Raw genomic sequence first — 57,671 nt, forward strand, 5'->3', positions numbered from 1 at the left:
AAATTTAAAATCCGACTATTATAATATTCAAAGATTATACACTAGAGTGAAACTATATAAATTTAATTATTCTTTAACTAACTGTTTTTGAGAAGAATGCTAGATTTAAATAGAAGGCTTGTAGTAAGAAAATGCATATTACAGTATAAAAATGATGTTTTCTAAATTTTCAAAAATAATTTTAAAAAAAATTTAAACAACAATTACCTATAACCACACAAAAGTACTGATTATAAATCAGTTACAAACAAAAAAAAGCAGTAAAAAATTACTGCTTATATTATTTACTTATCAATATTATTTTTTTATTTCACTCGAATACTCCATTCAAAATCCATTTCAGAAACTTGAACTCCTTCTTCATTTGTTCCGATAGATTTCATCCAGAACGTCTGCCCTTCTCCAGTTTCTATTGTTTTTTTAATAGCATCGGCAATTAAATGTCCGTCTTTGCAGACAAATGTAATTCGGCCAGTTGCCTTTTTTGTGAAGTTTCCTTTGTTGTTGGCTACTAACATCGAAATCTTTTTACCGCTTTGCTGAATCTGTGAAATCACCAAAGCTCCTGTTGTTAACTCAGCAGCCATTGCCTGAACAGCAAAATACATCGAGTTAAAAGGATTCTGATTGATCCATCTGTGTTTTACTGTAACTGTACAACTGCTATCGTTTATATCTTTTACACGCACCCCACAAAAGTATGCAGAAGGTAATTTGAATAAGACGAATTTATTAAGTTTTGATACCGAAAGTGCCATAGGAATATTTTTTTATGTAAAAATACAAAAAAACTATGCACGCACAATAAATTATCCAATTATCAGAAAGACCTCAATAAAATCAGTACTTCCCAATGATTTTCAACAATTTAAACCTATATTCTTGCTTTTCAAATTGTTAAATTTTTGTTAATAATTAGTACTATGCAAAACAAGATACTGTCTTTTAGACATATATTTGCATAAGAAATTACTATATACTTTTAATCATGGAAACAACAACACCACTCATCATGGAAAAAACATCAGAAAAGAATACAGCAGCATTTACTCATCTGAGTACTTTAAGCCAATATATAATTCCATTTGGGAACTACATTTTTCCGTTAATTATTTGGACAAATTATAAAGACAAGTCTGAATTTGCAGATCATCACGGAAAACAGGCTTTGAACTTTCAATTAAGCATTTTGCTTTATTCTTTGATCTTAGCGCTTATTGCGATCCCGATTTTCGTTACTGTTTTCTTGCAGAATCTTCCATTAGAAGCCGTTTTTAATGACGACGATTTTGTAATCAGAAACATTAACTTCCAGGCAAACATTGGAATGTTAAGTGTAGGCATAACAGCTGTTATACTTTTCGGATTATTAAAATTTGTTGAATTCTTTTTAGTAATCTATGCTTCTATAAAAGCTTCAAACGGAGAATTATATAAATATCCAATTACGATTCCTTTTATAAAGTAATACTAAAAAATTAAAAGTTATAGTCGAAACATCAATCAAATCAAATAAGTTTCGAAATCAATCATCAATCAAAAAACGAATTGTTCAATCAAAAAAAAACAAAATGAAATTATGAACATTGAAAACACAAAAGCACAGATGCGCAAAGGTGTTCTTGAGTTTTGCATCTTATCAGTTCTAAAAGAAAAAGACGCATATACATCTGAAATATTAGACACTTTAAAAAACGCAAAATTACTAGTTGTAGAAGGAACCGTTTACCCGTTGTTAACTAGATTAAAAAACGATGGTTTACTTAATTATCGCTGGGAAGAATCGACCTCTGGGCCACCACGAAAATATTATGGATTAACCGAAATAGGACAAACATTTTTAAACGAACTTAGCGGCACTTGGACAGAATTATCCGATGCCGTAAATCTAATCACCAATCAAAATCAATAAGTCATGAACAAAACAGTAAATATTAACTTAGGCGGGATGTTTTTTCACATCGATGAAGATGCATACTTAAAATTGACACGCTATTTTGACGCTATAAAACGATCACTTAACAACTCATCTGGTCAGGATGAAATCATTAAAGACATCGAAATGCGTGTTTCTGAATTGTTGACAGAAAAACAAAAAAGCGAGAAACATGTTGTTGGACTGAAAGACGTTGACGAGGTGATTGCAGTAATGGGTCAGCCAGAAGATTATAGAATTGAAGATGAAGAAAATCCAAATCAGTCTTTTAATAACTACAATGCCAGAAAACACAAAAAGTTATACCGTGATAAAGAAAATGGTATGATCGGAGGTGTGGCTACAGGTTTAGGACATTATTTTGGAATTGACGCTGTTTGGATTAAAATCGTATTCTTAATCTTTGTTTTCGCAGGTTTTGGAACAGGTATTTTAGCTTATTTTGTTCTTTGGATTGTAACTCCTGAAGCGGTAACAACTTCTGAAAAATTGGAAATGACAGGAGAACCAGTAACCATTTCGAACATCGAAAAAAAAGTTCGTGAAGAAATTGATTCACTTTCTGAAAAATTCAAAAATGCAGATTATGACAAAATGGGAAACCAGGTAAAGTCGGGAGCTGGGAGAATAAGTAGTTCATTTGGAGACTTTATCATGACGGTTTTTAAAATCTTTGCTAAGTTTTTAGGAGTGATTCTAATTATATCAGGGATTTCGACTTTAATTATGTTATTGATTGGCGTTTTTACCTTAGGAACAAATATTTTCATCGATTTCCCTTGGCAAAATTTTATTGAAGCTGGAAACTTTACAGAATACCCTCTTTGGTCATTCGGATTGTTAATGTTCTTTGCAGTTGGAATTCCGTTTTTCTTCTTAACTCTTTTAGGATTTAAATTGTTATCTCCAAACTTAAAATCAATCGGAAACATTACAAAATATACACTTTTAGCGCTTTGGATTATTTCTATCGCAATTCTTACTAGTATCGGAATCAAACAGGCAACTGAAATTTCATACGATAATAAAGTAGTAGAGAAAAAAGTTCTGGCAATTAAACCAACTGATACTTTATATATCAAGTTCAAGTACAATGATTATTATACAAAAAGTTTGAACCACTATAGAGAGTTTGAATTTGTACAAGATTCTGCAAACAACGAATTGATTTATTCTAATGATGTGCGTTTACACGTATTACACACAGATGAATCGGCTCCGTTTATGCAGATCGAAAAAAGCGCAAGAGGAAACTCATTTACAAATGCTAAAAAAAGAGCAGAAAAAATTAATTACAAGTTTCAAGTTAGCGGAAATCATTTAATTTTGGATAATTATTTTCTGACAGATGTAAAAAATAAATTCAGAGGACAAGAAGTTGACATTTACCTTTATTTACCAGAAGGACAATTAGTAAAACCAGATTCTTCTGTGAGAGATTACTATAACTCAGATGACAATTTCTTCGAATTAAATTACAATGGAAATTACAACTATAAAGTTATCGGGTCTAAAGTAAAATGTTTAAACTGCCCTGCTGACAAGGACAACAATAACGAAAATGATTATGAGAACGACTACGAAAATGACTATGAAAATAATGCTGGTAGCGCAAATGATACAATAAAAGAAGTTTCGGTTAAAATTAATGGAAAAGAAGTTTTAAACGGAAAGAAAACTAAAGGAAGACTAACAGAAGATAAAAACGGAGTGATAATCAAAATTAACTAAAACCATGATAAAAATAATCATCCATATTACGAAATTTATAATTGCAACTGTTACAGCTTTATTGTTTGCTTCATGTAATTTTAACATGAATGCGATTGAAGGAAGCGGAAATGTTACAAAAGAAAAAAGAACTGTTCAAGGAGAGTTTAAAAACATCTCTGTGAGTAATGCCATCGATTTGGTTATTGTACAGTCTGATGCTACAGAAATTACAGTTGAAGCTGATGACAATCTTCAAAAAGAAATTGTTACTAAAGTTGAAAATGGAACGCTTGTTATTGAATGCAAATACAGCTCTTTCCGCAACATTACATCAAAAAAAGTAACTGTAAAAATGCCTGTTGTTCATAAAATCGAAGCCTCTAGTGCTTCAAGCGTTGAAACTGAAGGACTTGTTCAGGGTGAAGATATTACTTTAGAAGCTTCGAGCGCAGCATCGATGGATGTTAAAATCGAATCGGACAGAATCGCTATAGACGCAGGAAGCGGAAGTTCTGTAGATATTGAGGGTAAAGCATTAAATCTTACTACTTCAGTTTCTAGTGGCGGAAGTATTGATGCCGAAAAATTAATGGCTAATGACATTCATGCAGATGCTTCTAGCGGAGGAACAGTTTCTGTTCGTCCAATCTTAAGTCTAAAAGCCGATGCTTCTAGCGGTGGAAATATAAACTACAGCGGAAATCCAAAAACGGTTGAAAAATCTTCAAGCTCTGGAGGAAATGTAAGTAAAAGCTAAAAAAGCAACTGTTAAATATAAACGAAATCATTCATCAAAAGTGGATGATTTTTTTATATTTGTCAAAATCAAATCTAGAATTAATGAAAAAAAGTACCGCCCTACTCCTATTATTATTTGTTACAACTCTGACTTTTGCTCAAAAAAGAGAAAAAATTAAAGGTTCTAAAATTGTAACGACCTCAATAAAAGAAGTTGGAAGTTTTGATGCCCTTGAAGTCGATGATAATATAGAAGTTTATCTAGAACAAGGAGAAAAAAACGAAATTAAAATTGAAGCCGATGATAATCTGCACGATATTATCGGAATGGATTTAAGAGAAAAAACCCTTCGCTTATATACCAATAAAGAATCTTCAATTTTCAAAAAACTATCTGTTAAGGTTACTTACACCAAATCATTGAATAAAGTAATCACTAAAAATGAAGCTATCGTTTATGCTATTCAGGAATTGCAACTAGATGATATTACCATGAATTGTGTAGATTTTTCTAAATTGTATTTGAATGTGAATGCAAAGAAATTCACTTTAATTGCAGATGATAAGTCTAGAACAGAATTAAATTTAAAAGCTGAAGACGGAAATTTGCAGTTGAGTAAATATGCTGGAGTTAAAACATTGGTTTCTGCAGTAAAATTCAAATGTGACTTGTATCAAAAAGCCACTGCGGCAATCGAAGGAATTGCAGAAAAAGCAACTATTAGATTAGATAATAATGCTGTTTTTACGGGAACTAAATTTACCTTGAAAGATGCAAATGTTACAGCCGAAGGTTCTGCTGTTGCTACTATTTTAGCAGAAAACACGATCGCGATCGCAGCTGGAGACAAGTCTGAGATTTCATTATTTGGTGATCCGAAAATAGAACTTACACGCTTTAGCGAAGAAGCAAAGCTGATAAAAAAACCAGGCGCGGCAAAACCAAAAGCAACGACTTTGTAAGCTTTTTAAAGTTTAAAAATCAATATAACGAAAAAGAAAAATCCCAGTCTAAAAATTTAGGCTGGGATTTTTTATTACAAAGATTTCAGCTTTCCAACAACTTGAAACCTGAAACCTGAAACTTTTTAACTTACTCTTTAGAAGCTAAATATCTTTCAGCATCCAATGCAGCCATGCATCCTGTACCTGCAGCAGTAATAGCTTGACGATATACGTGATCTGCAGCATCTCCCGCTACGAATACACCCTCTACATTTGTTTTAGATGTACCTGGAGTATTTACAATATATCCTGTTTCATCAAGAGTGATATAATCTTTAAAAATATCTGTGTTTGGTTTGTGTCCAATTGCTACGAAGAAACCAGTTGCAGGAATTTCGATTGTTTCGCCAGTTGTTTTGTTTAAAGCTTTAATGGCATGAACTACATTATTATCTCCTAAAACTTCAACAGTATCATGATTCATTAAAATCTCAATATTTTCAGTTTTACGAACACGCTCCTCCATAATTTTAGAGGCTCTGAATTTATCACTTCTAACCAACATCGTTACTTTTTTACAAAGTTTAGACAAATAATGCGCTTCTTCGCAAGCAGAATCTCCTGCACCAACAATAACAACATCTTGGTTTCTGTAGAAGAATCCGTCGCAAACTGCACACGCTGAAACTCCACCACCCATATTTAAATAATGTTGTTCTGATGGCAATCCTAAATATTTAGCCGAAGCACCTGTAGAAATAATTACAGTTTCACAGTGCAATTCGATTGTATCGTTAATCCAAACTTTATGAATATCTCCAGAAAAATCAACTTTTGTAGCCCATCCATCACGAATATCTGCTCCAAAACGTTTTGCTTGTTCCTGTAATTGAATCATCATTTCTGGTCCTGTAACTCCATCAACGTAACCTGGAAAGTTTTCAACCTCATTAGTTGTAGTCAATTGACCTCCAGGCTGCATTCCTTGATATAGAACGGGATTCATGTTAGCTCTGGCTGCATAAATTGCCGCAGTATAACCTGCAGGGCCAGAACCTATAATAAGGCATTTAATTTTTTCGATTGTATTTGACATAGTAATAGTTTTTTTGAGTTGCAAATGTAAACTTTATTATAAAAAATATCGCCGAAAATAAATCTGAAATAGTTATGTGCAAATAAGTTTTATTTATTTTCATTTTTTCCTTTTACAAATCAAATTTATTTATATCTTTGCATCCGCTTTCGGGCAGTATTACAAATACATCTTCGGGGTGTAGCGTAGCCCGGTTATCGCGCCTGCTTTGGGAGCAGGAGGCCGCAGGTTCGAATCCTGCCACCCCGACAAGCCGAACAGAAATGTTCGGCTTTTTTATTTTTCATACATTGTGTTCCAATGGTTGAAACCATTGGCTATATCCTCAAAGAAAGCCGAAACGAAATAAATAGCCACGAATTCACGAATTTTCTTTTAAATACTTTATCTAATTATTATTCGAATTAATTCGAATAAATAATCGCGAAGATTTGAAAAAACAATTCGTGAATTCGTGGCAAAAAAAACTTCTTATTATTTCTCCATACTTATATAAGAAGGATAAGATTCTTTATTAGGCAAAATAAATTCTTCATCAAAAGGTTGTGTGCCTTCTCCATTATTATAAGATGCTACACGTTTTGCACCAGTTGCTGTGCTTCCACCTGTACCATTTATAACATTTTGAATATTTCCTGGACCTGCAAAACGAGTGATACACATTTTTTCCAATTTCACATTTGGACTATTCGGAATTTCAAAACCGTTTTTCTTATTCACATTTCCGTCAGTTCCCGTAAAAACAGCATAAGAGCCCATTCCTATAGTATGATGTTCTTTTACCGTATTGGCTACTTTAAATGCTGCATAGCCATCAACTTTTCCACCTTGACTGCTCCAACTTGCTTGATTTGGCGCATCGTATGGAGGTTCATTTTGAAAGAAGAAAGTTCTACCACGTTCTCCTAACCACAATACTTCATATTCCTGAAAATGCTCAACAAATAATGCATAAAGTGTTACATCATTACCAGTAACTATAAGTCCGTTTTTGCATCTATCTCTTTTCCAGCGTGCGTCGCCACCCTTCTGAGAACCATGATCAGCGCGCCATAACCAGAAATGATCTCCCACAACATTATTACTATTTATTTGCATCGAAGCCTGAATTTGAATGTTTTTTGACTGCACTCCTCCAACTCTGCAAGTAATATCACTCAATAAAATAGGATCTGCTGAATGATCTGCATTTGCTCCTTCATTACCAATTCTAACTTGATATGTCGTACTATTTAACGAATCCATTAAAAGTCCAGCAATGATAATTCCGTCTTTATCATCAGCATAAATACATCCCCAAGTGTTTTTTTCTGTAGGCTCTAGCGTTACAGAAGCAATACCAGCACCAAGAAGTATGGCATCTTTTCTATTTACCTGTATCGGAGCATCCAAAGCATAGTGCCCTGGAGTGAAAAATATATTTTTACCAGCTTTCAATGCAGCATTAATTTCTATATCGGTGTCTCCTTCTTTGGCAACGTACCAATTTGAAATCAAATCTTGAATTTCACCTTTTCCCATATCTGTTGCAGACCAAGAAACTCCTACTCTATCTTTTTGCCAAGCAGGAACAAACACTTTATATTCTCCATCACTATCAATAAAAAGAAAAGGTTTTTCACGCATAATAGGCGTTGTAGAAATTGGAGAATTAGATTCATTTACTTGTGGAGGATTTACACATCCCTGCCAAACCATATTGTATGAACCTCCCATAGCTCCAGAACCCGATGGAAAAACTGTATTTCTAGTATACCACTGCTGCTGTCCGCCCCAATTTGGTCTTGAAGTTGTATAGTGAGCATCGGCAATAAAACCGCCGCTGCCCCAAAAGTTTGTATCTCCTATGTCAGAAATATATTTAGAAGTGCTTTCAATTAATAATCTTCGCGCGCTCGTTGACTGAGAAACAGTCCACGAAAAATCACGCATTACTTCTACATTTTCCACAGAACGCCAAAATGTACAAGTCGCATTTGCTCCGCCCGAAAGATGAGGTCTTGTAAAAATTGCACCTAATTTTACGTCTGAAGGCACTTTACCCAAACCTCCAATATGAGAATAAAATCCTAATTCTAGAGCGTTTGCCTCTGCTGAAGAAGCAGAACCTGACCCGCCAACATCGTAAGTCTGTCCGTTCACATTTGGTTTAAAATAATATGCCTGACGTTTTGTGGTCCACTCACCATTTGCACCGCCTAAACCAATTGCACGAAAATGAGAATTAATTTCATTTCGTGCCGTTTCAGCTTTTTCATGTTTTCTGTCATAAAAATACATATTGTCTCCAAAAATCTGATTTTCGAGCGAAATGATAATCGTAATATCATTTCGAGTTATTTTATAATAGTTCTCATATTTATTAGCATTAGGCTTATTATCGATAAATGTCAATTTAGAAGTTGATCCTACCGACATAAAATCAGATGCCAAACGGCTGCCTCCTCTTGTAATGTTATAATTTCCAGAAGTCCCAAAAGCCGACCATGATAATGTGATGTTATGTTTCTTTTTGTTGTAAACAATTTTACGTCCTATATTTTTATTTCCTTCTATTTTTTCGTTAGCCGAATTAGGTGAAACAAAACTGCATAAAAGCATCATAAACGTAAATACTGTCAATAATGAGATTACTTTTTTACTCATAAGAATGTTCTTTTTGTGGTTTGATAGATTGTAATACTTGTAGTTTTAAGAAAGCCCAAAATAGCAATAATATCCAACCTTAACGTCCGCTTCTGATCTCAATTTTCTTATCAAAAACACTACAAAACCTCAAAAATTTGTCTTTTTCTAACACAAATAAAGCTTATCGAACATATCTGTTTTTCTTTTATAGCCTTTTTTTGTCCGCAAATAGAACGAGAAAACAAAATGAAAAAGATTATACTATTTATTACCTTATTTTTTTCTGCCGTTGCAATCGCACAACAAAAAAACAGCATTGTGATTGATTCCTGCGCTTCGGTTAGAGAAAGCGTATTGTATAAACAAAATGCCCACGCTTCATATTACCATGATAAATTTAATGGTCGAAAAACAGCAAGTGGCAAAAGATTTAACAATAATGATTATACTGCTGCTCACAAAAAATTTCCCTTTGGCACTATATTAAAAGTAACTAATGAAGTAAATAAAAAATTTGCTATTGTAGAAATTACAGATCGTGGGCCTTTTGTAAAAGGAAGAGAAATAGATCTCAGTAAAAGGGCTTTCATGGATATTGCTTCTAATAAAAAAAGTGGTTTAGTATATGTCACTATTGAAATTTTAAAATAGATCTTTTTATCTAATTAAAACTTAGGCTCTCGCCTTTTTGCAGCAAGAAAATTGCCTAAATTATTCAAAAAACTTATTAATAATTTCATTCATAACTAAAATTATTTTCTGTCAAACACCCATGAAACCCCGATTAGGCACACTTTCACAAATGTTAACAAAATAGATTTTCAGAAACCATAAATAATTGTATTTTTACGGTTCAAAATTCAGAAAATAAATGGGCAAAATCATTGCTATTGCTAATCAAAAAGGAGGCGTTGGAAAGACTACTACATCAGTAAATCTTGCTGCCTCATTAGGTGTTTTAGAGAAAAAAGTATTATTGATCGACGCTGATCCACAGGCCAATGCTACATCTGGTCTTGGAATTGACGTAGAAACAGTTGAAACCGGAACTTACCAAATACTTGAGCATACTGTAACACCAAAAGAAGCCGTTTTAAAATGTACAGCTCCAAACGTTGACGTGATCCCTGCTCACATTGACCTTGTTGCTATCGAAATTGAATTGGTTGACAAAGAAAACCGTGAATACATGCTTAAAAAAGCATTGGAAGAAGCCAAAGAAGAATATGATTACATCATTATCGACTGCGCACCTTCTCTAGGTTTGTTAACCCTGAATGCTTTAACAGCAGCAGATTCTGTAGTTATTCCTATTCAATGTGAATATTTTGCACTTGAGGGATTAGGAAAATTATTGAACACTATTAAAAGTATTCAAAAAATACACAACCCAGATCTTGACATTGAAGGTTTATTGCTAACTATGTACGATTCAAGATTACGTTTATCTAATCAGGTTGTAGAAGAAGTTCAAAAACACTTTAACGACATGGTTTTTGATACTGTAATTCAGCGAAATGTAAAATTAAGTGAGGCTCCAAGTTTTGGAGAAAGTATCATTAATTATGATGCAACAAGTAAAGGTGCCGTTAACTATATTCATTTAGCGCAAGAAATTATAAAGAAAAACAGTAAATAGTTTTTATGACAAAAGTAATTAAAAAACAAGCCTTAGGAAGAGGATTATCTGCCTTATTAAAAGATCCGGAAAACGACATTAAATCAGTAGAAGACAAAAATGCTGATAAAGTTGTTGGAAATATCATTGAACTTGAAATAAGTGCAATTGAAATAAATCCGTTTCAGCCTAGAAGCAATTTTAATGAAGAATCATTACGCGAATTAGCCACTTCTATTAAAGAACTTGGTGTAATTCAACCTATTACTGTTCGTAAATTAGATTTTAATAAATACCAGTTAATCTCTGGAGAGCGTCGTCTTCGTGCATCTAAATTAGTAGGACTTACTCAGGTTCCTGCTTATATCCGTATTGCAAATGACAACGAATCCTTGGTTATGGCATTGGTTGAAAATATTCAGCGTCATGACTTAGATCCTATCGAGATTGCTTTATCATACCAGCGTTTGATTGACGAAATTCAATTAACTCAAGAACAAATGAGTGAAAGAGTGGGGAAAAAACGTTCGACAATTGCCAACTATTTGCGTCTTTTAAAATTAGATCCGATTATCCAGACTGGTATTCGCGATGGTTTTATCAGTATGGGACATGGTAGAGCAATTATCAACATTGAAGATTTAGACGTTCAGACTGATATTTATCAAAAAATAGTTAGCCAAAATTTATCTGTTCGTGAGACAGAAGCATTAGTTAAAAATTATCATGAAGGTCAGCAGCCAAAAGCCGATGGAAAACCTAAAGCTGATGCTGGATTTGTTGTTAGAGAAACACAAAAGAACACTTTCAACGATTATTTTGGCTCAAAAGTTGATATAAAAGTCGCTGGTAACGGAAAAGGAAAAATTACAATTCCATTTAATTCTGAAGCTGACTTTAACAGAATTATAAAATTAATAAACGGATAGTGAATAAAATTGTCCCCATTGGTCTATTGTTCTTTCTAACAGGAACCGTTTCTCTTTTTGCCCAGGTAAAAAAAGACACGGTTTTGGTCGTAAAAGACACTACTGCATTAGAAGAAATAGATCCGCTTACACCAGCAAAAGCAGCTTTCTATTCTGCTGTACTACCAGGTCTAGGCCAAGCATACAACAAAAAATACTGGAAAATTCCATTGGTTTACGGAGCAATCGGAACCAGTTTATATTTCTACATAGACAACAACAAGAAATACCACGATTATCGTGACGCCTATAAACGAAGATTAGAGGGCTATAACGATGACAAATATCAATTTTTGGACGACAGTCGTCTTATTGACGGGCAAAAGTTTTATCAAAGAAATAGAGACTTATCTGCTTTATTTGTTGTTGGATTCTATGTCTTAAACATTATCGATGCCAACGTTGATGCCGCACTGATACAGTTTAATGTAAACGAAAGACTTTCTATGCGTCCAGAAATTTATCCCGACGATGTAACATTTAGACCAAACGTCGGACTAACCTTTAATTATAAGTTTTAATAGATAATATTCTATTTAAAAAATCAAAAAACAAATCATAATGAAAATTGCGCTTTTAGGATACGGAAAAATGGGTAAAGTAATCGAAAGAATTGCTTTAGAAAGAGGTCATGAAATAGTTTTAAGAAAAGACGAATTTAACACCTATGACGGACTTTCAACAGCTGATGTTGCCATCGATTTCAGCGTCCCATCAGCAGCAGTTAGCAATATTTCTGCATCTTTTAACGCCAATGTACCTGTAGTATCAGGAACAACAGGATGGTTAGAACATTATGACGAAATGATTGCGCTTTGCAACGAGAAAAAAGGAGGATTTATTTCTAGTTCAAATTTCAGTTTGGGAGTAAATATCTTTTTCGGCTTAAATGAATATTTAGCCAAAATCATGAATCAATTCGATTCCTATAAAGTTTCAATGGAAGAAATTCATCATATCCACAAACTTGACGCTCCAAGCGGAACAGCTATTTCTTTAGCACAAGGTGTTATCCAAAACAGCAATTATGCCAATTGGACTTTAGAAGAAGCAAAAGCAAATGAAATTCATATCGAAGCAAAAAGAATCGGAGAAGTACCAGGCACTCATACTGTAAATTACGATTCTGCGATTGACAGCATCGAAATTAAACATACTGCTCACAACCGCGAAGGCTTTGCCCTTGGCGCTGTTATTGCTGCAGAATGGCTAGCAGGAAAGCAAGGAATTTTCTCTATGAAAGACGTACTAAACTTACAATAAATTGACCAAAATTCAGGGCTATTAAAAGCTTGAGTTTAAAACTTAAAATACAATATTATGACATTTTACTCTTGGTTCGTATTTTTCCTAGGTGTTCAAATTATCCACTTTCTTGGAACATGGAAATTATATCAGGCGGCAGGAAGAAAAAGCTGGGAAGCTGCAATTCCGGTATACAATTCTATCGTTTTAATGAAAATTATCGGGCGACCTACTTGGTGGACATTATTACTTTTTATTCCAATTATCAACTTGATTATGTTTCCAGTTGTTTGGGTTGAAACACTAAGAACATTTGGTAAAAAATCAACTTTAGATACTATTTTAGGCCTTGTTACATTAGGTTTTTATATCTATGTTGTTAATTACACTCAAAAATTAGAATACAATAAAGACCGTAAATTAACTCCAGAAAACAAAGCTGCAGATACTGTTAGCTCTTTATTATTTGCCATTATAGTAGCGACCTTAGTACACACTTATGTTGTACAGCCTTACACCATTCCGACATCATCTTTAGAAAAATCTTTATTGATTGGCGATTTCTTATTTGTAAGCAAATTAAACTACGGCCCTAGAGTTCCAATGACAACTGTTGCATTGCCAATGGTTCACGACTCTATTCCTATGACAAAGAGCAAATCGTATTTAAGCTGGCCACAATTGCCATACTTAAGACTACCTGCTTTTCAGAAAATAAACCGATGTGACATTGTCGTCTTTAACTGGCCTGTGGATACTGTTCATTATTTCTTCGAACCAAAAGGAAGACCTGGTGTAATTAAACCAATTGACAAAAAATCAAATTACGTAAAAAGATGCGTTGGTATTCCTGGAGACAGTTTATCAATAAAAGACGGTTATGTTTTTATTAATGGAAAAAAATTAGTTTTACCAGAAAGAGCTAAACCACAGTATTCATACGCTGTAGCATTGGACGGAAAAACACCAATCGATTTTGAAACCATTTTCAAAGAATTAGATATTACAGATCCTGCTGGCTTTAGAACTGAAAAAAGAGATACACTTTATCTAGGCGCCTTAACAGAAGCCGGAGCCGAAAGATTCAAAAACACTCCTGGCGTTACTGCTGTTATCCGAAAAGTTGATCATGGAGATGACAATGCTATTTTTCCTCATATCAACAAATGGAACCAAGACAATATGGGGCCAATTTACATTCCTGAAGCTGGAAAAACTGTTGCGTTGACAAACGAATCGCTTCCTTTCTACAAAGAGATTATCACCAATTACGAAGGAAACAAGCTAGAATTGCAAGGTTCAAAATTCTTAATCAACGGAAAACCAGCGACAACATACACTTTCAAACAGAACTACTACTGGATGATGGGAGACAACCGTCACAACTCAGAAGACAGCCGTTATTGGGGTTACGTTCCAGAAAATCATATCGTAGGAAAACCAGTATTCATTTGGATGAGCTGGGATACTAACGGAAAAGGCATCAATAAAATTCGTTGGAACAGAGTATTTACAACTGTAGACGGCGAAGGTCAGCCACACTCTTACTTTAAATATTTCCTAATACTTCTTGCTATCTACTTTGTAGGTGATTTTATCTGGAAAAAAAGAAGAGAGAATAAAGCATAATAAAAAATAAGTTATTTTTGTTTCAGGTTTCAAGTTTCACGTTCTTAACGTCAACTTGAAACCTGAAACTTTTAAACCTGAAACAAAACAAAATGAATTCCTTAATACTTCCAACATATTTCCCTTCTATCAGTCATTTTGCAGTAATAGCGCAATCTGATAGCATTACTTTTGAAATGGAAGATAATTTTCAGAAGCAGACCAATAGAAACAGAACATACATCTATAGTCCGAATGGAATTCAATTACTAAATATTCCTGTTAAGCATTCTAAAGCAACACATCAAAAGACAAAAGATATTTTAATCGAAAACGAATTTGATTGGCAGAAACAGCATTTTAAATCGCTTGAAGCCGCATATAGAAGCTCACCTTTCTTTGAGTATTTCGAAGATGATATCGTTCCTATTTTCGAGAAAAAACACCAATTTTTAATGGATTTAAACTTCGAAGTGTTAGACATTGTAACGAAATGCCTTCGAATGAAACTAGAATTTGGAAAAACAACAGAGTACTTTCACGAAGTTGCTGATTTTACCGATTTCAGATATTTAGCAAACGGCAAAAAAGATGCAAATTCTTTTGAAAAATATACTCAGGTATTCGATGATAAACATGGTTTTATCAACAATTTAAGTGTTTTGGATTTGCTTTTTAACGAAGGTAAATTTGCAATGGATTATTTGAAATCGCAGAAACTAATATAAGCTCAGGTTAATGGCTTAAGTTTTTGTTCAAAACATTATCTTTTACTAAAACTGATCTATTGAAAGTCGAGTCATAATAGGGTAATGGTCTGAATTTTCGAAATCAGGAAAACTCTCAAACTGCTTTACTTTCATTTTAGTATCGGTAAAAATATAGTCGATTCTTGCAGGATAATATTTAAACTTGTAAGTTGCTCCAAAACCTTCTCCTGCCTCTTCAAAAGCATCTTTTAGCTTTCCTTTTATATTTCTATACACATATGAAAACGGACTGTTATTCATGTCTCCACAGATAATAATCGGATAATTGCATTTTTTAATATTTTCCTTAAAAATCTCTGCTTGTTCTTGCTGTTGCGTAAATCCTTTACTGATTCTAGCATAAATGCGCTGTGATTTTTTCTGATTTACATTATCAATATCATCAGAAATCTCGCTTACATCTGGAGATATTTTAATGGACTGCAAATGCATATTGTAGACACGAATGATATCTTTTCCGCGCTTAATATCAGCATAGACTACATTATTATCGGATTTAGGAAAAATGATATTTCCTTCATCTATAATAGGGAATTTAGAAAATATGGCTTGACCCGTTTTGATTTTTTTACCGTCTATAAAAATATAACGGTGCGGATATACTTTTAAATCTAAATGTGCCGAATTTGAATATTCTTGAATACATAGAATATCTGGATCTTTTTCGTCTATAAAAGCTTTAATGTTTGACGGAATATCATCTCGATCCAACCATTTAAAAACATTAAAAAGACGTACATTATAACTCATTACAGAGAAATCTTTTTCGTCTTTGACATACTCTTTTCCAGAAAACTTATAAAATTTACTAATGAATGTAATTCCGGTCAGCAAAACCAAACCAGACAGAATAAGGCGTTTTTTAAACTGAATTCCCCAATAGACAAAAAACAATATATTGGCCACAAAAAAAGCAGGCATAAACAAAGTAAGCACCGATAAAAGCGGAAAACTTTTAGGTGCTAAAAAAGGCAAAACATAGATGCTAAATGTAAGCACAGTCAGCACTATGTTCAAAAAGAACATTATTTTATTAAACCAAGAAAGGTTTTTCATATTTAGTCTCCTACAAGTTTATTTTCCAGCTTTAAATAAAAACTCTTTTTCTTCCTTTGTCAGACAATCATATCCCGACTGGCTTATCTTGTCTAAAATTTCATCAATCTGCTGTTGCGTTTTATCTTTCGTAACAATTCTTGATGTCGTTTTTTCTGTAGGTCTTTTGTAATTTTTATGAACTTTTGTAAATGGGGTCGTAGGAGATTTTCTAAAAAGATTTACAAAGAAATCTAAGGTTTTAGAAACAATGATACTTAAATCGGTACCGTTTTGAAGTAATTTTATATAAGCAAATCCGAAGAAAGCACCGGCAAGATGCGAAATGTGTCCGCCCATATTTCCTAGGCGAAACTGCATTAAATCTAAAATTAGAATAACAGCTGTTATATGCCAGAGTTTTACATTTCCGAAAAGAAACAATCGCACGTTCATCAAAGGAGAATAGGTAGTCGCCGCCACTAAAATAGCCATAATAGCCGCCGAAGCTCCAACAATAGAACCGCTTATATTTGAAAAATAAAAACTCAGCGCAAAAGTAACTCCTGCAAAAAGAGCACTTAAAAGATACAATCCTAAATATTGCTTTTGCGTAAAATAAGTCAGAAATAAAGTGCTTGCAAAATTAAGCACCATCATATTGAACAACAGATGGAAAAATCCATCATGAAAAAAAGCATAGGTTAAAAAAGTCCAAGGTTTAAACATAAAAACCTGAGGATCTGACGATAGAGCCAGCCAACTTGGAAAAGCAAATTGACCAACTGAAAATTGATAGAAGAAAATAAGTGATACAATAAAACATGCTATATTCCAATACATGACACGCATGGCAATACCGCCCAATCTATACTGTAATTTTAAATCATCTAAAATATTCATAGAAACTCTTTTGTTTTAGAATTTATACTTTAAAGTTAAAAATTAATTCCAACGGTTGTTATTAAACTGATTCTTTTTCCAGTACCACATCATTAAAAAACCAGTAATTGCACCTCCGACATGTGCAAAATGCGCTATACCTGTACCACCACCACCAAACAAAGAAGTACCTTTAACACCTAAAAATAAATCAATCAATAAAAGCCCAGGAACAAAATATTTAGCTTTAATTGGAACTGGGATAAACAAAAGTGCCAATTCTGCATTAGGAAACATAAAAGCAAAAGCTGTAAGTAAGCCATAAATAGCCCCCGAAGCCCCAACGACAGTTCCTATATATGCACTAGTAAAACCATCAAATTGAGCAACACTTACTAAACTCTGCCATCTTGTATCTATTTTTCCCTGGCTTAAAATATTTAAGATATCCCCCTTATGAAATCCGTTAGCTGTCAATATATTAATTGTATCCTCAAAAAAGTAATAATTTACCGCTGTATGAAGCAATGCCGAACCTAAACCACAAGAGATGTAAAAAAATAAGAACTTTTTACCTCCCCAAAAATGCTCTAAAGCAGATCCAAAAGAAACCAATGCAAACATATTAAACGCAATATGCATAATCCCACCATGCATAAACATGTGAGTTATTGGCTGCCAAATTTTGAAACTTGGATTTTCTGGAAAGAACATCGCAAAATACTCGTAAGAAATTGGCACTAACTGAGAGCCAATAAAAAATATAATATTAATAATAAGCAGTTGTTTAACTACTGGAGTCATATTCATCATACAGCAAACTTTTTATCTATATCTTCAACACGCATAGTGATGAAAGTAGGTTTTTGAAAAGGTGAAATATTTGGATCTTTACAGGCAAACAAACCGTTTACCAGATTATCTTGTTCTTTTTCGGTTAAATAAGATCCTGTTTTAACCGCTAAACTTTTAGCCATTGACTTGGCAATTGTATCATTCTGACTGTAGCTGTTTGCTGGAATTCCGTCCTGCAAATCACTTAATAATTGTTCAATTACCTGCGAAACTTCACTTTCTGTAATATTTACAGGAATTCCAGAAATTACAACGTGATCTGTTTTACTTTCGTCAAAAACAAATCCTGTGGTTTCTAAAGAAGGCTTTAATTCCTCAATCAATTTCATTTCAGATGCCGAATAAAATAAATCTAAAGGAAAAAGCAGTTGCTGGCTTGAAGCCTGATTAACGGTCATATTCAGTAAAAATTGTTCGTACAAAATTCGCTGATGCGCACGCTGCTGATCCACAATAATCATTCCTGATTTTATTGGCGATACAATGTATTTTTTATGTATTTGATACGTTTTCTGCGTTGCTTGTTCTACATCTTCATCATCAAACAAAGAAGAAGTTACTTCTTCATTTTCGAATGTAAAAGGCGAACTTTCTATACTTTCAGGATTTTCTGTATCTAAACCAACATACAAACTTTCCCAGCTTGCTGTTGGCTCAACTCTTTTAGAATATCCTGAATATGACGATCCAGAAGACGATGATCCTGATGAAGACGAAAAAGAAGAACGCGAGCTATATCCAGATGATCCAGAAGCAGCTTTACTATAATGCTGATTGGTTTTATCATCTGTAAAAGGATTAAAAGTTCCATCAACTTGAATGGTCGGAATTTCAACTTCTACGTCTTTATAATGATATGGCGTATCTAAATTGGCATCGCGATCAAAATCTAAAACTGGAGCAACATTAAACTGTCCTAAACTATGTTTGATAGATGCTCGTAAAATAGCATATAATGCCTGCTCATCATCAAACTTAATTTCTGTTTTGGTTGGATGAATATTGATATCAATTGTATTTGGCGGAACCTGCAGATACAAGAAATAACTTGGCTGAGAACCATCTTTCAGTAATCCGTCGTATGCCGACATAACTGCATGGTGAAGAAAACTGCTTTTTATAAATCGATCGTTTACAAAAAAGAACTGCTCTCCCCTATTTTTCTTTGCAAACTCAGGCTTACAAACAAATCCTTGAACATTTATAATTTCTGTATCTTCGTTTACAGGAACTAATTTTTCATTTGTTTTTCCAGACATGATACCCACAATTCTCTGGCGATATCCTGCTGCTGGAAGATTGTACATTTCACTTCCGTTATGGTAAAAACTAAAATGAATATTTGGATGCGCTAATGCCACACGCTGAAATTCATCCATTACATGACGAAATTCAACTGTATCTGACTTTAAGAAATTACGGCGAGCGGGAATATTAAAAAACAAGTTTTTAACCGCAAACGAAGTTCCTTTTGGCAAAACAGCCACTTCTTGCGAAACAAATTTACTTCCCTCAATTACAATATGCGTTCCAAGTTCGTCTTGATCCTGTTTGGTTTTCATTTCCATGTGGGCGATCGCCGCAATAGAAGCCAACGCTTCTCCACGAAAACCTTTTGTTCCAAGTGAAAACAAATCTTCGGCCTGACGGATTTTGGATGTTGCATGACGGGCAAAACACAAGCGCGCATCGGTAACGGTCATTCCGACTCCGTTATCGATAACTTGCACTAGCGATTTACCAGCATCTTTTATAATTAATTTAATATCGGTTGCTTTAGCATCAACAGCATTTTCTAACAATTCTTTTACGACTGAAGCAGGTCTTTGAACCACTTCTCCAGCAGCAATTTGGTTAGCAACGTGATCAGGAAGCAATTGAATAATACTCGACATTAAGCAAAAATAGGTTTTAAAGTTAGGTTAGGTTTTTTCAAACCAAGAAGTACAAATTTAATGAATTTTGGTTGGCTTTTAGAACAAGAATAATCATAAAAAAAACAAAAACCACAATAGCCTAAAAAACAGAAAGGTTGCAATTTACTTTAATTCATTTTTGCAATTTCATCCAAAGTATAAACCTTGTATTCCATTCCCATTTCTTTGGCATTTTCTTCAACTGTTGTTGTAAAACCAGCTTTCTTTCTGCGATCGTTAACTTTAGAAGGATTTTGAATTGGCGAAACGTAACTAAAAAACTCTTTTTTTCCTGTCTCCTTGTTTGTTATTTGCTTCATCTGGCCCTGTGTTCCATAAATTTGTTCTTTTCCTTGCTGGGTTAGATAACGATCTTGCATTTTAGCAAAATAAGTAAAAGGTATCTCCTTTTTTTTCGCTTCCTGTTCGATCATTGGCAAATATTCTCCAATTTTTGACCCATGTTGAATAACGTACCATGCAGCAATATTGGTTGGTTCGCCAACTAAACTTTTCCCTGGATAGCCATACTGCTTAATAATTTCTTCAATCTTAATCAAGTTAAGAGAATCTCTTTTTTGCATTTCGAGCCAAATGCCTTTTCTAAAATCTGGATCATTTTCACGTCCGAGTTCTTTTTCTATTTCTTTTTTTCGACTTTCAGAAGTATCAAAATTGATATATTCTCTAAGAATCTGATCAGATTTCATAATTGAATCGAGCTCCTGTTTCAAATTTTCATTGATTTTTTTCTGAGCATAGCTTTGACTGACACATAAAACAAAAACATAAAGTAGACATTTTTTCATAGAAACTTAATTTAAAGACTAACTCAAATGTAATATAATTCGGAATTTGACAGAACTTAATAGAATCACAAAAAAAGCATAAAAAAAACCTACACTTTTAACAGTATAGGTTTTAATATTTTTAAAACAAATGCCTTTTATTCGTTTTCTATTTTTTTTGGAGAATCTTCAATTTGAAGCGCTCCAGAAGTCAATAATGGCTGATTGAAGGCATGAGACATTGAAGCTTGCTGACGAATATAAGCCATTTTGATTGCTGCAATTGCTGCTTCAGTTCCTTTGTTTCCGTGAGCTCCTCCACTTCTGTCAATTGACTGCTGCATATTATTATCTGTCAAAACACAGAAAATAACTGGAATATCCGTTTGAACATTCAAATCTTTAATTCCTTGTGTAACACCTTCGCAAACAAAATCAAAATGTTTGGTTTCTCCTTGAATTACGCATCCAATTACAATAACTGCATCAACATTTTGAGTCTGAAGCATTTTTTTTGCTCCGTAAATCAACTCAAAACTTCCTGGAACATTCCAACGGATAATTTGCTGAGCAGGAACATCGCAATCAACTAGAGCGTCAAAAGCACCATTATAAAGTCCTTCTGTTATAGTATCATTCCATTCAGAAACAACAATCCCAAACCGAAAGTCTTTCGCGTTTGGGATTGTGTTTTTATCGTATTCTGATAGATTTTTATTTTCAGTAGCCATCTTTTATATTTTAGATTTTTGATTTTAGAATTTAGATTCTTAATTACAAATCTACAATCTTAAATCTAAAGTCTAAAATTTTTATTGCGCTAATCCGATCAAAGCATCAACAGATGCTGCTTCTGGAGTACTGTCGTAATTATCTTTAATGTCATTGAAATACTTCAAAGCATCTTCTTTTTGCCCTAAAGCTAAAGCAGTTTTTCCAGCTTTTAATAAGAAACGAGGCGTTGTAAAATCGTTTTTGTTAGACTCAGCAGCTTTTACATAAAAATCTAAAGCTTCTTTTTGCTGATTTTTTTGAGAGTAAGCATCTCCTGTAGCTCCTTTAGCTAAAGCGCTTAAAACTACATCCTCAGATTTAAATTCACCTAAATATTTAATTGCCTCATCAAATTTACCAGTATTTAGGTAAGCGATACCAGCATAGTAGTTTGCTAAGTTTCCAGCATCTGTTCCAGAATATTCGTCAGCGATTTTAATAAATCCGAATTTACCTTCTGAACCGTTTAATGATAATTTGAATAATGAATCGCTAGAAACACCGTTTACAGCTTTTTCAAAGTTTTGTTGAGCAACAAACATTTCACTTGCAGCTTCTTCTTGTTTAGGAGTTGCAATAAATTTTTGGTAAGCTAAGTATCCAATTGTAGCAACAGCAATACCAGCCACTAAACCAATAATGATTTTTTGATTTTTAGCCACCCAATCCTCAGTTTTTGAAGCAGTTTCATCTAACTTTGAGAAAACCCCAGCAGTTGTACTGTCTTTTTCGTCAATAATTACCTGTTGCTCTTCAGTAACCACCTCTTTTACTTCCTTTTCTTTTGGTGTCTTATATCCTCTTTTATTGTAAGTTGCCATTTAAAATTTATTTAGTGAACGGCAAAAATAAAATTTTTCTTGAAACTGAGGTAAAAAATTTCAATTTTATCACTATTTTAAAAGAAATATTTTCAGGATTCGCTTATCCTTTCGCGAAAGCGCTAAAATAAATAAGCCCAAGAAAGCTCTAAAGCCAATTATATCGATAATTTTCGGTAATTTGCAGCCTCAATTTAAATCATCTTTTCAAAGCTAAAAAAAATGGTTTTAGCCACAGATTTCACAGATTATCACAGATTATGTAAGCTTTAAATAAAAATCTTTTTAATCATTTTAATCTGTGGCGGAAGAAAAAACAAAGAATTGACGCAAAATTTCAAACTTTATCTTTATAAGGTCTTTCTAAAAAATGCATTTAAACAAAATCTCTTTATTCAATTATAAAAACTTTTCAGAAGCAAGTTTTGATTTTGACATCAAAATCAACTGTTTTGTGGGTAAAAATGGCATTGGAAAAACCAATGTACTCGATGCTATTTATCATTTGGCTTACGGAAAAAGCTATTTTAATCCGCTTGCGGTTCAAAACATCAAGCATGGCGAAGAATTTTTTGTTATTGATGCCGAACTGGAAAAGAACGAAAGAACAGAACAGATTGTCTGCAGTTTAAAAAAAGGGCAGAAAAAGGTTTTAAAGCGAAATGGAAAACCTTACGATAAATTTTCGGATCATATCGGTTTTATTCCGCTAGTAATTATTTCGCCAGCCGATCGCGATTTAATTATTGAAGGAAGCGAAACACGCCGCAAATTTATGGACAGTGTTATTTCGCAACTTGACTCTACGTATCTGCATCAGCTTATTCAGTATCAAAAAGTGATTGTACAACGAAATGCACTTTTGAAATATTTTGCGCTCAATCATACTTTTGACAATGATACCTTATCTATATATAATGAGCAATTAAATGAATATGGGAAATCGATTTTTGAAAAACGAAAAGATTTCTTAGAACAGTTTATACCTATATTTAATACGCATCATCAAGCTATAACAGGATCTGAAGAATCTGTACAACTGGTTTACGAAAGTCATTTGTTTGAAAAAGATTTACTAACGCTTTTACAGGAAAACATTAATAAAGATCGAGCGCTGCATTACACAACTGTCGGAATTCATAAAGACGATTTATCTTTTGAAATTGATTCGCATCCGATAAAAAAATTCGGATCGCAAGGTCAGCAGAAATCTTTTCTGATTGCTTTAAAATTGGCTCAATTTGAATTTTTAAAAAAACAGAGCGGTGTAAAACCAATTCTTTTATTTGATGATATTTTTGATAAACTTGACGAAACCCGTGTTGCCAAAATTATAGAAATGGTAAACAGCGAAACGTTTGGACAGCTTTTTATTTCTGACACGCATCCTGAAAGAACTGAAGCGATTGTAAAATCAACGCATCAGACTTATAAGATATTTAATTTGTGATTTTTTGCCACAAAATTACATGAATTTTCACGAATTAAAACTTTGACAAAGTTCAAAACTTTGTCAAAGCTGATCAATAAGCAACAAAAAATTACTGTAAATTCGTGTAAGTAGTGGCAACTTTAAAAATAACTGCAATCAAAAACTACAGAATATGTTAACGAAAGAATCATTGCAATTTTTAGACGATTTAAAAAAGAACAATAACAGAGAATGGTTTCAGGAAAACAAAAAGCGATATGAAGTTTTTAAGAAAGACTACCATCAGTTGGTGAGTGATTTTCTGGATGTAATGAAACCTCTTGATCCGTCTTTGGAACTTCTTGAAATAAAAGACTGCACTTTTAGAATCAATCGCGACATACGATTTTCTAAAGACAAATCTCCTTACAAATCTCATTTGGGCGTTTGGATGTCGGCTGGAGCAAAAGGCGCAAATCGTTCGGGCTATTACGTTCATATTGAAAAAGGAGGAAGTTTTATTGCTGGCGGATTTTATTCTCCTGATGCAGAAGAGCTAAAGAAAGTCCGTAAAGAAATTGCTTTTTTCTATGATGATTTACAGGAAATCTTAAACGATAAAAACTTTAAAAAGGAATTTGGAAGTTTAGATTTTAATGAAAACAATTCTTTAAAAAGCATGCCACGAGGTTACGAAAAAGACCATCCTGCAATTGAGTTTTTAAAATTAAAAAGTTTTACAGCAAGCCAAACCTACGATATTTCTGAGGTTACAAAAAAAGATTTTGTAAAAAAAATGAGCCAAAAACTTATTGCCCTAAAACCACTCAACGAATTTATAAATCGCGCTTTAGATACTGAATAATTTTAGCTTTATTTGCCACAGATTTCACAGATTCTCACAGATTAATTCTTCGCAATTGCAAATCCTTTTAATCTTTTTAATCTGTGGCAAAACAAATAATTGAATGAATAGGAAAATACTTTTTCTTGGAGAATCTTATCGTGCTGATGCCATTACTTGGATGAAAGGCCTTAAAGAATTTGGTGATTTTGAAATTATCACTTGGGAACTTCAAACATCAAACAACCATAGATCGAAACGTATTTTAGAATATTTATTCGCTCCTATTTCTATTCGAAAAATAATTAAAAAGGAAAAACCAGATATGGTGATTGCAGAGAGAACTACCAGTTATGGTTTTCTTGCCGCGCTATCTGGGTCAAAAACCATTGCGATCGCACAGCAAGGCCGTACCGATTTATGGCCTGAAGAATCTAAATTGTATCCTTATAAAAAGTTTATTCAGAAATATGCTTTCAAAAAAGCGCATTTAATTCACGCTTGGGGACCTGTAATGGCAGTTCACATGAAAGCAACTGGTGTTGATATGAATAAAGTTTTAATACTTCCAAAAGGAATTGATTTATCGCTTTTTACGCCTTCAACCAATCATTCGAACAAAATTGAAGCCATTGTAACACGTTCGCTTCAACCTGAATATCGTCACGATTCTATTTTAAAAGCTTTCGGAATTTTAAATCAAAAAGGAATCGATTTTACATTGACCATTGTTGGTGACGGAAATAGATTGCAATTTTTAAAAGATTTAGCAAAAGAACTCCAAATAGAAAACAAAGTGATTTTTACAGGAAGAATTCCGAATACCGAACTTCCAAAATTATTACAGCAATCTAATATTTATATCAGTATGCCTACTACTGAAGGCGTTTCTGCCTCTTTATTTGAAGCAATGGCATGCAATTGTTATCCTATTGTTTCAGATATTCCAGGAAACCAAAGCTGGATTACGCATCGAGAAAATGGACAATTGATTGAAGTTGATCATATTGAAATGCTGGCCAATGAATTAATCTGGTCTTTTGAAAATGCTGAATCTCGAAATCTGGCGATTATTCGAAATAGAAAATTTGTGGAAGAAAATGCGAATTACGATATTAATATGATGATTATTTCAAAGAAATATCATGAGTTGTTGAATTCTATAAATATTTAACCGCAAAGTTCGCAAGGGTTTACGCTATGAACGCAAAGCTTGGGTCTTTGCAATAAAAATTATTGGGGATAAGCCATAGAAAGCTTTTCAGCATCCTTCAAAACCTTATTATTTGGAATCAATCGAATTGCTTCTCCTTCTTTATGAATGTAAAAAAAACCTAAATCTCTAACAATATCTTCTTTATTTAGATTTTTCATCTTGCAAGTTAAACCAATAAAATGAGCATCTTTTACAATCAATTGTATATAATCACTATCAACTTGCTTATAAGTTCCAGAAGTAAAAACGAAGCAATCATTAAGACATTTCACTGGCGCATCACAAAAAAATGTGCCATCTTGCTTAAATGTTATACTTCGTCCATTATTCTGTTGTTTGTTTTTTACTAAAGAATATTCAAGAACATCAGAATACCCAATTATATCTCTAGTCTCCCATTTCCCGACAATATCTGATTGAGCAAAAGAAGACACTGAAATAAACAGACCTAAAAAGAGTAAAATCTTATTCTTAAGAAAAAAAAGCTTCATAATTATAACATTACAATTCTTTCAAATTTACAAAAGAAATTGATTTAGTTTTCGAAACCTGATATTTATTTAAAACCCCTTCCGAATAAATTATAATCCTTACTTTTGACTCAGATTAAAAAGCCTTTTATTTATGGAAATCCAATCCAATTTTTCTTTAAAAAAATATAATACTTTTGGCATTGAAGCCAGTGCAAAACAATTTGTTGCAGTACATTCTGTTGATGAATTGAAAACCATTTTATCAGCAAACAAAAACGAGAAAAAATTCATTCTTGGCGGCGGAAGCAATATGCTTTTAACCAAAGATATTGACGCATTGGTTATCCATATTGATTTAAAAGGAAAAAAAATCACAAAAGAAGACGACGATTTTGTTTGGGTTGAGAGTCAGGCAGGCGAAACTTGGCATGATTTCGTTCTTTGGACGATAGACAATAATTTTGGCGGATTAGAAAACATGTCTCTTATTCCTGGAAATGTTGGTACGACTCCAGTGCAAAATATTGGCGCTTACGGAACTGAGATAAAAGACACTTTTGTTTCTTGCGAAGCCATGAATATTGCAACTCAGGAAATTAAAACTTTCGACAATGCTGAATGCAATTTTGGCTATCGAGAAAGTATTTTCAAAAATAAAGTAAAAGACCAATATATTATTACTTCGGTTATTTTTAAACTGACCAAACGCAATCACAAAATCAATACTTCTTATGGCGATATTTTGGCAGAATTAGCCAAAAACAATATTGCAGAACCCACTTTAAAAGATGTAAGTAATGCTGTAATTGCCATAAGACAAAGCAAATTGCCGGATCCGAAAGAATTAGGAAATAGCGGAAGTTTCTTCAAAAATCCGATTTTATTGAAATCTGATTTTGAGAAAATCCATCAGAAATTCCCAGAAATGAAATTCTACGAAGTTTCAGAAACCGAAGTAAAAGTTCCTGCAGGATGGCTGATTGAACAAGCAGGTTTTAAAGGAAAACGTTTTGGCGATGCAGGAGTTCACAAAAATCAAGCTTTGGTTTTGGTAAATTACGGAAATGCAACAGGACAAGAAATTTTAGCTGTTTCAAAAGAAGTGCAAAAAACTGTTTTTGAAAAATTCGGTATTCAAATCGAAGCAGAAGTGAATGTGATTTAGGGATTAAAGTTTTCAAACCTCTGAACCTCTGTCTCTTTGAGCCTTTGAACCTAAAAAAAAAAAAAAAAATGTATACACCAGATTTATACAAAAACGAAAATCAGGAAGAAATAAGAGCTTTTTTGAAAGAAAACAGTTTTGGAATCCTGATTAATCAGACTAACGGAAAATTATGTGCAACGCATATTCCGATAGAATTGGAAGTGAATGCTGATGGAAAAGAAATTTTGCAAGGGCATATTTCGAAGCTTAATCCCCAAGCTGAAGGTTTTAAGGAAAATGATCAGATTTTGGCCATTTTTACGGGTCCGCACAGTTACATTTCTTCTTCTTGGTATGATCACGAAAATGTTCCGACTTGGAATTATATAGCCGTACATGTTTATGGAAAAATCAAGATTGTCGATTATGAAACTTCGGTAGAACAATTGAAAAAGCTGGTAGATAAATATGAAGCGAATTCTAAGAGTCCTGTTCGCGTTGAAGATTTATCTGAAAAGACCATGCGTGAAGCACGAGGAATCTTTGGTTTTGAAATCGAAATTGAAGAAATTCAAGCCACAAAAAAACTCTCCCAAAATCGTGACGATCACAATTATAAAAACATAATTTCGGAATTGGAAAAAACCGAAAACCCTCAGTCTATTGCTGTTGCAAAAGAAATGTCAAAATGCCGAAAGTAAATCGGTTTTGGCTATTGAATTTAGCGAATTGATAAGTACATTTGCAGTCGCAGAACGTGAAATTAATAGAATCAAATAAATCAGATGCTTATATACATATTTTACTTTTTTATTGCTATTGTTGCAGTTCAACTTTTTTATTATCTCGGAGTTTTTGGAAAATTTGCTTTTGCCAAACCACAGCACGTGAAGCCTAAAAACCTTCCTGTTTCTGTAATTGTGTGCGCTAAAAACGAAGAAGAGAATGTCAAAAAATATATTCCGCTTTTGGCACAGCAAGATTACCCTGATTTTGAAGTTGTTTTAATTGACGACGCTTCTAGCGATGAAACTCTTGAAGTTTTTGAAGAATTTGAAAAAGAATTCTCTAATATCCGTCTAGTAAAAGTTGAAAACAACGAAGCTTTTTGGGGAAATAAAAAATATGCTTTAACCCTTGGAATAAAAGCCGCAAAGAAAGATTATTTACTTTTTACAGATGCAGACTGTTTTCCAAATTCTAAAGATTGGATTACTTCTATGACTTCACATTTTACCACAGACAAAACAATCGTTTTGGGTTACGGAGGTTATGAAAAAGTAGAGCGCTCTTTTTTAAATAAAATTATCCGCTTTGAAACAGTTTTAACCGCTATTCAATATTTTTCATGGGCAAAAATGGGACTTCCTTATATGGGAGTTGGAAGAAATCTTGCTTACAAAAAAGAAGAATTTTTTAATGTAAATGGCTTTATAGATCATATTCAGATTCGTTCTGGCGATGACGATTTGTTCATTAATCAAGCAGCAAATAAAGCGAACACAACTATTTCTTATACACCTGAAAGTTTTACCTATTCAGAACCTAAGAAAACCTATAAAGAATGGTTTACTCAAAAAAGAAGACATATTTCTACTGCAGAACATTACAAGTTTTTTGATAAAATGCAATTGGGATTATTCTTCCTATCGCAATTATTCTTCTTTATATTAGTTATTATACTATTAGCATTTCAATTCCAATGGATCGCCGTACTTGCAATTTTAGCCACACGCTACACTATTGTTTGGACAGTGGTTGGATTTTCAGCAGGAAAATTAAAAGAAAAAGACATTAAAATTTGGTTTCCGGTTGTTGAGATAGCGCTAATATTAACGCAAATTAATATCTTTATAACTAATATCTTTTCAAAACCCGTATATTGGAAATAAATTCTAAAATAGAAAAAGCAAAAAAAGGCGATCAAATCGCCTTTACTTTTTTATTAGATCATTATTGGAATGAGGTGTATTCGTTTATGCTCAAACGTACCGAAAACGAGACCACCGCAGAAGATATTACCATAGAAACTTTCTCTAAAGCTTTTGACAAAATTGCTTCTTATAATTCAGAATTTCAGTTTAATACCTGGCTTATTGCAATTGCAAAAAACGTTTATATTGATTTGCTTCGAAAAAAGAGAACCAATCTTTTTATAGAAATCACCGACAACGAGGACCAGCAGGCATACAACATTGCCGACCCTACTCCATCTGCAGAAGATGCTTTAATTAAAGAACAGAATCTTTCGCGTCTGCTTCTATGCATCAAAGAACTTAAACCACACTACCAAGAAGTAATTCAACTTCGTTATTTTCAGGAAATGTCTTATCAGGAAATTGCCGCTAAAATTGATGAGCCATTAAGCAGTGTTAAAGTAAAGCTTTTACGTGCTAAAAAATTATTAGCCGAAATTATCGAACGTAATAGATAATTTACTATCTTTAATCAAAGAATAAATTATTCTCACATTTATTCTTAAAACAAAAACATTTCCACAACATTAAAACTACAACATTTACGTTGTTAGCTCAAACCTAAAACCTTTTCTGCGTATGATTTAAAGTTACTTAACCTTAAAACCCAAAAATTATGTCTAAATTAAGCATTTATGAAAACAAGTGGACCGATCTTGTTTTCGAGAACAAAAACAAAGAATACGGCGCGTACCAATTACGCCAGGAGAATTCCAAAAATTCTGTTACAGCTCTCTTTATGGGTTTATTGTTAATAACGGCTTTAGGAAGTGCACCTGTACTTATTAGCAAATTAAAGACTTCGTCTGTTGAAGTCGAGCCAGAACCTAGGATTTACGAACCTACGATTGTACACGTTGATCCAACTACTGTTCCTCCACCGCCAGCTCCGCCTGCGCCTATGGTTGAGCAAACTGCGGCGAGCCAAACAGAAGCGGTTCAATTAACCAATCCTGTAGTTGTAACAACAACAGAAGCTGTTAAGGAAATCGCTCCTAATACAGAAAATGCACCAGTTGTAGAAAACACTTCTGGAACCGGAACCGCTACTAATACCTTACCTACAACAGGAGGAGGAGAAGGCAATGGAGTTGTTGCTTCAGTAGCTCCTAAAATTGAAGGGCCTGTTTCTTCTGCAATTTTGGACAAACAACCTGAATTCCCAGGTGGAATTGCTCAGTTTTACAAATATGTTGGAAACAATTTCCAAAGACCAGAGCTTGACGTAGAAAAAACACTTAGAGTGTACGTTTCTTTTGTAGTTGAGAAAGACGGATCGCTAACTGACATTATTGTTAGAAATGATCCTGGATATGGTATGGGAAAAGAAGCCATTAGAGTTTTAAAATCATTAAAAACAAAATGGGCACCAGGAATTCTAGACGGAAAACCAGTGAGAACTGCATACAATCTTCCTATCACAATAAAAACAGAAGTCGAATAATACAAATATTTTGAAAAAGTGAAAAAGCAGAACTTCGGTTCTGCTTTTTTTTGTTTCCATTAATTCTAAAATCCACTACATTTACTCCTTCAAAACGGAAATCATTTTAACTAAATTAAAACAGAATAATGGGAATATTTTCAGCTATTCTTGGCAACGCAGGTTCAGTAAACCAAGAAGATTTAATTAAAAAATACGGACAGCTTTTAACTGCAAATGAAGAAATCGAAATGGGTTTCAAACTTATTCGTGACACATTCATTTTCACCAATAAAAGATTAATCTTAGTCGATGTACAAGGAATTACAGGAAGCAAAACAGAATATAAATCTATTGGTTATAAAAGCATCACAAGATTTAGCGTAGAAACCGCAGGAACTTTTGACCTTGATGCCGAATTAAAAATATGGATTTCTAGCGAACAGCACCCAAGCATCGTAAAACAATTCAACAAATCTGTTAATGTTTATGAAGTGCAAAAGATTCTTGCTTTTCATGTGTTAGGATAAAAAATAACCCCAGCAAATATCAATTTACTGGGGTTTGTTATTTTAAGACACAACTCTTATTTCTTTTTAGCAGTAGTTGTTTTCTTCGTAGTTGTAGTTGTTTTTTTAGTCGTTGTTGCAGGAGCTGTATTTACAATTTTTTGTTGCACATACGGTTTATACAAACCATCTTTCTCTGCTCTTTTCTTAGCATCGTCAGCTCTTTTCTGAGAATCAGGATGCGAACTCATCATTTGGTCAATAAACGAAGCTTGAGAACCTTCACTCATTTTTGCCAAAATTCTAAACGCAGATTCTTCAGCATTTACATTGTAGCCGTTTTTCTTCATGAAATTGTAAGCAAATAAATCTGCTTCCGATTCTTGTTTACGGCTGTATTTACTGTCAATAATTGCACTTCCTATTTTTCCAAGTTGGCTATCTGTAACTGTTGCCACAGTTGCCGACTGAGAAGCTGCTCCATCCATTAATGCCTCTTTTTGGTACGCTGCACGAATTGCATCTCTAGAATCATTATTTGCGACGTGTCCGATCTCGTGTCCAATTACAGCAATTAATTCATTATCGTCCATGATATCCATTAATCCTGAATAAACACGAACACTTCCATCTGCAGTTGCAAAAGCATTCACTTCTTTCAATTTATATACTTTATAGTTTAAAGTAAATCCGTCTCCAGATGCATGTTTTCCAAAAACACGATTTAATCTTAAAGTATAACCATCAGTTGGCCCAGCAATTTCATTTTCAGCATCTAATTTATCTACAGCTTCTTTAGATAATTTTGCTGCATCGGCATTACTAAAAGTAAAGCCAGTAACTCCTTTCTGAACTGCCCCAATTGCTTTATCTCCAAAATTAATCTGTGCAGTCATTTTAGTTAAACCAAATGCTGTAAATAAAAGTCCTACTATTATAAATTTCTTTTTCATATTTTTTATAATTACAATTTAACAACAAATGTAGCATAACAAAATGCTATTTTAATTTCACACAAAACTTGTTTTTCAACAAATAAAGATAAAACTTTTTTACGAGCTGATAATCAATCTATAATAGATTTTGATTCTGTTTAAAAAAGAAAAAACCGGCAAACTTTTTAGGTTTACCGGTTTTGAATCATATATAGTTTATTTCTTTTTTGCTGTACTTGACTTTTTCGTTGTTGTAGTTGTCTTTTTTGTAGCAGTTGCAGGAGCTGAATTTACAATTTTCTGTTGCTCATAAGCATGATACAAACCGTCTTTTGTAGCTTTCTTTTTTGCCGCATCGGCTCTTTTTCCTGAATCAGGATGCGAACTCATCATCTTAGTCATAAAAGACGCCTCAGAACCTTCACTTAAATTTTGAAGAATTCTAAAAGCCGACTCTACAGCGTTCACATCATAACCATTTCTTTTCATAAAATCATAAGAGAAATCATCTGCCTCAGATTCTTGTTTTCTGCTATGTTTGCTATCAATCATAGCACTTCCTATTTGTCCCAATTGAGATTTGGTAAGAGTTTCTACTTTTCCTGATTGAGACGATGCAGCATCCAATAAAGCTTCTTTTTTATAAGCCGCTTTTATGGCATCTCTTGTATCATGATTAACAACGTGCCCGATTTCATGACCAATAACAGCAAGTAGCTGGTTATCATCCATCATATCCATTAGACCCGCAAACACACGAACACTACCGTCTGCACATGCGAAAGCATTAATATCTTTTACTAAATACACTTTATAATTCAAAGTAACTCCTTCGCTAGTAGTATGTTTTCCAAATAAGCGATCTAAACGAATTGAATAGCCATCTTTTGGATCTGCAACTGGATTATTTGCATCCATTTCTGCAATAGACTGTTTGGCCAAAGCCGCAGCATCTGCATCACTAAAAGTAAATCCAGAAATACCTTTACCTAAAGCTCCCATAGTTTTATCTGAAAGTATCTGTGCGTTTGTTTTGGTGAAGCTTAACATTGCAAATAAAGCTCCTAATACAATAATTCTTTTTTTCATGGTTTTTAAACTATTAAATTAACAGCAAAATTAGCACAGCATGAATTTTGCAAGTTCTCAAGAAGCCAAATTTATAACAGATTAAGACCGAACTTTTATATTCCACAAAAACCTAACAGAATATCAAAATATTAGATAGAAACCAAAAAACAAACCTCAAAAAATACTAAAAAGCAAACTATTAACAATTGCATTAAATTATCTTAAATATTACCTATTAACAAGATATGTAAACGAAAAGCAAATAAACATCTCAAAATAAACTACATTCCGTATCTTTGTACTTTGAACATTGATATATGGAAACAGTCACTGAAAATACACAAACCACAAAACCTAAGTGGTTAAAAGTAAAATTACCTATCGGACAAAAATACACTGAACTTAGAGGTTTAGTTGATAAATATAGTTTAAATACCATTTGTACTTCTGGAAGCTGCCCAAATATGGGAGAATGCTGGGGCGAAGGAACTGCGACTTTTATGATTTTAGGAAATGTCTGCACACGTTCTTGCGGATTCTGCGGTGTAAAAACCGGAAGACCTGAAACAGTAGACTGGGACGAACCTGAAAAAGTTGCTCGTTCTATTAAAATCATGAACATCAAACATGCTGTTATTACTAGTGTTGACAGAGATGATTTGAAAGATGGAGGTTCTATCATTTGGATGGAAACCGTAAGAGCAATCCGTAGAATGAATCCGCAAACTACTCTTGAAACTTTAATTCCAGATTTTCAAGGAATTGAAAGAAATATAGATCGTATTGTAGAAGCAAATCCTGAAGTGGTTTCTCATAACATGGAAACTGTACGACGTTTGACTCGCGAGGTTCGTATTCAGGCAAAATATGACAGAAGTTTAGAAGTTCTTCGCTATTTAAAAGAAAAAGGGATTAACAGAACAAAATCTGGAATTATGCTTGGTCTTGGAGAAACTGAAGAAGAAGTTTTCCAGACAATGAGAGATTTAAAAAATGCTAATGTTGATGTGGTAACAATTGGGCAGTATTTACAGCCAAGCAAAAAACATCTTCCTGTAAAAGAATTCATCACGCCTGAACAATTTGCCAGATATGAAAAATTTGGTCTTGAATTAGGTTTCAGACATGTAGAAAGCGGACCTCTTGTTCGTTCTTCATACAAAGCACAAAAACATATTTTATAAATTTTAGGTTAATCGTTTAACTGGTTAATCGTTTAATCGCAGAGACGTTTAACGGTTTAAAACAATTAAACGATTTTAACGATTAAACGAATAAACCAAATAATTGAAAACAAGAATTGCTATTAATGGATTTGGAAGAATCGGGAGAAATCTATTCCGATTGCTTTTAAATCACCCTGAAATTGAAGTCGTTGCTATAAATGACATTGCAGACAACAAAACCATGTCGCATTTAATTAAATATGACAGTATTCATGGTGTCTTGCCTTATGAAGTAAGTCACGACGAAAACAGCATCATTGTAGATGGAAGGCATTTTTTCTTTTTTCATGAAAAAAGTATTTCAAATATAGACTGGAAATCACATTCAATTGATATTGTAATCGAATCGACAGGTAAATATAAAACGCATGAAGAATTAAATGCGCATCTTGAAGCTGGAGCAAAAAAAGTAATTCTTTCTGCTCCTTCAGAAGTTGATACTATAAAAACAGTAGTTCTTGGTGTAAACGAACATATTTTGGATGGAAACGAAGATATAGTTTCAAATGCAAGCTGTACAACAAATAATGCTGCTCCAATGATTAAAATTATTGAAGAATTGTGCGGAATTGAGCAAGCTTACATTACGACTATACATTCTTTTACGACAGACCAAAGTCTTCACGACCAGCCACATAAGGATTTGCGTCGCGCAAGAGGCGCTAGTCAGTCGATTGTTCCAACAACAACAGGTGCAGCTAAGGCATTAACAAAAATTTTTCCTAAATTGCATAATAAAATGGGTGGCTGCGGCATTAGAGTCCCAGTTCCAGACGGTTCATTAACAGACATAACCTTCAATGTAAAACGTGCTGTTAGCATTGAAGAAATAAATAAAGCATTTAAACAAGCCTCAAAAACAAATTTAAAAGGAATATTAGATTACACCGAAGATCCAATTGTTTCGGTTGATGTAATTGGCAACACACATTCTTGTTTATTTGATGCTCAGCTAACCTCGGTTATCGACAAAATGGTAAAAGTTGTAGGCTGGTACGATAATGAGATTGGCTATTCATCAAGATTGATTGATTTAATTTTACTGATAAGAAAATAATAAGATTCATTGTAAAAGCATTGCCATACATGAAATACTGTCTTTTTATTGCTGTTTGTTTTTTTAACTCGTTTTTGTATTCTCAAGCCAAGAAGAATACGGATAGCGTCACCTATTATAACAAGCTTGCAAATACTAATCTGAACAGTAAAAAGTACAATCAGGCCATTTTTTACACAGAAAAGTCAATTATTTTTTGTGAAGGAAATGGCAAAAAAGAAGATCTAGCCAATCAAACTTTCAAGCTTGGCAAAATCTATTATAATCAGAGAAAATTTGAAGATGCCTTAAAAAACTTCCACAAAACAGTTTCTTTATTTGATACCTTAAAACCTAGCTGCACAAAAGTTTTGGCTCTGCATTATATTGGAGTAACCAATACTGCCAAAGGAGATTATAAAACAGCTACGATTTATTATACAAAAGCCCAAGATTTATTAAAAAAGCTAGATATCAAAGACAATGCTGAAGTATTAAATTATCAAAAGGCCTTGGCTTTTAAAACCAATAACGACCTTAAATCAGCTGTCAAAACTTTTAAAACTATTACCAAAAAACCAGATAATAACGCAATTATAAAAACAAAAGTAGATGCGTACTATCAGCTTGGTCTAATTGAAGGACAGCTCAAAAGAAATGATTCGGCAATAATATATTTTGACAAAGCATTAGAATACAATTCTAAAATTAATGATTTTCCAAAAAAATCAAAAATCATTTTAGCAATAAGCCAATATTATAAACAAAATAAAAATTATGATCTGGCCTACTCTTATTTAGATGAACATTATCAAATTGAAAATTATCTTTTAAGATTAAAAAATGCCAAAATTGATTTGAACGAATATGAAAAGTTCAAAAAAAATCAATCTTTAAACAATACTATCAAAAGAGAAAGCGAAGAAAAATTCCAACTAAAAACTTATCGCTATTCTAAGTTAGTCAGCATTTTAGCAATTGCCCTTATTTCGATTTTATCTCTTTTGAGTTTGGCTTTGTATAAAAACAACATCATTCGAAATCAGAACAACTTACTTCTTCGCGAAAAAAATAAAGAATTAATTTTAGCAAAAAATAAAGCAGAAAAAGCATCCAAAGCAAGATCTGAATTTTTGTCGACTGTAAGTCATGAACTCCGGACGCCGTTAAATGCCATTAACGGAATTACCCATATTCTACTTGAAGACAAACCAAAGAAAAGACAACTTAAGTATTTAGAGTCTTTAAAATTCTCTGGAAACTATTTAACCACTTTTATCAATGAAATTTTAGAAATTAATAAAATTGATTCGACTAAAGCAGAAGTTGAAAATATCAGCTTTAATTTAAAAGAATTGCTTTTTAATATTCAAAGTTCGTTAAAAGAGCTGGCGACTGCCAACAAAAACTACTTTAATTTAGAGATAGACAAAGCGATTCCTGATAATTTAATTGGAGATCCTACCAAATTATCTCAGATTATATTAAATTTAATTAACAATGCTTTAAAATTTACTCAGAACGGACATGTAAATGTTATTGCAAAACTGTATTCGCAAGAAGAAGATAATGCGACAGTGTATTTTGAAATTGTCGATACTGGAATTGGAATTCCAGAAGACAAACTTCAAACTGTCTTCGAAAGCTTTTCTCAAGGTTCTATAGAAGTTAATAGAAAGTACGGCGGAACTGGCCTTGGCCTTACTATTGTAAAAAAACTAATAGAACTTTTAGGAGGAGAAATAAAACTAAAAAGCGAAGTGGGTAAAGGTTCTACTTTTACTTTCAAGCTAAATTTCAAAGTCAACAACGAACCATTGGAAGTAATTGAAGAAGTAAAACCTTATAATGACAAACAATTGAAAAACAAATCTATTTTATTGATTGAGGACAACAAAATCAATCAGATGATCACTCGTAAAATGCTGGAAAACAAAAACATTACTTGCGAGATTGTGGACAATGGGGAAGATGCTGTTGAGCTTTTAAAAATCAAACGTTTTGATATGATTTTAATGGATGTTCATCTTCCTGGTATTAACGGAACAACTGCAACTAAATTGATTCGTGAGTTTGATAAAGCTACTCCAATTATAGCTTTAACAGCAATTTCGCTTGACGAAAATCGCGATATGCTTCTTTCTTTCGGAATGGATGATGTGATTACAAAACCTTTTGTCCCAGACGATTTCTACAGCACTATTGCTAAGTTTTTTAATTAACTAAGGTTCTGAGATGCTAAGATACTAAGTTCTAAGTTTTCTTTTACATACTCTAAAATCGTAGTATCAAAGTCTTGCTGATGGTTGATGAAAGAGCTTTTTATTGGCAGATAATATAATTGATCAACTAAATCTGAATCTTTCAAACGTACATAATCTTTCTCGGTTGTAATTATTTTTCTTCCGTTTGCTTTGACTTTAATCGAATCTAAATCTGCCTCAGAAAAATGGTGATGGTCTGGAAAAGCAAGACATTCATCACTTTCATTTTTTAAATAATCAAAAAATGGTTTTGGTTTTGCAATTCCAGCCAAAAGAATTTTTGACTCTGACTTAATTTCGTTAACTGTAATTTTTTCACTTTTGCCATAAACTACTAAATCGTAATCTATAAAAGTAAAAAAGACTTGCTGCGCAGTATTTAATTTCAATTTCAATCTAATTTCTGACTGCTCTTCTTCAGTTAAAATTTTAGGGCATTTTGTCACAACAACAATATTTGCTCTTTCTGCTCCACTCCTACTTTCTCTCAAATTCCCAGTTGGCAGCATAAAATCATCTGAGTATAAATCTCCATAAGAGGTCAGTAAAATATAAAATCCTGCTTTTACTTTTCTATGCTGATAAGCATCATCCAATAAAATAATTTCTGGTTTTTCATTTTGAGAAAGCAACTGCTGAATTCCGTTTGTACGATTAGCATCTACTGCCACCATAACATTTGGGAATTTTTGATAAAACTGAAAAGGCTCGTCTCCCAGAATTTCAGCATTCGAATTTTCATCAGCCAAAACAAAACCTTCTGATTTTCTCTTGTAACCACGGCTCAAGGTTGCGACTTTGTATTTATCAGATAATAATCGAATCAAATATTCTATTTGTGGGGTTTTTCCAGTTCCGCCCACACTCAAATTTCCAACAGCAATAACTGGAAGATCAAATGATGTTGATTTCAAAACTCCTTTATCAAAAAGAAAATTACGGATTGAAGTAATAAATCCGTATAAAATAGCGAATGGGAAAAGTAATTTTCGAAGTAAGTTCATAAAGTTATTTATCTGAATAATGACCTTTTGCAGAAACGACAAAAATTGTCACAGTATCATCTTCTAGATCATATATCATTCTGTCTTTTTGATTTATTCGTCTCGACCAAAAACCAGTAAGTTCATACTTTAATGGCTCAGGATTACCACTTCCTTCGAAAGGTGTTTCAGAAAGCTCTAAAAGAATTTTCTCGATATTTTTAATACTCTTTTTATCTCCTAACTTATAATGCTGAATAATGTTTTTTTTAGCTAATTCTTTTATTTCAATCCTAAACTTCCCCATACATCCTTAGGATTAACTTCAGTACTATTTTTACTTTTGGCAGATTTCAAAACCATATCTACAAATTCTGGATTATATGGACTTTCTTCTTCATTAACCTGTCCATAACTATCTGTCTCTACAATTTCAATACCATCAAGACCTTTAAAAAAAACTTCGAACATTTCCATAAATGCTTTTCCTGTCTTCGTGCGTTCGTTAATTTTTATTGTAGTCATGACTTACTAAATTAAATTATAACCTTACAATTAATAAATTATTAAAAATTAATATTTTATTAATTACGCAAATATACAAAATCAAATCGCTTCATGAAGACACTCAAAAGCCAGATTTATGAAACTGTATTTTTTTTCGTTAATTTGTTCGAGGTTTTGGCACAAGTAATAGAACTTGAAACATGAAACCTAAAACTTGAAACAAAAAATAAAAATGAAAATCAAAAATATTATATCGGTTCTTGAAGAAATGTCTCCTTTGGCTTACGCCGAAGATTTTGACAATGTCGGACTTTTAGTTGGAGATTCTGAAGCCGAAAGCACTGGCGTTTTAGTTTGCCACGATGCCTTAGAAAATGTAATTGATGAAGCAATTGCTAAAAATTGCAATTTGATAGTTTGTTTTCATCCGATATTATTCTCTGGAATTAAAAAAATTACAGGTAAAAATTATGTTGAACGCGCTATTTTAAAAGCAATTAAAAATGACATTGCTATTTATGCCGTTCATACCGCACTTGACAATCATTCGCAAGGGGTGAATAAAATTTTCTGTGATGCTTTAGGATTGACAAATACCAAAGTTTTGATTCCGAAACAAAATTTCATTCAAAAATTAGTCACTTTTACCGTTCCAGATAATGCCGATAAAGTTCGAAATGCCTTATTTGAAGCTGGCGCAGGAACAATTGGCAATTATGACAATTGCAGTTTTAACTCTAAAGGAACTGGAACTTATAAAGGAAATTCCGATAGCAATCCAGTAATTGGTGAGCGTCATGAATTAACAAAAACTGAGGAAATAAAAATTGAAGTTACTTTTGAAAAACATTTGCAATCCCGCATTCTAAAAGCACTTTTTGCCAATCATATCTACGAAGAAGTCGCCTATGAGATTTATAATCTTGAGAATTCACACCAAAATATTGGTTTAGGAATGATTGGCGAATTTGAAACTGAAATGGATGAAAAAGATTTTCTTCATTTTGTAAAAGATAAAATGATTGCTGATGGAATTCGTCATTCTGCTTTTTTAGGCAAAAAAATAAAAAAAGTGGCCGTTTTGGGCGGTTCAGGAAGTTTTGCCATAAAAAATGCAATTCAGGCTGGAGCAGATGCATTTTTGACCGCCGATTTAAAATATCACCAATTTTATGAAGCCGAAAACAAGTTACTTTTGGCAGATATTGGTCATTTTGAGAGTGAACGCTATACAAAAAATTATATTGTTGATTATCTTCGAAAAAAAATTCTTAATTTTGCAATCATTTTATCGGAAGAAAATACAAATCCAGTTAAGTACTTATAAAATATGACGAATACGAAAGAATTAAGTGTTGAGGACAAGTTAAGAGCAATATACGATTTACAGCTTATTGACTCTAGAATTGACGAAATCAGAAACGTTAGAGGAGAACTTCCTTTAGAGGTTGAAGATTTAGAAGATGAAGTTGCAGGTTTGAGCACTCGTTCAGAGAAACTGAAAGGTGAACTTGAAGTGATTGAGGAGCAAATCAAAGCAAAGAAAATTGCTATTGAGGAGCATAAAGAGGTTATTAAAAAGTACACAAAACAACAAGAATCAGTACGTAACAACAGAGAATTTAATTCTTTGACAAAAGAAGTTGAATTTCAAGAATTAGAAATTCAATTGGCTGAAAAGCAAATCAAAGAAATGAAAGCTTCTATTGAGCACAAAAAAGAAGTTATTTCTAACTTAAAAGAAAAACTTGATGCTAAAAGCTCTCATTTAAAACATAAAAAATCTGAGTTAGATGCTATTATGGCTGAAACTCAGAAAGAAGAAACTTTCTTAACTGAGAAATCTGCTGAGTATGCTGCACAAATCGAAGACAGATTATTAGCAGCTTACAACAGAATCAGAAGCAGCGTTCGTAACGGATTAGCTGTAGTTTCTATCGAAAGAGGAGCTTCTGCTGGATCTTTCTTTACAATTCCACCTCAAACTCAGGTTGAAATTGCTTCAAGAAAGAAAATCATCACAGATGAGCACTCTGGAAGAATCTTAGTTGATACGCAATTAGCTGAAGAAGAAAAAGAAAAAATGGAACAATTGTTCGCAAAATTCTAAATATCAAGTCCCGATTTAATCGGGACTTTTTTTTTGCAATTATTTTTTTGCCACAGATTAAAAGAATTAACACAGATTAAATTATTCTTATGCTGAATAAAATCTTTTTAATCCTTTTAATCTGTGGCAAAACATTTTTTACCTTTAGAAAAAAAATTAAAGTTTTGGGAATTAAAAAAGGCATTCGTTTTATTACATTAAAATCAGTTGGATCTTATATTAATTTTTTGAGTTATGTGCGTCCTCAGAAAGCCACGGAACTTTCGTATGCCCTTTTCAGCCAGCCTCGAATTGGCCGATTAAAAAAAGAGGAACTTCCAAAAGTTTTGCGACATACAGAAACAGAAATATTTCATCATAACGAACATCATTTCCAAACCTATATCTGGAAGGGAAATGAAACTAAAATTCTTTTAGTTCACGGATGGGAAAGCAATGCCGCTCGTTGGAAAAAGACTTTACCACATCTTCAAAAATCTGGAAGTACCATTATAGCTATTGATGCACCCGCACACGGACAAAGCAGCGGAAAAGAATTTAATGTTCCGCTTTATGCAGAATTTATCAATAAAGCAGTAGAAAAATATCAGCCAGAAATTATTATTGGGCATTCTATTGGCGGTGCTGCCTGCGTCTACCATCAATATTTGTTTCCGAATACGAGCATCAACAAAATGGTTATTCTTGGCGCTCCTTCAGATTTAAAAACTTTGATTGACAATTATATTTCGATGCTTAGTTTGAATAGAAGAATGTTGCCCCTTTTGGAAAGCAAATTCATAAATCGTTTCAATTTTAAGCTGGAAGATTTTTCGGGACAAAAATTTGCGTCAGAAATTACAATTCCCGGCTTCATTGCTCATGACACTTCAGACAAAATTGTTGCTTTTGCAGAAGGAAAAAAAATAGCACAAGGTTGGAAAAACAGCCAATTTGTAGAAACCAGCGGTCTAGGTCACGGAATGCATGACGATCAATTGTATGACAAAGTGATTGAGTTTTTGTTTGAAGGTTCAAAGTAACAAAGACTCAAAACTGCAAAGGTTTTCTGATTCAACTCATAATTCATAACTCATAATTCATAACTTATAATTCATAATTCTAGAAAAGATGATCGCCGTAATTTTTGAAGTGATTCCGAACGAAGGAAAAAAAGAAGAATATCTAGATATTGCAGCGAGTCTGCGTCCGGAATTAAATAATATTGAAGGATTTATTTCGATAGAGCGATTTCAAAGTTTTACCAATCCTTCAAAAGTACTGTCTCTATCTTTTTGGAAAGATGAAGAAAGTATTCAGCAATGGCGAAATCTGGAAATGCATCGTCATGCGCAGGCAAAAGGCAGAAATGAAGTTTTTAAAGATTATCATTTAAGAATTGCTACTGTTGTTCGTGATTATGGAATGTTCGACAGAAAAGAAATTCCAGAAGATAGTTCTATTTTTCATGATTCGTAAAAAAGGTTCAAAGTTACAGAGGCTCAAAGAAACAAAGTTTTTTTTCCAAAAATCTAAAATCTAAAGTCTGAAATCTAAAATTCTAAGATGTCTAAACTTTTGTCTACTTTTGCAATATGGAAGAAAATTTAAAACGTCTGAATAAATTTATTGGAGAAACGGGTTATTGTTCTCGTCGTGAAGCTGATAAATTAATTGAAGAAGGACGCGTAACTATAAATGGCGCTGTGGCTGAAATGGGGACTAAAGTTTCTCCAGATGACGAAATACGTATTAATGGCAAATTAATCGTAGAGAAAAACGAAAAAATGGTTTATCTGGCTTTCAATAAACCTGTCGGAATTGAATGCACGACCAATCTTGAAGTTAAAAACAATATTGTTGATTATATAAATTATCCAAAACGTATTTTCCCAATTGGAAGATTGGATAAAGCCAGTGAAGGATTAATTTTTATGACGAATGACGGTGATATCGTAAATAAGATTCTTCGAGCCAGAAATAATCACGAAAAAGAATATACTGTTACGGTAAACAAACCTATAACAGAACGTTTTATTCAGCGTATGGGAAATGGTGTTCCGATTCTGGATACTGTGACCAAAAAATGCAAAGTAGAGCAAATTAGCAAATACACTTTTAAGATCATTTTAACGCAAGGATTAAACCGTCAGATTAGAAGAATGTCTGAATATTTGGGTTATGAAGTTACGGCCTTAAAACGTATCAGAATCATTAATATTTCTTTAGACGTTCCGGTTGGAAGATACAGGGATTTAACTGATGCAGAAATAAAAGAGCTGAATCAGTTAATTGAGCCTTCAAGTAAAACTGAAGAAGCGAGTTTTCCTAAAGTTGAAAATTCGGCTTCAAGTGCAACTCCAACTAGAAGAAAAAATTTTATCTCAAAACATGACCCTCGATTTAAAAAAAGAGGAGATAATAAATAAAGAAAATCCCATTCAAACGAATGGGATTTTTTTTGTTATTTCTTTTCTTTATCTAGAAATTCATAATACAACGCTTTAGACAAAAAGTTTGATTCTTGATAATTCGAAATCAATTCTTCTCGCACAGCTTCTGTATAGTTTCCGTTTAAATTATTTTTTTTGAAATATTCACGACGGACATCATCATTAAAATTCAAACCGCTTAGAAAAACTGGCTCTACACCTTTGTTTACAGAGATATTATAATTAGTTACCAAACTTCCCCAATTGATATAACTGCACAAAAGAATTGTTCCGTAGAAATACCAAACCATCTGGTTGAAAAGATAAGCGTTGGCCTTTTGTTTTCTGATTTTCTGGAATGAAACTACCAATCCGATAATAGCTAAAATTAAAAAAGCATAAACACCAAGACGTTTGTATGTTAAACCATAAAAAGAAACATATTCTGAGTTCTTGACCATAGCGCTTACAATTAGAATCACATTTAAAACAAGCCAAACTTTTGCTAAATTTTTTAAAGATTTGGCTTTTTCATCAAAATTAAATCCGCCTTTAAAGTAAAATAGGATTACGCCAACTGCCATTAGAATTGAAAAAATAACTGCATTTACTCTTTCATGAGTATCGGCACTTAGATTTGTTTTTTCGACAACTTCAAAGAATTGTTCGTAATTGTAAGTTCCAATAAAAACCAAAAGCATAATATTCAAGAGAAACAATGTGATTTCTCCGCTTTTTCTTTCGAAATCCAAATCAAGGAATGAAAATGTGCTTTGATTTTTAACTTCAGAAATAGTATTGAAGTCATTATTTAGCTTTGGATTGAATTCGTAACAAGCATCTGGAACCCAATAATTCCAAAAACTGAAAGAGATATAAAATCCTAAAATACACATTGCAATTAATTGCGGCAAATTGATATCTAACTCGTAATCTGTAAATAGTGAAGAGAAATGATCGCTTCCGAAAGAATAAACGATAAAAAACAATCCAAGAAAAATGACTGGAATAACAACAAACGCCACTAATTTTTTAGCAAAATCGTTATGAATTTTTCTTTCTGGAAGCCATTGGCTGAAAAGAAAAATACGTCCTACTGATGCAAATCCGTTTACGATTATCAATGGAAAGATTTGAATCGTTTTGAGTTCGCCATCTTGTGTTTTAAATTGTAAAAACAAAATTGATAATGCTAATGCAAAAAACGATGCTGCATCTCCATACCAAGCAAAAGCAAAACATGATAAAATAGAAGTCATTACCAAAATTAGATGTGATCTGTCGACTAACTTTTCTTGAAAGAAATAGCTAATTAAAAGTGTTAGCAAAACGCCAAAAATAGAAATATTGATTCCAACAGATTCATTGTAAAAAAGCAGTATAAAAACCGCGGTACACGCGAAGATAATTTGATGTTTTTTCATGATTTTAGTTTTAAAAGTACTTTGTAATTCAAAGTTTTTAGATAAAAAATTTTAGTTTCTAAGATTTCATTAATTTTTCGAGGTAAGAAAGATGTTCTTTAAACGCCGCGCGGCCAAGCGGTGTTACGTGATAAGATGTTTTTGGCTTTTTGCCCACAAATTCTTTCTTAATCTCTATATATTCAGATTTCTCCAATGCAGAAGAATGACTTGCTAAATTACCATCGGTGATATTCAAAAGCGTTTTCATCTCGGTAAAATCTACCCAGTCGTTAACCATCAGAACGGACATAATACCCAGTCTGACACGGCTTTCGAAATCTTTATTTAGTTTGTCAATAATTCCCATTCAATTATTTGTATTTTTTGAACATTACTAATCCGTATAAGATATGCAGAATCCCGAATCCGAGAATCCAGAAAATCAATCCATATCCGATATAGAAAAGAGCAATTAATCCTAAACAAAGTTCGCAGAAACCTAAATATTTTACATCAGAAAAAGTATATTTTTCTGCATTAATAAGTGCTAAACCATAAAACAGCAAAGTAGATGGCGCAACCAACCCAAAGTATCCATGATACATTAAAGCCAAACAAAAAACACCTCCAGCAAAAAGTGGAACTGTTAAATTGAACAGCATTTTCTTGGTCGCAGATGTCCAAATTGGCAGATTGTATTTTCGGCTTTTTCTAATGGTGAAAAAAATTCCGAATGCAAATGCGCAAACTAAAATTCCGATTCCTATCCAGAATAATTCTGAAACTAAATTGGCCGAATACAATCTATGTTCATCATTTATATAATCCATTCCATTTGCTTTGAACAACTGGTACACATAGATTCCACCAATTAAAGCCGAAAGACCCGCGAAAACTCCTGAAAGTCCGCTTAACGATATAAATCTTGAAGAGCGCTCCATCATGGAACGAATATGTGCTAAATCTTCTTGGTGCTTTTGATTCATAATTAAAGTACTTTGCGTTACAAAGTTATTATTTATTTTGAATTGGCAAGTAAAAAAAGAAAAATATTTTCGATTACAATATAGATTCCTGCAAGGTTTTCAAAACCTTGTAGGTTTGAAGCTGAGCTTGAATCAAAAAACTAAAGTCGTCTTTGTTTTAACTTTCTAAATATACCTACAAGGTTTTGAAAACCTTGCAGGAGAGAAACTTTCTTGTTAGACGAGACTGCGTGAGGGATAGGAGCATGCTACCGAAGTAGCGCGGATAGCCCGACCCCGACCCGTTGAGAGGGCGTATAAGCGCAAAGTATATTTGCCCTCTCGATGGGTCGGGGTCACGCCCAAAATATAAAAACGAAAAAGCCCATTCTTAACGAACAGGCTTTATAATATTTAAAATTTTAGAACCATCTTCTTCTCTTGAACAAAAAGACTCCAAAAGTGGATAGAATTATTGAAACTAAAAGTAAGATCCAGATTCCGTATTTACTTTCTTCTAATCCGTTTGGCACGTTCATTCCGTACAAACTGGCTATTAAAGTTGGTATCATTAATATGATTGAAATTGATGTCATTTGCTTCATGATATTGTTCATATTGTTTGAAATTACCGAAGCATAAGCATCCATCATTCCAGTTAAGATGTTGTTGTAGATATTGGCTGTGTCTTGCGCCTGATTTAACTCAATTTCGACATCTTCTAATAATTCTGGATCGTAACTGGCTTTGTGCGCTTTTAAGTTTTTGATTCTTTGAAATAAAACGTCATTTGCTTTTAAAGACGTGATGAAGAACACAAAGCATTTTTCGATTTGTAGCAAGGCTTGCAATTCTTCGTTTTTGATCGATTTTTCTAAATTATCTTCTGCTAATTTTATTTTCTGGTTGATTTGTTTTAAGTATTTTAAATACCAAACGCTTGAGGACAAAAGCAATCTTAAAACTAAATTGAAATTGTCTTCTATGTCGATGTTTTTGCGCTGTGAATAAGCCACAAAGTCTTTTATGATTTCTGTTTTATAAAAACTAATGGTAACACAGATATCGTCTTTAAAAATGATCCCGAGCGGAACGGTATGAAATGGAATTTTGACATCGCCACTTTTAATGGGAATACGCATGATAATCAAAGTCCAGCCGTCTTCGATTTCGATACGAGGTCTTTCGTCGATATCCTCAATATCATTGTAGAATGCTTCGGGAAGTTGAAGTTCTTCTAATAAGTAATTTTTATCTGATTCTGTTGGAGATTCGATGTGAATCCAGCAATTTGAAGTCCATTTTTGGATTTCTACTAATCCGTTGTTGTTTGTGTAAAAGGCTTTCATTTCAAAATACAGGTTTTTAGCGCAGCATTTTGAAATTTCAAAAGCTGCTTAATTTAATACTAACGAATAATAATAATCGTCCATTTGGAGAAGTGTTATTTTTTAAAGTGCTGCAAAAGTATCCTTTATTTTTAAGAACCAAAACTTTAAACTATTAATTATATATTAAAAACAACAAAACCCGTTCAAATGAACGGGTTTTGAATATTATTCAGAAAGAAATTATTGATTTCTTGCGCTTCTCATTTTTCTTGCTAAAAGCGTATTTTTAAGCAACATTGCAATTGTCATTGGTCCTACTCCACCTGGAACTGGTGTAATGAAAGATGCTTTTTTACTTACACCATCAAAATCAACGTCACCTTTTATAACATATCCTTTTGGATTTGAAGCGTCATCTACGCGTGTAATTCCAACGTCGATAACGGTTACTCCTTCTTTTACCATATCTGCTTTTAAGAATTCTGGAACTCCTAAAGCTGTGATAATGATATCAGCATTTTTAGTGAATTCTGCTAAGTCTTTAGTACGGCTGTGCGTCAATGTAACTGTAGAATCTCCAGGATTTCCTTTACGGCTCATCAAGATACTCATCGGACGTCCAACGATGTGGCTTCTTCCAATTACAACAGTATGTTTTCCTGAAGTTTCTACTTTGTAACGCTCTAACAATTCCATAATTCCAAATGGTGTTGCTGGAATAAAACTTTCCATTTCCAAAGCCATTCTTCCAAAGTTAGTTGGGTGGAATCCGTCAACGTCTTTATCAGGATCGATTGCCAATAAGATTTTTTGCTCGTCGATATGTTTTGGCAAAGGCAATTGAACGATGTATCCGTCAAGATTATCATCTTCATTTAATTCTTTAATTTTTGCTAAAAGCTCATCTTCTGTAATCGTTTCTGGTAAAGCAACTAAAGTTGAATCAAAACCGATTTCTTGGCATGATTTTACTTTACTTCCTACGTAAGTTAAACTTGCTCCGTTGTTTCCCACTAAAACCGCTGCTAAATGAGGCACTTTTCCTCCAGCTGCTTTTATAGATTGAACTTCGGCTGCAATTTCGTTTTTAATGTCGTTAGATGTTTTTTTACCGTCTAGTAGTTGCATTGTGTGTTGTTTCAGGTTTAAAGTTTCATGTTTCACGTTACTTGCGAAACTTAATATTTTATTGAATCAAAAAAGTTTCAAGTTTTGGCCTCTTAACTTGAAACCTTAAACTTGAAACTCTTTTTATTATCTCGGCATTCCTCCTGGCATACCACCCGGCATCCCTTTCATACCTCCCATCATTTTCATCAGATTTTTTCCGCCTGGGCCTTGCATCATTTTCATCATTTTGCTCATTTGGTCAAACTGCTTCATCAGCTGATTTACTTGCTCGACTTTAGTTCCCGAACCTTTTGCGATTCTGGCTTTTCTTTTTACGTCGATAATCGCTGGTTTGCTTCTTTCTGCTGGCGTCATCGAATAAATGATCGCTTCTATATGTTTGAAGGCGTCGTCTTCGATTTCAACATCTTTCATGGCTTTTGAAGCTCCTGGTATCATTCCAACCAAGTCTTTCATATTACCCATTTTCTTTACTTGCTGAATCTGCGTTAAGAAGTCATCAAAACCGAATTCGTTTTTAGCAATTTTCTTTTGAAGTTTTCTTGCTTCTTCTTCATCAAATTGCTCTTGAGCTCTTTCAACAAGAGACACAACGTCTCCCATTCCTAAAATACGCTCAGCCATACGTTCTGGATAGAAAACGTCAATTGCTTCCATTTTCTCGCCAGTACCAACAAATTTGATTGGTTTGTTTACAATCGATTTGATCGAAAGCGCAGCTCCACCACGAGTATCACCATCTAATTTTGTTAAGATAACTCCATCAAAATTCAAGATATCGTTGAAAGCTTTTGCTGTATTTACAGCATCTTGTCCTGTCATAGAGTCGACAACGAACAATGTTTCTTGTGGCTGAATTGCTTTGTGTACACGTGCAATTTCGTCCATCATTTCCTGATCTACTGCCAAACGTCCTGCTGTATCCACGATAACAACATTGAATCCGTTTGCTTTAGCGTGTTTGATTGCATTTTGGGCAATCTCAACAGGATTTTTATTTTCTGGTTCTGAGTAAACCTCAACACCTATTTGGTCTCCCACAACATGCAACTGATTGATCGCCGCCGGACGGTAGATATCACACGCTACAAGTAATGGTTTCTTGTTTTTCTTTGTTTTTAAGAAGTTTGCTAATTTTCCTGAGAAAGTAGTTTTACCAGAACCTTGAAGTCCTGACATCAAAATAACAGTTGGATTTCCTGATAAGTTTACACCAGCAACATCTCCACCCATTAATTCTGTCAACTCATCTTTTACCAGTTTTACTAATAATTGTCCTGGTTGTAAAGTTGTTAATACATCTTGACCAATTGCTTTATCTTTTACTCTTGCCGTAAAATCTTTAGCAATTTTAAAGTTAACATCGGCGTCAAGTAACGCACGACGAACTTCTTTTAAGGTATCAGCAACGTTTACTTCTGTAATTTTACCGTGCCCTTTTAATATATGGAACGCTTTATCTAACTTATCGCTTAAATTATCAAACATATCATTTTCTTTATATGAAGTGCAAAGATAATCTAATTAGATATTTCAGGCAATTTTTATTTTCTAAGGTTCAAAGGAACATAGTAACAAAGCTACAAAGGTTTTTTGCCATGAATTACACTAATTTCTCGAATTAATAACTGCTACTCTTTCTTTCACAGATCATGCAGATTATTATTTAAAATCTAAAAAATAAAATCTGCCACAATCTACAAAATCTGCATAAAAAAATCTTTTTAATCCTTTTATTCCGATAGCTATCGGGACTGGCTAAAAACAAAAAAGACGCAAGAAGAAAAACCTTTGCGCCTTTGTAACTGTGTCACTTTGTAACTTTATTTTAGAATTGGAAGTAAATGAAAGGTTGTGAACCTGCGACTGCTGTTGCATAAACTATCCAATAAACGAATCCTAAGATTATGGCTTTTATTAGTAAAGGTGTTTTATCGAAAACAGATTTCATTCCGTTTGTGAAAGTTTCTGGTAAGAAATGCCAAACGTAACCGAACAGCATTAATCCGAATACATTTTTATATCCAAGAACAATTGTTTTCCAAAGTTCTGGTTCGAATGTTAATTGGCCGATATTATTAATTACCTGTAATGCTGTTTCGAAATCTCTTGCTCGGAAGAAAATCCAACAGAAAACCACAAAATGGAATGTGATTAAGATTGAGAAAAATCTCCATAAGAAGTTTGGACTTTTATCTTTCTTCGAAGGAAAAAATTCCATGAATATTTTATGAACTGCTAATGCTAATCCGTGAAGTGCTCCCCAAACGATGAACTGTGCTCCTGCTCCATGCCACAATCCTCCCAAAAGCATTGTAGTAAACAGGTTGAAATTGGTCACTAAAGTCTGTTTTACTTTGCTTGACAGTAAAAACGACAAAGCGAAAATTAAAATACTGATTCCTGCAATGACAAGTGGAATTACACTTTCATTATAACAAGACATTCCCCAAAGCAATAAGCCGAAGAAAAATAAACTTGGAAATAAATATCCCGCGAAAGATCCATTACGATTTCCACCAATAGAGATATACAAAAAGTCTTTTAACCAAGTCGAAAGCGAAATATGCCATCTTCTCCAGAAATCGGTAATCGAAGTGGATTTATACGGAGTTCTAAAGTTGACTGGCAATTTAAATCCAAGCAATAATGCAATACCAATTGCCATATCTGAATATCCTGAGAAATCGCAGTAAATCTGAATGGCATATCCGTACGAAGCCATTAAATTTTCAAACGAAGTATAACTCATTGGTGTATCAAAAACACGATCGACAAAGTTTACTGAGATATAATTTGAAATTACGGTTTTCTTGATTAATCCTCCAATAATCAAAAACAAAGCATTGTTTACATCTTGTTGCGTCAGATTTAATTTTTGATAAATCTGAGGCAAGAAATCTTTTGCACGAACAATTGGTCCCGCAACTAATTGAGGGAAGAATGAAACGAAGAATAAATATTCGATGTAATTTTTTGTCGGTTTAATTTCTTCTCTATAAATCTCAATAATATAACTCATAGATTGGAACGTATAAAACGAAATTCCAACAGGAAGAAAAACATTATGAAGTGCAAAATTACTATGAAACATATCGTTGTACGTTACAATCAAAAAGTTCATGTATTTGAAATAGCCTAAAAGAGCCAAATTCAAAATAACACTAATTACCAAGTAAAATTTCTTAACTCCGTCTCTGCTTTCTCGGTAAATAATCTGGCTCAAACCATAATCTACAACTGACGAAAGCAATAAAAGCAGAAAGTAAATACCGCTTGATTTATAGTAAAAGAATAATGAGAAGAGAATAACATAGGTTAATCTCAAATAAAATGTTTTGCGTAAAAAACCATACACAAAATAGAAAACCAGAAATAAACCTAAGAATAAACCGGTATTGAATAAAAGTTTTTCGTCTTCATTATAAACGAACCAACTTTTAACTTGTTCTATTGTAATTGCACCAAAGTTTTGAATAAACCAATTATTAATGCTTTCTATTGTTGTCAACTTACTTCTTTAATTTAAAATTATCGTATGATCTTAAAATCGCTTGAGTAAACAAATCTCCTTGCTTCTCGTATCCTTTTTTTGAATAATGAACCCAGTCTGGTCCAATTAGCCCTTGTACTTTTAATTGCCTGATTCCGCTCATGCCTCCAAATTCATCGTACAAATCCCAAACAGCAAGACCGTCTTTTTGGGCTATATCTATAATTTGTCTCGCATAATTATCAATGTAGGTATTTGGCTTTCGTCTTAACAATGATGGCGGAGGTGTCATTACAATTATAGGAGCGTCTATTTTTTGTGCTCGTACATTATTGATAAACTCTCGTAATTCTTTAATATAATTTTCTGGTTCCAAGTGATCATAGCTTTCATTTGTTCCTAAAGAGAAAACCAGTAAATCTGGATGTAATGATTTTAACTGATCAAAGAATAATGGATATTTATTGTAGTCTGAATATTTTGCTCCGTTTACTCCAATACTGCTATAAATAATACCTGGAGCATCTTTTTCTAAAACAATTCCGTTCAATTCATAATCTTTAGCTTCTTTATTTGGAATCAAAAAAATTCGGCTTAAAGCGTTTTCTGAATTATAATAATGCGAGAAAGAATCTGATTCTATAGCCAGCGGAACAAATTCTGACATTGAAATAGTCTTTTCCCTAGTTTCGTTTGTTGCAATTTTTAATGTTCTTCCTGCACGAATATTATTCCCTTTTAAACGATTGTCTCTTTTAATTTCAGCAACAGAAACATTGTATTTATCTGCAATTGTTCCAAGCACTTCGCCTTTCTTAATTTTATGGGTAATGACTCTTCGTTCTGTTGTCTGAATAGAATTGATTTTAGACGAAATTGCCAAATCGAACATATTCTGATTTTGAGGCGTAATAATTTTTATTGTATTGAATTTATACGCCGGATCTTTTACATTCATTTCCATTACAAATCCGCCAGAATCTCTCCAAAGACCAATTCCGCTTATTCCAATCGGACATTGTTTAAATGGGTGAATATTTCTATAGCTTTCCCAAGTTCTATTTGATCTAAAACGTTCATTATAAGATCCGTTTGTTTTAGCCAATTGATAAGGAAATACTAAACCTCGCCCAGCGTTTCCAAATCTCTGCTGCAATTTTTTTCTGATTTCATTGGTCATTAAATCGCCTTGAATATGCGAATCTCCAATATGTACAATATTGATTTTTTGATTTTTCTGATCTTCATTTTTTTCCAGTTTCTGAAAAAAATCGCTTATCGCTTTTGCATTATAAATCTGACCGTCAGAAGGTGCATCAATTGCTGCTGTATCCACTTTTTGAATCATACTTTTGGGTGTTGGCTGTACGTCTGTTTTGGGCGTTTTTTCATTTGTTGTAAAAAAAAGACAACAAAAGAAAATCATAAGTTTATTTATCATACACTATCTTTTGTTACTGAAACGGAATCGGGTCTGGCTCTTTTTATTGGTTTTGGCTTAGTCCCTTCAGAATCTCTTTTTTGTCTGAGTACTTTATATTCTTCGTATCCTTTATTTAATTGTCCGTAAAGCAAATTACCAATTGCTTTTGCGCCACGTTGGTTAAAGTGCGTGTAATCTTTGTTTGCTTTTGCGGGAGTTTCATCAACCCACTTTATCATAGAACCATCTCCACCCATCAAAGTATATAAGTTCACAAATCCTGCATGAGCTTCTAAGGCATAGTGTTTTTGTGCTTTCATTAAAGGAACGACAGCAGAATCGGTTTTCATTTCCAAATCATATTTTGTTGATTTATCAGCTGTTGAGACAATTAAAATAGAAACTCCTGGGAAAGATTCTTTTATTTTATTTACGGTCTTTGTCATTCCTTTTTCATACCAAGAATAATTTTTGGTTCCGTAATTTAAAACATTGGTTCCGTAGTGCAGAATGATCAAATCGTATTTTAAGCTATTATTAAAAGCTCTCATTACATCGGCATTGAACATCGAAATTGGAAGTCCTGAATTTCCTCGCTGTGAGAAATTATCAACATGAACTCCGCTTCCATTGTCAAAATTAAACCCGTAAATCGGAATAGAATCTGCTTGAAAAAAATTGGCTTTAAAAGCTTTTAAACTTCCAGATGAAACTTTTAGTGTATTTACTAAACTATTTGGAGAAAGACTTTTTTTAATTGTATCTTTTCCTATAATGAAATTCACTTTTCCGACTTTAGACGAACGTCCATAAAATAATGTTGCGTTATCTAAAGAAGTAGAATATTTGTTAAGTCCAGCTTCGTACTGAACCCAAGTCGAATTTGATTTATCATTTGCAAAAAATACATGTCCATTAACTCCAAAAGGACTAGTTGGTCTTTTTACATTTAAGTAGGACTGTGTTTTCCAGTTTTTAGAATAGGTAGATTTTACAGAACCTCTCGAAGCTGCAGATTCTGAAGTAATAGAAACGAAACCAACGCCATTTCCGCCAAAACGTTCCTGATAATTGGTACGGACATCTTGAACGATTAAATCTCCATCGGTCATGGAATCTCCGTAGTAAGCAATTCTAACCTTGTTCTGCGGATTTTTCTCCAGCTGATACAATTTCTCATAAAAAGAAATCAGGTATTGATAGCCTTTGTAATTTTCGAATGTTTCGGCAGGAAATTCAATTCCTTCGGTTTCATCAAAAACAATTTTCTGCCCGCTTAGTGCTTGCTCACTTTTTGCAATACTGTCTTTATCTAGCGATAATGAATCGTCGGCAACAGATTCTAAAAGCAGACTGTCTATTAAAATATTTTTAGAGTCTAACTTACTCTCAGAAAATATTTTGTCTGGAAGGATTTGTTTAAACCCAATAAAAGCGACCAACGCTAAAGCCACAATTGCAAAAGACTGAAAAAAATAAGACTTTGTATTCACTTAAATAATTATAATAAAATATGAAGAATTGCTTTCAAAAATTAAACCAATTCAATAATGGATAACTTACTGCAGAAAAAATTTGTGCAAAGATAGAATAACATTTTGTTTCTATTTCATTTTAACAAGAAAGTAGAACAAAAAAAAGAGGTTAGAATTTTTCTAACCCCTTTATCAAAAAAAAATAAAAAAAACAAAGCTAATGATTCACTAGATTTTTAATGTTTTATTTAAAAGTATTCTGTGCAAAAGAAACTATTTGAGATTGTTACTCTTTATTAGAATGTAGTAGTACTGTTTGCTTGGTATGCGAAATTAAAAGTATAATATGGCGATTCAGAAGTTAATGTTGGACTTGCTGGCGCATCTTTATAATAGCTTAATATTTCAAATTTTGCATATTTACCATCGTGTGTTTTTACTACAAATACTTTTCCTGCAATAGGAGAAATAATATGAGTTTCTGCATTATAAGCATACCAACCTTTTCCGCTTCCTGTCGGGATTGAATAAACTGTTGATGCATCTTGAGCAAAAGTACTTGCCGCAGGAAATGCAGTTACACTAGCAAATGTACCAGACACAATACTTACTGCACCAGATCCTGTTCTTTCTGGTTCATCTGTAAGACCAATTTTAGCACCTCCATTTACAATAATTGTAGTCCCGCGAAAAGCAATATCCCAGCTATTATCTGTTACCAACTTATTTTGAGAAAAACTAAATTTTGCAAATGCTCCTCCAGCTGGTTGTCCCTGACCACCTGTTTGAGGCGCAGCAATATTAGAAACTTTTGTAGTTACCACTGGTGCTACTTCTTTTTTATCATCATCGCTGCTGCAAGATGCTGTAAAAATAAATAATGCTAAAAGCGAAAGTTTGAAGAATTTTGTTTTCATTTTGAAAAAGGTGTTAAATAAATATTGATTAAAAATTATATTGAATTCGTGCAAAAAACTGTCGACCTGCCAAATTGCTAATTTGGCTAGGGTCTGTAAAATCAAATAAATTATTGGCTCCTGCCTGAAGCATAAATTTATCTCCGATATATTTTGAAATTGACAGGTTTGTTAAGAAGTAACCATCTACAAATGTGTCATATTTGTCAAGTATCTGATTACCGTTTGTATCAAACATTCCGTATTTGCTTCTATAAAAAATACGTAAGTTGATGTCTGTTTTTATTTTAGGAATAGTGTAGGCGAACTTAACATTAGCCGTATGTTTTGATCTGTTAAACAATCCAAAATAATCGGATTTCTTAATTTGAATCGTCTGTAAATCTGAGTTACGGATATATTGATAATCTTCGAAATTATCCAAAACAGATTTGTCTTTTGCTGTTAAAAACTGATATCCAAATGATACTGATAATTCTTTTGTGAAATCGTAAGTTGAATTAAACTCTAGACCGTAAGTGAAAATTTTACTGATATTAAAATAACTGAAGACATTCTGACCATTAGTTTTTTGAGCAACAACTCGAGTATCAATTAAATTTTCGATTGAATTATAGAAAGCATTGACGTCTAATCGTAATTTATTTCTCTTATAAAAAGTTCCAAAATTGACATTTATTGAACTTTCTGGCTTCAACGGTTCACCAAAATTTACTCCATCTACTCTAGACAAAAGCTGGCCTTGCTCTTCAAGTTGATTTAAGCGATCTTCAGCAACGTTGTATCCCAAAACGGTATATCCAACTGAAGGATTTGTAAAATCAAAATACAATTGACGAAAATCTGGAGCTTTGTATCCATATCCTACAGAAGATTTTAAAGAAAAATTCTCATTAACCTTATAATTGACTGCTAATTTTGGGCTAAACTGTGAAGCATATTCACTATGATTATCATATCTAAATCCAGCAAGAACGTTCCATTTCTCAGTTGGATTGTAATCGTATTGCAGGTAAACATATTGCGAATTAAAGTTTACTTGTCTTTCAAAATAAGTTCTATCTAAAGTCTCATAATTGACTCCAACTCCACCTGTCAGTTTATCATTTTTTAACGAAAGTGTCGTTCGAATTTCTGGTCGAACTAACCATTGATTATAATAAGCACTTTCATAAAGAGTATTATTCTTATCATTTAAAAAGGAATCATTTTTATAATTCGTCGTGTAAAACTCATATTCAGAATACACTTTCGAACTCCATTTATGCTCAAATTTAATTTGCGAGTTCCATTCTTTTTCTTTTGCATCACCTTTGTAGTTTTCAGAATCGATAATTGCAACGTTATCCATTTTCATATCGTAAAAACGGTTGTTTACAATTAACTTTAGATTCTCTGAAAAATCGTAATATATCTTAGGTTGGATTGTGAAATTATAAAATGGCTCCACATTTTTTAGTGGCGTACTTTTATCTAAATCATAACCATCTGTAGAATAAAAATTAGCAAAAAGATTAGCTGAAAATTTCTTCTTTTTCCACAGCAAATTCGTATTAGCATCATTGGTGTTAAAAGTTGCGTATCGATAAGAAAGACTTCCCGTAAACGTATCTTTTTTTGGTCTTTTTGTAATAACATTTATTACTCCTCCC

At 33.2% G+C, this 57,671-nt stretch carries 56 protein-coding genes and 1 tRNA gene (1 of these 57 running past the window's edge); 30 read left to right on the top strand and 27 right to left on the bottom strand.

Annotation, left to right across the window (positions count from 1 at the left end; genetic code table 11):
• Positions 1 to 305: 305 nt before the first annotated feature.
• Positions 306 to 758 carry a DUF4442 domain-containing protein gene (locus DMB71_RS01845; protein ID WP_111285737.1) on the bottom strand — a complete coding sequence of 151 codons (453 nt, stop codon included), beginning with the start codon at positions 756 to 758 and terminating at the stop codon, positions 306 to 308.
• Positions 759 to 988: 230 nt separating this feature from the next.
• On the opposite strand from DMB71_RS01845, the gene DMB71_RS01850 reads away from it, so the two are divergent.
• From DMB71_RS01850 to DMB71_RS01870, 5 genes are all read left to right on the top strand, one after another.
• The gene (locus DMB71_RS01850) at positions 989 to 1,468 is read left to right on the top strand and encodes a DUF4870 domain-containing protein (RefSeq protein ID WP_239452905.1); all 480 of its coding nucleotides are present in this window, start codon (positions 989 to 991) and stop codon (positions 1,466 to 1,468) included.
• 111 nt (positions 1,469 to 1,579) lie between these two features.
• Positions 1,580 to 1,912, top strand: coding sequence for a PadR family transcriptional regulator (locus tag DMB71_RS01855; protein WP_008464689.1), 333 nt, complete (start codon positions 1,580 to 1,582; stop codon positions 1,910 to 1,912).
• A 3-nt stretch (positions 1,913 to 1,915) separates the two neighbouring features.
• Entirely contained in the window at positions 1,916 to 3,667 is a 1,752-nt protein-coding gene (locus DMB71_RS01860; RefSeq protein ID WP_111363162.1) for a PspC domain-containing protein, read from the top strand.
• A 4-nt stretch (positions 3,668 to 3,671) separates the two neighbouring features.
• Positions 3,672 to 4,406 carry a head GIN domain-containing protein gene (locus DMB71_RS01865; RefSeq protein WP_111363164.1) on the top strand — a complete coding sequence of 245 codons (735 nt, stop codon included), beginning with the start codon at positions 3,672 to 3,674 and terminating at the stop codon, positions 4,404 to 4,406.
• 83 nt (positions 4,407 to 4,489) lie between these two features.
• Positions 4,490 to 5,350, top strand: a complete 861-nt coding sequence (locus DMB71_RS01870) for a GIN domain-containing protein (RefSeq protein WP_239452906.1) — start codon at positions 4,490 to 4,492, stop codon at positions 5,348 to 5,350.
• A 130-nt stretch (positions 5,351 to 5,480) separates the two neighbouring features.
• Here the strand turns inward: DMB71_RS01870 and trxB are convergent, their stop codons facing one another.
• Entirely contained in the window at positions 5,481 to 6,428 is a 948-nt protein-coding gene (gene trxB / locus DMB71_RS01875; protein ID WP_008464669.1) for a thioredoxin-disulfide reductase, read from the bottom strand.
• 174 nt (positions 6,429 to 6,602) lie between these two features.
• On the opposite strand from trxB, the gene DMB71_RS01880 reads away from it, so the two are divergent.
• A tRNA-Pro gene (locus DMB71_RS01880) sits at positions 6,603 to 6,677 on the top strand.
• A 225-nt stretch (positions 6,678 to 6,902) separates the two neighbouring features.
• On the opposite strand, the gene DMB71_RS01885 is transcribed toward DMB71_RS01880, so the two are convergent.
• Entirely contained in the window at positions 6,903 to 9,074 is a 2,172-nt protein-coding gene (locus tag DMB71_RS01885) for a pectate lyase family protein (RefSeq protein WP_111363167.1), read from the bottom strand.
• A 228-nt stretch (positions 9,075 to 9,302) separates the two neighbouring features.
• Between DMB71_RS01885 and DMB71_RS01890 the strand changes: the two genes are divergently transcribed.
• The 7 genes from DMB71_RS01890 (at position 9,303) to DMB71_RS01920 (ending at position 15,223) form a co-directional block, all read left to right on the top strand.
• On the top strand, positions 9,303 to 9,707 hold the full coding sequence (locus DMB71_RS01890) for a septal ring lytic transglycosylase RlpA family protein (RefSeq protein WP_111363169.1): 405 nt from the start codon (positions 9,303 to 9,305) through the stop codon (positions 9,705 to 9,707).
• Positions 9,708 to 9,927: 220 nt separating this feature from the next.
• A complete protein-coding gene (locus tag DMB71_RS01895; RefSeq protein WP_008464569.1) occupies positions 9,928 to 10,695 on the top strand; it encodes a ParA family protein in 768 nt (255 codons plus the stop codon).
• Positions 10,696 to 10,700: 5 nt separating this feature from the next.
• Positions 10,701 to 11,603 (top strand): ParB/RepB/Spo0J family partition protein, encoded by a 903-nt coding sequence (locus tag DMB71_RS01900; protein WP_111363170.1) that lies wholly within the window; start codon positions 10,701 to 10,703, stop codon positions 11,601 to 11,603.
• Positions 11,603 to 12,163 carry a DUF5683 domain-containing protein gene (locus DMB71_RS01905; protein WP_111363172.1) on the top strand — a complete coding sequence of 187 codons (561 nt, stop codon included), beginning with the start codon at positions 11,603 to 11,605 and terminating at the stop codon, positions 12,161 to 12,163. Before DMB71_RS01900 ends, DMB71_RS01905 begins: the two co-directional genes overlap by 1 nt.
• Positions 12,164 to 12,203: 40 nt before the next feature.
• Positions 12,204 to 12,905: a 4-hydroxy-tetrahydrodipicolinate reductase gene (gene dapB / locus DMB71_RS01910; RefSeq protein ID WP_111363174.1), complete on the top strand. Its 702-nt coding sequence runs from the start codon at positions 12,204 to 12,206 to the stop codon at positions 12,903 to 12,905.
• Between the two features lie 57 nt (positions 12,906 to 12,962).
• Complete coding sequence (gene lepB / locus DMB71_RS01915; RefSeq protein ID WP_111363175.1) at positions 12,963 to 14,516, top strand: signal peptidase I; 1,554 nt, start codon at positions 12,963 to 12,965, stop codon at positions 14,514 to 14,516.
• 92 nt (positions 14,517 to 14,608) lie between these two features.
• Positions 14,609 to 15,223: a WbqC family protein gene (locus DMB71_RS01920; RefSeq protein ID WP_111363177.1), complete on the top strand. Its 615-nt coding sequence runs from the start codon at positions 14,609 to 14,611 to the stop codon at positions 15,221 to 15,223.
• A 45-nt stretch (positions 15,224 to 15,268) separates the two neighbouring features.
• On the opposite strand, the gene DMB71_RS01925 is transcribed toward DMB71_RS01920, so the two are convergent.
• The 7 genes from DMB71_RS01925 to DMB71_RS01955 all read right to left on the bottom strand — a co-directional run bounded on the left by DMB71_RS01925 (position 15,269) and on the right by DMB71_RS01955 (position 22,336).
• Positions 15,269 to 16,321 carry an endonuclease/exonuclease/phosphatase family protein gene (locus DMB71_RS01925; protein ID WP_162614761.1) on the bottom strand — a complete coding sequence of 351 codons (1,053 nt, stop codon included), beginning with the start codon at positions 16,319 to 16,321 and terminating at the stop codon, positions 15,269 to 15,271.
• Positions 16,322 to 16,339: 18 nt separating this feature from the next.
• Positions 16,340 to 17,203, bottom strand: a complete 864-nt coding sequence (locus DMB71_RS01930; RefSeq protein ID WP_111363178.1) for a rhomboid family intramembrane serine protease — start codon at positions 17,201 to 17,203, stop codon at positions 16,340 to 16,342.
• A 42-nt stretch (positions 17,204 to 17,245) separates the two neighbouring features.
• A complete protein-coding gene (locus DMB71_RS01935; RefSeq protein ID WP_111363180.1) occupies positions 17,246 to 17,995 on the bottom strand; it encodes a rhomboid family intramembrane serine protease in 750 nt (249 codons plus the stop codon).
• Positions 17,992 to 19,932, bottom strand: coding sequence for a DNA mismatch repair endonuclease MutL (gene mutL / locus DMB71_RS01940; protein ID WP_111363182.1), 1,941 nt, complete (start codon positions 19,930 to 19,932; stop codon positions 17,992 to 17,994). The genes DMB71_RS01935 and mutL overlap by 4 nt, the downstream gene beginning before the upstream one ends.
• 149 nt (positions 19,933 to 20,081) lie before the next feature.
• A complete protein-coding gene (locus DMB71_RS01945; protein WP_111363183.1) occupies positions 20,082 to 20,762 on the bottom strand; it encodes a DUF6624 domain-containing protein in 681 nt (226 codons plus the stop codon).
• 137 nt (positions 20,763 to 20,899) lie between these two features.
• Positions 20,900 to 21,472: a 6,7-dimethyl-8-ribityllumazine synthase gene (ribH, locus tag DMB71_RS01950; RefSeq protein ID WP_111363185.1), complete on the bottom strand. Its 573-nt coding sequence runs from the start codon at positions 21,470 to 21,472 to the stop codon at positions 20,900 to 20,902.
• 81 nt (positions 21,473 to 21,553) lie between these two features.
• Positions 21,554 to 22,336 (bottom strand): tetratricopeptide repeat protein, encoded by a 783-nt coding sequence (locus DMB71_RS01955; protein WP_111363187.1) that lies wholly within the window; start codon positions 22,334 to 22,336, stop codon positions 21,554 to 21,556.
• A 370-nt stretch (positions 22,337 to 22,706) separates the two neighbouring features.
• On the opposite strand from DMB71_RS01955, the gene recF reads away from it, so the two are divergent.
• The 3 genes from recF to DMB71_RS01970 all read left to right on the top strand — a co-directional run bounded on the left by recF (position 22,707) and on the right by DMB71_RS01970 (position 25,765).
• Positions 22,707 to 23,786 (top strand): DNA replication/repair protein RecF, encoded by a 1,080-nt coding sequence (gene recF / locus DMB71_RS01960; protein ID WP_111363189.1) that lies wholly within the window; start codon positions 22,707 to 22,709, stop codon positions 23,784 to 23,786.
• Between the two features lie 154 nt (positions 23,787 to 23,940).
• Positions 23,941 to 24,612, top strand: coding sequence for a DUF2461 domain-containing protein (locus DMB71_RS01965; RefSeq protein ID WP_111363190.1), 672 nt, complete (start codon positions 23,941 to 23,943; stop codon positions 24,610 to 24,612).
• Between the two features lie 103 nt (positions 24,613 to 24,715).
• The gene (locus DMB71_RS01970) at positions 24,716 to 25,765 is read left to right on the top strand and encodes a glycosyltransferase (RefSeq protein WP_111363192.1); all 1,050 of its coding nucleotides are present in this window, start codon (positions 24,716 to 24,718) and stop codon (positions 25,763 to 25,765) included.
• 59 nt (positions 25,766 to 25,824) lie between these two features.
• Here DMB71_RS01970 and DMB71_RS01975 read toward each other — a convergent pair whose 3' ends face one another.
• Entirely contained in the window at positions 25,825 to 26,298 is a 474-nt protein-coding gene (locus DMB71_RS01975; protein ID WP_111363194.1) for a DUF2147 domain-containing protein, read from the bottom strand.
• Between the two features lie 133 nt (positions 26,299 to 26,431).
• Between DMB71_RS01975 and murB the strand changes: the two genes are divergently transcribed.
• The 6 genes from murB (at position 26,432) to DMB71_RS02005 (ending at position 31,356) form a co-directional block, all read left to right on the top strand.
• Positions 26,432 to 27,445: a UDP-N-acetylmuramate dehydrogenase gene (murB, locus tag DMB71_RS01980; RefSeq protein WP_111363195.1), complete on the top strand. Its 1,014-nt coding sequence runs from the start codon at positions 26,432 to 26,434 to the stop codon at positions 27,443 to 27,445.
• A 68-nt stretch (positions 27,446 to 27,513) separates the two neighbouring features.
• Complete coding sequence (locus tag DMB71_RS01985; protein WP_111363197.1) at positions 27,514 to 28,128, top strand: FMN-binding negative transcriptional regulator; 615 nt, start codon at positions 27,514 to 27,516, stop codon at positions 28,126 to 28,128.
• Between the two features lie 84 nt (positions 28,129 to 28,212).
• Positions 28,213 to 29,319 carry a glycosyltransferase gene (locus DMB71_RS01990; protein WP_111363198.1) on the top strand — a complete coding sequence of 369 codons (1,107 nt, stop codon included), beginning with the start codon at positions 28,213 to 28,215 and terminating at the stop codon, positions 29,317 to 29,319.
• Positions 29,310 to 29,861 carry an RNA polymerase sigma factor gene (locus DMB71_RS01995; RefSeq protein ID WP_111363200.1) on the top strand — a complete coding sequence of 184 codons (552 nt, stop codon included), beginning with the start codon at positions 29,310 to 29,312 and terminating at the stop codon, positions 29,859 to 29,861. The genes DMB71_RS01990 and DMB71_RS01995 overlap by 10 nt, the downstream gene beginning before the upstream one ends.
• Before the next feature lie 158 nt (positions 29,862 to 30,019).
• Complete coding sequence (locus tag DMB71_RS02000; RefSeq protein ID WP_111363201.1) at positions 30,020 to 30,847, top strand: energy transducer TonB; 828 nt, start codon at positions 30,020 to 30,022, stop codon at positions 30,845 to 30,847.
• A gap of 128 nt (positions 30,848 to 30,975) precedes the next feature.
• A complete protein-coding gene (locus tag DMB71_RS02005) occupies positions 30,976 to 31,356 on the top strand; it encodes a PH domain-containing protein (protein WP_111363203.1) in 381 nt (126 codons plus the stop codon).
• Between the two features lie 56 nt (positions 31,357 to 31,412).
• Here the strand turns inward: DMB71_RS02005 and DMB71_RS02010 are convergent, their stop codons facing one another.
• Together DMB71_RS02010 and DMB71_RS02015 are read right to left on the bottom strand one after the other, a co-directional pair.
• On the bottom strand, positions 31,413 to 32,288 hold the full coding sequence (locus DMB71_RS02010; protein WP_111363205.1) for a M48 family metalloprotease: 876 nt from the start codon (positions 32,286 to 32,288) through the stop codon (positions 31,413 to 31,415).
• Positions 32,289 to 32,486: 198 nt separating this feature from the next.
• Entirely contained in the window at positions 32,487 to 33,359 is an 873-nt protein-coding gene (locus DMB71_RS02015) for a M48 family metalloprotease (protein ID WP_111363206.1), read from the bottom strand.
• A gap of 299 nt (positions 33,360 to 33,658) precedes the next feature.
• Between DMB71_RS02015 and lipA the strand changes: the two genes are divergently transcribed.
• From lipA to DMB71_RS02030, 3 genes are all read left to right on the top strand, one after another.
• Complete coding sequence (gene lipA / locus DMB71_RS02020; protein ID WP_111363208.1) at positions 33,659 to 34,525, top strand: lipoyl synthase; 867 nt, start codon at positions 33,659 to 33,661, stop codon at positions 34,523 to 34,525.
• 103 nt (positions 34,526 to 34,628) lie between these two features.
• Positions 34,629 to 35,624, top strand: coding sequence for a type I glyceraldehyde-3-phosphate dehydrogenase (gene gap / locus DMB71_RS02025; protein WP_111363210.1), 996 nt, complete (start codon positions 34,629 to 34,631; stop codon positions 35,622 to 35,624).
• A 29-nt stretch (positions 35,625 to 35,653) separates the two neighbouring features.
• The gene (locus DMB71_RS02030) at positions 35,654 to 37,825 is read left to right on the top strand and encodes a tetratricopeptide repeat-containing hybrid sensor histidine kinase/response regulator (RefSeq protein WP_111363211.1); all 2,172 of its coding nucleotides are present in this window, start codon (positions 35,654 to 35,656) and stop codon (positions 37,823 to 37,825) included.
• On the opposite strand, the gene lpxK is transcribed toward DMB71_RS02030, so the two are convergent.
• From lpxK to DMB71_RS02045, 3 genes are read right to left on the bottom strand one after another with little or no spacing between them, the layout of a single operon-like run.
• Positions 37,822 to 38,871: a tetraacyldisaccharide 4'-kinase gene (gene lpxK, locus DMB71_RS02035; RefSeq protein WP_111363213.1), complete on the bottom strand. Its 1,050-nt coding sequence runs from the start codon at positions 38,869 to 38,871 to the stop codon at positions 37,822 to 37,824. The two genes, DMB71_RS02030 and lpxK, sit on opposite strands and share 4 nt — an antisense overlap.
• 4 nt (positions 38,872 to 38,875) lie before the next feature.
• A complete protein-coding gene (locus tag DMB71_RS02040; RefSeq protein ID WP_111363215.1) occupies positions 38,876 to 39,157 on the bottom strand; it encodes a Txe/YoeB family addiction module toxin in 282 nt (93 codons plus the stop codon).
• Entirely contained in the window at positions 39,133 to 39,375 is a 243-nt protein-coding gene (locus DMB71_RS02045; RefSeq protein WP_111363216.1) for a DUF2683 family protein, read from the bottom strand. The genes DMB71_RS02040 and DMB71_RS02045 overlap by 25 nt, the downstream gene beginning before the upstream one ends.
• A gap of 214 nt (positions 39,376 to 39,589) precedes the next feature.
• On the opposite strand from DMB71_RS02045, the gene DMB71_RS02050 reads away from it, so the two are divergent.
• The 5 genes from DMB71_RS02050 to rluF all read left to right on the top strand — a co-directional run bounded on the left by DMB71_RS02050 (position 39,590) and on the right by rluF (position 43,875).
• Positions 39,590 to 40,684, top strand: a complete 1,095-nt coding sequence (locus tag DMB71_RS02050; protein WP_111363218.1) for a Nif3-like dinuclear metal center hexameric protein — start codon at positions 39,590 to 39,592, stop codon at positions 40,682 to 40,684.
• Between the two features lie 3 nt (positions 40,685 to 40,687).
• Complete coding sequence (locus tag DMB71_RS02055; RefSeq protein WP_091496387.1) at positions 40,688 to 41,467, top strand: zinc ribbon domain-containing protein; 780 nt, start codon at positions 40,688 to 40,690, stop codon at positions 41,465 to 41,467.
• 164 nt (positions 41,468 to 41,631) lie between these two features.
• Positions 41,632 to 42,489, top strand: coding sequence for an alpha/beta fold hydrolase (locus tag DMB71_RS02060; RefSeq protein ID WP_111363274.1), 858 nt, complete (start codon positions 41,632 to 41,634; stop codon positions 42,487 to 42,489).
• 88 nt (positions 42,490 to 42,577) lie between these two features.
• A complete protein-coding gene (locus DMB71_RS02065; protein ID WP_111363219.1) occupies positions 42,578 to 42,925 on the top strand; it encodes an antibiotic biosynthesis monooxygenase family protein in 348 nt (115 codons plus the stop codon).
• A 116-nt stretch (positions 42,926 to 43,041) separates the two neighbouring features.
• Positions 43,042 to 43,875 (top strand): 23S rRNA pseudouridine(2604) synthase RluF, encoded by an 834-nt coding sequence (gene rluF / locus DMB71_RS02070; RefSeq protein ID WP_111363221.1) that lies wholly within the window; start codon positions 43,042 to 43,044, stop codon positions 43,873 to 43,875.
• A gap of 35 nt (positions 43,876 to 43,910) precedes the next feature.
• Here rluF and DMB71_RS02075 read toward each other — a convergent pair whose 3' ends face one another.
• The 11 genes from DMB71_RS02075 to DMB71_RS02125 form a co-directional block, all read right to left on the bottom strand.
• Positions 43,911 to 45,302 (bottom strand): DUF4153 domain-containing protein, encoded by a 1,392-nt coding sequence (locus tag DMB71_RS02075; RefSeq protein WP_111363222.1) that lies wholly within the window; start codon positions 45,300 to 45,302, stop codon positions 43,911 to 43,913.
• 58 nt (positions 45,303 to 45,360) lie between these two features.
• Positions 45,361 to 45,651 (bottom strand): winged helix-turn-helix domain-containing protein, encoded by a 291-nt coding sequence (locus tag DMB71_RS02080; RefSeq protein ID WP_111363224.1) that lies wholly within the window; start codon positions 45,649 to 45,651, stop codon positions 45,361 to 45,363.
• Between the two features lie 4 nt (positions 45,652 to 45,655).
• Positions 45,656 to 46,270 (bottom strand): hypothetical protein, encoded by a 615-nt coding sequence (locus tag DMB71_RS02085; protein WP_111363225.1) that lies wholly within the window; start codon positions 46,268 to 46,270, stop codon positions 45,656 to 45,658.
• Positions 46,271 to 46,671: 401 nt separating this feature from the next.
• Complete coding sequence (locus tag DMB71_RS02090) at positions 46,672 to 47,598, bottom strand: magnesium transporter CorA family protein (RefSeq protein ID WP_111363227.1); 927 nt, start codon at positions 47,596 to 47,598, stop codon at positions 46,672 to 46,674.
• 222 nt (positions 47,599 to 47,820) lie between these two features.
• Complete coding sequence (locus DMB71_RS02095) at positions 47,821 to 48,708, bottom strand: bifunctional 5,10-methylenetetrahydrofolate dehydrogenase/5,10-methenyltetrahydrofolate cyclohydrolase (RefSeq protein ID WP_066033632.1); 888 nt, start codon at positions 48,706 to 48,708, stop codon at positions 47,821 to 47,823.
• A 126-nt stretch (positions 48,709 to 48,834) separates the two neighbouring features.
• Positions 48,835 to 50,199, bottom strand: a complete 1,365-nt coding sequence (ffh, locus tag DMB71_RS02100; RefSeq protein WP_111363229.1) for a signal recognition particle protein — start codon at positions 50,197 to 50,199, stop codon at positions 48,835 to 48,837.
• Between the two features lie 340 nt (positions 50,200 to 50,539).
• Positions 50,540 to 52,222 carry an MBOAT family O-acyltransferase gene (locus DMB71_RS02105; protein ID WP_111363230.1) on the bottom strand — a complete coding sequence of 561 codons (1,683 nt, stop codon included), beginning with the start codon at positions 52,220 to 52,222 and terminating at the stop codon, positions 50,540 to 50,542.
• A gap of 1 nt (position 52,223) precedes the next feature.
• Positions 52,224 to 53,645, bottom strand: a complete 1,422-nt coding sequence (locus tag DMB71_RS02110; protein ID WP_111363232.1) for a GDSL-type esterase/lipase family protein — start codon at positions 53,643 to 53,645, stop codon at positions 52,224 to 52,226.
• Positions 53,642 to 55,120 (bottom strand): SGNH/GDSL hydrolase family protein, encoded by a 1,479-nt coding sequence (locus DMB71_RS02115; protein WP_111363233.1) that lies wholly within the window; start codon positions 55,118 to 55,120, stop codon positions 53,642 to 53,644. The genes DMB71_RS02110 and DMB71_RS02115 overlap by 4 nt, the downstream gene beginning before the upstream one ends.
• A 278-nt stretch (positions 55,121 to 55,398) precedes the next feature.
• The gene (locus DMB71_RS02120; protein WP_111363235.1) at positions 55,399 to 56,019 is read right to left on the bottom strand and encodes an HmuY family protein; all 621 of its coding nucleotides are present in this window, start codon (positions 56,017 to 56,019) and stop codon (positions 55,399 to 55,401) included.
• A gap of 28 nt (positions 56,020 to 56,047) precedes the next feature.
• Positions 56,048 to 57,671 carry the 3' portion of a TonB-dependent receptor plug domain-containing protein gene (locus tag DMB71_RS02125; protein WP_111363237.1) on the bottom strand. It continues 443 nt past the right edge of the window, so 1,624 of the gene's 2,067 nt are visible here — the last part of the coding sequence; its start codon lies beyond the right edge, outside the window; the stop codon is at positions 56,048 to 56,050.

Source organism: Flavobacterium tistrianum (assembly GCF_003254545.1).
GTDB lineage: Bacteria > Bacteroidota > Bacteroidia > Flavobacteriales > Flavobacteriaceae > Flavobacterium > Flavobacterium tistrianum.

Bases quoted from the DNA above. Each gene is read 5' to 3' on its own strand.
- DMB71_RS01845 (WP_111285737.1), bottom strand. From the start codon at position 758: ATGGCACTTTCGGTATCAAAACTTAATAAATTCGTCTTATTCAAATTA.
- DMB71_RS01850 (WP_239452905.1), top strand. From the start codon at position 989: ATGGAAACAACAACACCACTCATCATGGAAAAAACATCAGAAAAGAAT.
- DMB71_RS01855 (WP_008464689.1), top strand. From the start codon at position 1,580: ATGAACATTGAAAACACAAAAGCACAGATGCGCAAAGGTGTTCTTGAG.
- DMB71_RS01860 (WP_111363162.1), top strand. From the start codon at position 1,916: ATGAACAAAACAGTAAATATTAACTTAGGCGGGATGTTTTTTCACATC.
- DMB71_RS01865 (WP_111363164.1), top strand. From the start codon at position 3,672: ATGATAAAAATAATCATCCATATTACGAAATTTATAATTGCAACTGTT.
- DMB71_RS01870 (WP_239452906.1), top strand. From the start codon at position 4,490: ATGAAAAAAAGTACCGCCCTACTCCTATTATTATTTGTTACAACTCTG.
- trxB (WP_008464669.1), bottom strand. From the start codon at position 6,428: ATGTCAAATACAATCGAAAAAATTAAATGCCTTATTATAGGTTCTGGC.
- DMB71_RS01885 (WP_111363167.1), bottom strand. From the start codon at position 9,074: ATGAGTAAAAAAGTAATCTCATTATTGACAGTATTTACGTTTATGATG.
- DMB71_RS01890 (WP_111363169.1), top strand. From the start codon at position 9,303: ATGAAAAAGATTATACTATTTATTACCTTATTTTTTTCTGCCGTTGCA.
- DMB71_RS01895 (WP_008464569.1), top strand. From the start codon at position 9,928: ATGGGCAAAATCATTGCTATTGCTAATCAAAAAGGAGGCGTTGGAAAG.
- DMB71_RS01900 (WP_111363170.1), top strand. From the start codon at position 10,701: ATGACAAAAGTAATTAAAAAACAAGCCTTAGGAAGAGGATTATCTGCC.
- dapB (WP_111363174.1), top strand. From the start codon at position 12,204: ATGAAAATTGCGCTTTTAGGATACGGAAAAATGGGTAAAGTAATCGAA.
- lepB (WP_111363175.1), top strand. From the start codon at position 12,963: ATGACATTTTACTCTTGGTTCGTATTTTTCCTAGGTGTTCAAATTATC.
- DMB71_RS01920 (WP_111363177.1), top strand. From the start codon at position 14,609: ATGAATTCCTTAATACTTCCAACATATTTCCCTTCTATCAGTCATTTT.
- DMB71_RS01925 (WP_162614761.1), bottom strand. From the start codon at position 16,321: ATGAAAAACCTTTCTTGGTTTAATAAAATAATGTTCTTTTTGAACATA.
- DMB71_RS01930 (WP_111363178.1), bottom strand. From the start codon at position 17,203: ATGAATATTTTAGATGATTTAAAATTACAGTATAGATTGGGCGGTATT.
- DMB71_RS01935 (WP_111363180.1), bottom strand. From the start codon at position 17,995: ATGATGAATATGACTCCAGTAGTTAAACAACTGCTTATTATTAATATT.
- mutL (WP_111363182.1), bottom strand. From the start codon at position 19,932: ATGTCGAGTATTATTCAATTGCTTCCTGATCACGTTGCTAACCAAATT.
- DMB71_RS01945 (WP_111363183.1), bottom strand. From the start codon at position 20,762: ATGAAAAAATGTCTACTTTATGTTTTTGTTTTATGTGTCAGTCAAAGC.
- ribH (WP_111363185.1), bottom strand. From the start codon at position 21,472: ATGGCTACTGAAAATAAAAATCTATCAGAATACGATAAAAACACAATC.
- DMB71_RS01955 (WP_111363187.1), bottom strand. From the start codon at position 22,336: ATGGCAACTTACAATAAAAGAGGATATAAGACACCAAAAGAAAAGGAA.
- recF (WP_111363189.1), top strand. From the start codon at position 22,707: ATGCATTTAAACAAAATCTCTTTATTCAATTATAAAAACTTTTCAGAA.
- DMB71_RS01965 (WP_111363190.1), top strand. From the start codon at position 23,941: ATGTTAACGAAAGAATCATTGCAATTTTTAGACGATTTAAAAAAGAAC.
- DMB71_RS01970 (WP_111363192.1), top strand. From the start codon at position 24,716: ATGAATAGGAAAATACTTTTTCTTGGAGAATCTTATCGTGCTGATGCC.
- DMB71_RS01975 (WP_111363194.1), bottom strand. From the start codon at position 26,298: ATGAAGCTTTTTTTTCTTAAGAATAAGATTTTACTCTTTTTAGGTCTG.
- murB (WP_111363195.1), top strand. From the start codon at position 26,432: ATGGAAATCCAATCCAATTTTTCTTTAAAAAAATATAATACTTTTGGC.
- DMB71_RS01985 (WP_111363197.1), top strand. From the start codon at position 27,514: ATGTATACACCAGATTTATACAAAAACGAAAATCAGGAAGAAATAAGA.
- DMB71_RS01990 (WP_111363198.1), top strand. From the start codon at position 28,213: ATGCTTATATACATATTTTACTTTTTTATTGCTATTGTTGCAGTTCAA.
- DMB71_RS02000 (WP_111363201.1), top strand. From the start codon at position 30,020: ATGTCTAAATTAAGCATTTATGAAAACAAGTGGACCGATCTTGTTTTC.
- DMB71_RS02005 (WP_111363203.1), top strand. From the start codon at position 30,976: ATGGGAATATTTTCAGCTATTCTTGGCAACGCAGGTTCAGTAAACCAA.
- DMB71_RS02010 (WP_111363205.1), bottom strand. From the start codon at position 32,288: ATGAAAAAGAAATTTATAATAGTAGGACTTTTATTTACAGCATTTGGT.
- DMB71_RS02015 (WP_111363206.1), bottom strand. From the start codon at position 33,359: ATGAAAAAAAGAATTATTGTATTAGGAGCTTTATTTGCAATGTTAAGC.
- lipA (WP_111363208.1), top strand. From the start codon at position 33,659: ATGGAAACAGTCACTGAAAATACACAAACCACAAAACCTAAGTGGTTA.
- DMB71_RS02030 (WP_111363211.1), top strand. From the start codon at position 35,654: ATGAAATACTGTCTTTTTATTGCTGTTTGTTTTTTTAACTCGTTTTTG.
- lpxK (WP_111363213.1), bottom strand. From the start codon at position 38,871: ATGAACTTACTTCGAAAATTACTTTTCCCATTCGCTATTTTATACGGA.
- DMB71_RS02040 (WP_111363215.1), bottom strand. From the start codon at position 39,157: ATGGGGAAGTTTAGGATTGAAATAAAAGAATTAGCTAAAAAAAACATT.
- DMB71_RS02045 (WP_111363216.1), bottom strand. From the start codon at position 39,375: ATGACTACAATAAAAATTAACGAACGCACGAAGACAGGAAAAGCATTT.
- DMB71_RS02050 (WP_111363218.1), top strand. From the start codon at position 39,590: ATGAAAATCAAAAATATTATATCGGTTCTTGAAGAAATGTCTCCTTTG.
- DMB71_RS02055 (WP_091496387.1), top strand. From the start codon at position 40,688: ATGACGAATACGAAAGAATTAAGTGTTGAGGACAAGTTAAGAGCAATA.
- DMB71_RS02065 (WP_111363219.1), top strand. From the start codon at position 42,578: ATGATCGCCGTAATTTTTGAAGTGATTCCGAACGAAGGAAAAAAAGAA.
- rluF (WP_111363221.1), top strand. From the start codon at position 43,042: ATGGAAGAAAATTTAAAACGTCTGAATAAATTTATTGGAGAAACGGGT.
- DMB71_RS02075 (WP_111363222.1), bottom strand. From the start codon at position 45,302: ATGAAAAAACATCAAATTATCTTCGCGTGTACCGCGGTTTTTATACTG.
- DMB71_RS02080 (WP_111363224.1), bottom strand. From the start codon at position 45,651: ATGGGAATTATTGACAAACTAAATAAAGATTTCGAAAGCCGTGTCAGA.
- DMB71_RS02085 (WP_111363225.1), bottom strand. From the start codon at position 46,270: ATGAATCAAAAGCACCAAGAAGATTTAGCACATATTCGTTCCATGATG.
- DMB71_RS02090 (WP_111363227.1), bottom strand. From the start codon at position 47,598: ATGAAAGCCTTTTACACAAACAACAACGGATTAGTAGAAATCCAAAAA.
- DMB71_RS02095 (WP_066033632.1), bottom strand. From the start codon at position 48,708: ATGCAACTACTAGACGGTAAAAAAACATCTAACGACATTAAAAACGAA.
- ffh (WP_111363229.1), bottom strand. From the start codon at position 50,199: ATGTTTGATAATTTAAGCGATAAGTTAGATAAAGCGTTCCATATATTA.
- DMB71_RS02110 (WP_111363232.1), bottom strand. From the start codon at position 53,645: ATGATAAATAAACTTATGATTTTCTTTTGTTGTCTTTTTTTTACAACA.
- DMB71_RS02120 (WP_111363235.1), bottom strand. From the start codon at position 56,019: ATGAAAACAAAATTCTTCAAACTTTCGCTTTTAGCATTATTTATTTTT.